48 protein-coding genes (1 of these 48 running past the window's edge) are annotated in these 57671 nt (G+C 60.1%); 15 read left to right on the top strand and 33 right to left on the bottom strand.

Annotation, left to right across the window (positions count from 1 at the left end):
• Nucleotides 1–387: the 3' portion of a flagellar biosynthetic protein FliO gene (locus PH552_RS29915; protein ID WP_112339974.1), read on the top strand. Its footprint begins 567 nt before the window's first position; the window shows 387 of its 954 coding nt (coding positions 568–954); its start codon lies off the left edge, out of view; the stop codon is at nt 385–387.
• Between the two features lie 87 nt (nt 388–474).
• On the opposite strand, the gene dksA is transcribed toward PH552_RS29915, so the two are convergent.
• Nucleotides 475–894 (bottom strand): RNA polymerase-binding protein DksA, encoded by a 420-nt coding sequence (gene dksA / locus PH552_RS29910; RefSeq protein WP_004109001.1) that lies wholly within the window; start codon nt 892–894, stop codon nt 475–477.
• Between the two features lie 281 nt (nt 895–1175).
• On the opposite strand from dksA, the gene PH552_RS29905 reads away from it, so the two are divergent.
• The 4 genes from PH552_RS29905 to PH552_RS29890 all read left to right on the top strand — a co-directional run bounded on the left by PH552_RS29905 (nt 1176) and on the right by PH552_RS29890 (nt 5024).
• On the top strand, nt 1176–1667 hold the full coding sequence (locus tag PH552_RS29905) for a SixA phosphatase family protein (protein ID WP_112339975.1): 492 nt from the start codon (nt 1176–1178) through the stop codon (nt 1665–1667).
• Nucleotides 1668–1804: 137 nt separating this feature from the next.
• The gene (locus tag PH552_RS29900) at nt 1805–3280 is read left to right on the top strand and encodes a YcjX family GTP-binding protein (protein ID WP_112339976.1); all 1476 of its coding nucleotides are present in this window, start codon (nt 1805–1807) and stop codon (nt 3278–3280) included.
• Nucleotides 3277–4368, top strand: coding sequence for a YcjF family protein (locus tag PH552_RS29895; RefSeq protein ID WP_112339977.1), 1092 nt, complete (start codon nt 3277–3279; stop codon nt 4366–4368). The genes PH552_RS29900 and PH552_RS29895 overlap by 4 nt, the downstream gene beginning before the upstream one ends.
• Before the next feature lie 104 nt (nt 4369–4472).
• Nucleotides 4473–5024: a hypothetical protein gene (locus tag PH552_RS29890; RefSeq protein ID WP_112339978.1), complete on the top strand. Its 552-nt coding sequence runs from the start codon at nt 4473–4475 to the stop codon at nt 5022–5024.
• Between the two features lie 72 nt (nt 5025–5096).
• On the opposite strand, the gene folK is transcribed toward PH552_RS29890, so the two are convergent.
• The 3 genes from folK to folP are packed head-to-tail and all read right to left on the bottom strand — an operon-like array spanning nt 5097 to nt 6909.
• Nucleotides 5097–5624, bottom strand: a complete 528-nt coding sequence (folK, locus tag PH552_RS29885; RefSeq protein ID WP_432421973.1) for a 2-amino-4-hydroxy-6-hydroxymethyldihydropteridine diphosphokinase — start codon at nt 5622–5624, stop codon at nt 5097–5099.
• The gene (gene folB, locus PH552_RS29880; protein WP_112339979.1) at nt 5608–5979 is read right to left on the bottom strand and encodes a dihydroneopterin aldolase; all 372 of its coding nucleotides are present in this window, start codon (nt 5977–5979) and stop codon (nt 5608–5610) included. The genes folK and folB overlap by 17 nt, the downstream gene beginning before the upstream one ends.
• A gap of 54 nt (nt 5980–6033) precedes the next feature.
• Nucleotides 6034–6909, bottom strand: a complete 876-nt coding sequence (folP, locus tag PH552_RS29875; RefSeq protein WP_113251353.1) for a dihydropteroate synthase — start codon at nt 6907–6909, stop codon at nt 6034–6036.
• Between the two features lie 92 nt (nt 6910–7001).
• Between folP and PH552_RS29870 the strand changes: the two genes are divergently transcribed.
• Nucleotides 7002–7625, top strand: a complete 624-nt coding sequence (locus PH552_RS29870; protein WP_112340024.1) for a DUF922 domain-containing Zn-dependent protease — start codon at nt 7002–7004, stop codon at nt 7623–7625.
• A 451-nt stretch (nt 7626–8076) separates the two neighbouring features.
• On the opposite strand, the gene PH552_RS29865 is transcribed toward PH552_RS29870, so the two are convergent.
• On the bottom strand, nt 8077–8397 hold the full coding sequence (locus PH552_RS29865) for a 2Fe-2S iron-sulfur cluster-binding protein (protein ID WP_112339981.1): 321 nt from the start codon (nt 8395–8397) through the stop codon (nt 8077–8079).
• 148 nt (nt 8398–8545) lie between these two features.
• Nucleotides 8546–8914 (bottom strand): Hpt domain-containing protein, encoded by a 369-nt coding sequence (locus tag PH552_RS29860; protein WP_112339982.1) that lies wholly within the window; start codon nt 8912–8914, stop codon nt 8546–8548.
• Between the two features lie 492 nt (nt 8915–9406).
• Here PH552_RS29860 and PH552_RS29855 point away from each other — a divergent pair, with 492 nt between their 5' ends.
• Nucleotides 9407–16153 carry an apolipoprotein A-IV repeat region-like domain-containing protein gene (locus PH552_RS29855; RefSeq protein WP_112339983.1) on the top strand — a complete coding sequence of 2249 codons (6747 nt, stop codon included), beginning with the start codon at nt 9407–9409 and terminating at the stop codon, nt 16151–16153.
• Nucleotides 16154–16292: 139 nt separating this feature from the next.
• On the opposite strand, the gene PH552_RS29850 is transcribed toward PH552_RS29855, so the two are convergent.
• The 10 genes from PH552_RS29850 to PH552_RS29805 form a co-directional block, all read right to left on the bottom strand.
• A complete protein-coding gene (locus tag PH552_RS29850) occupies nt 16293–16619 on the bottom strand; it encodes an RcnB family protein (RefSeq protein WP_112339984.1) in 327 nt (108 codons plus the stop codon).
• 137 nt (nt 16620–16756) lie between these two features.
• On the bottom strand, nt 16757–18367 hold the full coding sequence (locus PH552_RS29845; RefSeq protein WP_112339985.1) for a glycoside hydrolase family 43 protein: 1611 nt from the start codon (nt 18365–18367) through the stop codon (nt 16757–16759).
• Nucleotides 18368–18448: 81 nt separating this feature from the next.
• Entirely contained in the window at nt 18449–19480 is a 1032-nt protein-coding gene (gene mgrA / locus PH552_RS29840; protein WP_112339986.1) for an L-glyceraldehyde 3-phosphate reductase, read from the bottom strand.
• A gap of 70 nt (nt 19481–19550) precedes the next feature.
• Nucleotides 19551–20684, bottom strand: a complete 1134-nt coding sequence (locus tag PH552_RS29835; RefSeq protein WP_112339987.1) for a Gfo/Idh/MocA family protein — start codon at nt 20682–20684, stop codon at nt 19551–19553.
• 11 nt (nt 20685–20695) lie between these two features.
• Nucleotides 20696–21457, bottom strand: coding sequence for a sugar phosphate isomerase/epimerase family protein (locus PH552_RS29830; protein WP_112339988.1), 762 nt, complete (start codon nt 21455–21457; stop codon nt 20696–20698).
• Nucleotides 21458–21536: 79 nt separating this feature from the next.
• The gene (locus PH552_RS29825) at nt 21537–23999 is read right to left on the bottom strand and encodes a beta-mannosidase (RefSeq protein ID WP_112339989.1); all 2463 of its coding nucleotides are present in this window, start codon (nt 23997–23999) and stop codon (nt 21537–21539) included.
• 57 nt (nt 24000–24056) lie between these two features.
• Nucleotides 24057–25148 carry an ABC transporter ATP-binding protein gene (locus PH552_RS29820; RefSeq protein WP_112339990.1) on the bottom strand — a complete coding sequence of 364 codons (1092 nt, stop codon included), beginning with the start codon at nt 25146–25148 and terminating at the stop codon, nt 24057–24059.
• A 3-nt stretch (nt 25149–25151) separates the two neighbouring features.
• A complete protein-coding gene (locus tag PH552_RS29815) occupies nt 25152–26081 on the bottom strand; it encodes a carbohydrate ABC transporter permease (protein ID WP_245430230.1) in 930 nt (309 codons plus the stop codon).
• 4 nt (nt 26082–26085) lie between these two features.
• Nucleotides 26086–26991, bottom strand: a complete 906-nt coding sequence (locus PH552_RS29810) for a carbohydrate ABC transporter permease (RefSeq protein ID WP_112339992.1) — start codon at nt 26989–26991, stop codon at nt 26086–26088.
• A 211-nt stretch (nt 26992–27202) separates the two neighbouring features.
• Nucleotides 27203–28438, bottom strand: coding sequence for an ABC transporter substrate-binding protein (locus PH552_RS29805; RefSeq protein ID WP_112339993.1), 1236 nt, complete (start codon nt 28436–28438; stop codon nt 27203–27205).
• Nucleotides 28439–28898: 460 nt separating this feature from the next.
• On the opposite strand from PH552_RS29805, the gene PH552_RS29800 reads away from it, so the two are divergent.
• A complete protein-coding gene (locus PH552_RS29800) occupies nt 28899–29930 on the top strand; it encodes a LacI family transcriptional regulator (protein WP_112339994.1) in 1032 nt (343 codons plus the stop codon).
• Nucleotides 29931–29991: 61 nt separating this feature from the next.
• Here PH552_RS29800 and gndA read toward each other — a convergent pair whose 3' ends face one another.
• Nucleotides 29992–31419 carry an NADP-dependent phosphogluconate dehydrogenase gene (gene gndA / locus PH552_RS29795; protein WP_285166498.1) on the bottom strand — a complete coding sequence of 476 codons (1428 nt, stop codon included), beginning with the start codon at nt 31417–31419 and terminating at the stop codon, nt 29992–29994.
• Between the two features lie 273 nt (nt 31420–31692).
• Here gndA and PH552_RS29790 point away from each other — a divergent pair, with 273 nt between their 5' ends.
• The gene (locus PH552_RS29790; protein ID WP_112339996.1) at nt 31693–32091 is read left to right on the top strand and encodes an SRPBCC family protein; all 399 of its coding nucleotides are present in this window, start codon (nt 31693–31695) and stop codon (nt 32089–32091) included.
• Nucleotides 32092–32215: 124 nt separating this feature from the next.
• Here the strand turns inward: PH552_RS29790 and PH552_RS29785 are convergent, their stop codons facing one another.
• The 7 genes from PH552_RS29785 to PH552_RS29755 form a co-directional block, all read right to left on the bottom strand.
• The gene (locus tag PH552_RS29785) at nt 32216–32830 is read right to left on the bottom strand and encodes an ABC-type transport auxiliary lipoprotein family protein (protein WP_112339997.1); all 615 of its coding nucleotides are present in this window, start codon (nt 32828–32830) and stop codon (nt 32216–32218) included.
• A gap of 38 nt (nt 32831–32868) precedes the next feature.
• Nucleotides 32869–34239 (bottom strand): MlaD family protein, encoded by a 1371-nt coding sequence (locus PH552_RS29780; protein ID WP_112339998.1) that lies wholly within the window; start codon nt 34237–34239, stop codon nt 32869–32871.
• 9 nt (nt 34240–34248) lie between these two features.
• Nucleotides 34249–35112 carry an ABC transporter ATP-binding protein gene (locus PH552_RS29775; RefSeq protein WP_112339999.1) on the bottom strand — a complete coding sequence of 288 codons (864 nt, stop codon included), beginning with the start codon at nt 35110–35112 and terminating at the stop codon, nt 34249–34251.
• Between the two features lie 12 nt (nt 35113–35124).
• Nucleotides 35125–36279: an ABC transporter permease gene (locus PH552_RS29770; RefSeq protein WP_210260629.1), complete on the bottom strand. Its 1155-nt coding sequence runs from the start codon at nt 36277–36279 to the stop codon at nt 35125–35127.
• Between the two features lie 156 nt (nt 36280–36435).
• A complete protein-coding gene (locus PH552_RS29765) occupies nt 36436–37653 on the bottom strand; it encodes an MFS transporter (protein ID WP_113251352.1) in 1218 nt (405 codons plus the stop codon).
• Between the two features lie 166 nt (nt 37654–37819).
• Nucleotides 37820–38626, bottom strand: coding sequence for a UDP-2,3-diacylglucosamine diphosphatase (locus PH552_RS29760; protein WP_112340002.1), 807 nt, complete (start codon nt 38624–38626; stop codon nt 37820–37822).
• Between the two features lie 113 nt (nt 38627–38739).
• Nucleotides 38740–39495, bottom strand: a complete 756-nt coding sequence (locus tag PH552_RS29755) for a glycerophosphodiester phosphodiesterase family protein (RefSeq protein WP_162737061.1) — start codon at nt 39493–39495, stop codon at nt 38740–38742.
• A gap of 229 nt (nt 39496–39724) precedes the next feature.
• On the opposite strand from PH552_RS29755, the gene PH552_RS29750 reads away from it, so the two are divergent.
• Both PH552_RS29750 and PH552_RS29745 read left to right on the top strand, forming a co-directional pair.
• Nucleotides 39725–42001 carry an NADP-dependent malic enzyme gene (locus tag PH552_RS29750; protein WP_112340025.1) on the top strand — a complete coding sequence of 759 codons (2277 nt, stop codon included), beginning with the start codon at nt 39725–39727 and terminating at the stop codon, nt 41999–42001.
• Nucleotides 42002–42161: 160 nt separating this feature from the next.
• Nucleotides 42162–42914 carry a hypothetical protein gene (locus tag PH552_RS29745; protein ID WP_112340004.1) on the top strand — a complete coding sequence of 251 codons (753 nt, stop codon included), beginning with the start codon at nt 42162–42164 and terminating at the stop codon, nt 42912–42914.
• 38 nt (nt 42915–42952) lie between these two features.
• Here the strand turns inward: PH552_RS29745 and PH552_RS29740 are convergent, their stop codons facing one another.
• From PH552_RS29740 to PH552_RS29730, 3 genes are all read right to left on the bottom strand, one after another.
• On the bottom strand, nt 42953–44704 hold the full coding sequence (locus PH552_RS29740; protein WP_112340005.1) for an ankyrin repeat domain-containing protein: 1752 nt from the start codon (nt 44702–44704) through the stop codon (nt 42953–42955).
• Nucleotides 44705–44868: 164 nt separating this feature from the next.
• Nucleotides 44869–45696, bottom strand: coding sequence for a TolB family protein (locus PH552_RS29735; RefSeq protein ID WP_112340006.1), 828 nt, complete (start codon nt 45694–45696; stop codon nt 44869–44871).
• 27 nt (nt 45697–45723) lie between these two features.
• The gene (locus PH552_RS29730) at nt 45724–47403 is read right to left on the bottom strand and encodes an NAD+ synthase (RefSeq protein ID WP_112340026.1); all 1680 of its coding nucleotides are present in this window, start codon (nt 47401–47403) and stop codon (nt 45724–45726) included.
• Between the two features lie 189 nt (nt 47404–47592).
• Here PH552_RS29730 and PH552_RS29725 point away from each other — a divergent pair, with 189 nt between their 5' ends.
• Together PH552_RS29725 and PH552_RS29720 are read left to right on the top strand one after the other, a co-directional pair.
• A complete protein-coding gene (locus PH552_RS29725) occupies nt 47593–49524 on the top strand; it encodes an LTA synthase family protein (protein ID WP_113251351.1) in 1932 nt (643 codons plus the stop codon).
• A 92-nt stretch (nt 49525–49616) separates the two neighbouring features.
• Complete coding sequence (locus tag PH552_RS29720; protein WP_112340027.1) at nt 49617–50153, top strand: DUF1003 domain-containing protein; 537 nt, start codon at nt 49617–49619, stop codon at nt 50151–50153.
• 2 nt (nt 50154–50155) lie between these two features.
• On the opposite strand, the gene PH552_RS29715 is transcribed toward PH552_RS29720, so the two are convergent.
• From PH552_RS29715 to rpiA, 5 genes are all read right to left on the bottom strand, one after another.
• Complete coding sequence (locus tag PH552_RS29715; protein WP_112340008.1) at nt 50156–50581, bottom strand: GFA family protein; 426 nt, start codon at nt 50579–50581, stop codon at nt 50156–50158.
• Between the two features lie 156 nt (nt 50582–50737).
• Nucleotides 50738–52111, bottom strand: coding sequence for a class II 3-deoxy-7-phosphoheptulonate synthase (locus PH552_RS29710; RefSeq protein ID WP_112340009.1), 1374 nt, complete (start codon nt 52109–52111; stop codon nt 50738–50740).
• 154 nt (nt 52112–52265) lie between these two features.
• Nucleotides 52266–53651, bottom strand: coding sequence for a glutathione-disulfide reductase (gene gor / locus PH552_RS29705; protein ID WP_112340010.1), 1386 nt, complete (start codon nt 53649–53651; stop codon nt 52266–52268).
• Between the two features lie 181 nt (nt 53652–53832).
• Complete coding sequence (locus tag PH552_RS29700) at nt 53833–54390, bottom strand: DUF2059 domain-containing protein (RefSeq protein WP_112340011.1); 558 nt, start codon at nt 54388–54390, stop codon at nt 53833–53835.
• A gap of 13 nt (nt 54391–54403) precedes the next feature.
• Nucleotides 54404–55105: a ribose-5-phosphate isomerase RpiA gene (rpiA, locus tag PH552_RS29695; protein WP_112340012.1), complete on the bottom strand. Its 702-nt coding sequence runs from the start codon at nt 55103–55105 to the stop codon at nt 54404–54406.
• A 196-nt stretch (nt 55106–55301) separates the two neighbouring features.
• On the opposite strand from rpiA, the gene PH552_RS29690 reads away from it, so the two are divergent.
• The gene (locus PH552_RS29690) at nt 55302–55976 is read left to right on the top strand and encodes an HAD family hydrolase (RefSeq protein ID WP_112340013.1); all 675 of its coding nucleotides are present in this window, start codon (nt 55302–55304) and stop codon (nt 55974–55976) included.
• Nucleotides 55977–56153: 177 nt separating this feature from the next.
• Complete coding sequence (locus tag PH552_RS29685) at nt 56154–57329, top strand: TIGR02281 family clan AA aspartic protease (protein ID WP_181592265.1); 1176 nt, start codon at nt 56154–56156, stop codon at nt 57327–57329.
• Between the two features lie 118 nt (nt 57330–57447).
• On the opposite strand, the gene PH552_RS29680 is transcribed toward PH552_RS29685, so the two are convergent.
• On the bottom strand, nt 57448–57671 hold a 224-nt coding region (locus PH552_RS29680; RefSeq protein ID WP_285165947.1), incomplete at its 5' end, for a transposase.

Raw genomic sequence — 57671 nt, 5'->3', positions numbered from 1 at the left:
GCTCCCCAAACCGCTCCGACCATCAGCGAAGCCGAAGCCGCCGACATACTGGACGCCGCCCGCCATGTCGTCCTGCCGCAGCAACAGCCGGCTCCCGCTCGCCCAGTGCCCGTCGAGCCTGCCATTGCATCTCCGCGCGCCCCCGAGCCTGGCAACGATTTCCAGCGCATATTAGAAGCCGAAATGTCGAAGAATCTGACTGCCGAACGGATTATTCCCAACACGCCGACGCCGCGGCAGGTGCAACAGCAGCCCGTTCCATCACCGGCACCAAGCCCGGCACAGAGGGTCGAACCCGAGCTTGCGCCGCTGACCGGGGCCGACAGCGCCCTCCAGCAGGAAGTGGCGCGCATCTTTGGTGAAATGAGCGTCAGTCGCGACAAATAATGCGCGGCGCGAAATGCCGGAAATGAAAAAGCACGAAGAATGAATTCCTCGTGCTTTTATTTGTATCCAGTCGAGCCGACAACTCGATTATTCGTCGCGATAAACCTTTTCCCGGCGCTCGTGGCGTTCCTGCGCCTCGATCGACAGGGTCGCGATCGGACGAGCATCCAGGCGCTTCAGGCCGATCGGCTCGCCGGTCTCTTCACAATAGCCGTAAGTACCGTCTTCAATACGCTGCAATGCGGCATCGATTTTCGAGATGAGTTTACGCTGGCGGTCGCGAGCCCGAAGCTCGATGGCCCGGTCTGTTTCCGAAGAGGCCCGATCGGCCAGATCGGGATGATTTGCGCTTTCTTCCGCCAGATGATCGAGGGTCTCGCGCGCTTCTCTAAGGATATCGTTTTTCCATGCTATCAGTTTCGCTCGAAAATAAGCTCGCTGATTCAGATTCATGAACTCCTCGTCTTCCGAGGGAACATAATTGCTAAGATCGATCTTCTCACTCAACGCGATTCTCCTGAAGAACATCTCATATGGCTGGGCTGTATATCCCAACCAATAGTGCCGGTTCAAGCCAAATAGATGCTGTCAACTGATTTTTAAATTTGTCATAAAATTCGGCTAAGCGTCTATTTTTTCATCATTTCTTCTCATTGAGCCGGAATCACGTCTCTCGTAACCTTCGCGTGAAGGTAGGACATTTCGCCTTCTGGCGGATCGCGCCGCAGTTGACTGAGCATGCAAACAGACGTTACCTCATTAGGGAAATCGAGCTCCGGAATTTCGCCATGGTCAGCATTTCGCCGCCGCCCTCCAGGATCTATCTCCTGCGTCATGCCGAGGCCCAGCAGGCCGCTCCCGGCCAGAAGGATTTCGACCGTCCTCTGAGCGACAACGGCTATGCTGCGGCCGAGATCGTTGCGGACGAGGCCGCCGACAAGGGCTACAAGCCGGACCTCGTCATTTCATCGACGGCCACGCGCTGTCGCCAGACTGCCGACGCCATGCGCCGTGCCGTCACGCCCTCGACAGAGTTCCGCTTTGTCGATGCGCTCTACAACGGCACGCCGGACATCTACCTGTCGCTCATATCAGCGCAGACTGATCAGGACTCGGTCATGCTGGTTGCGCACAACCCGGTCATCGAGCTGACGCTCGCAGCCTTGATCGGGCGCGAGGCCATGGCCGGCGCGCTCCCGCGCGGCTTTCCGACGGCCGGTCTTGCCGTCGTCGATTCGACACCGTCAGGCTGGGTGCTGACCGACTTCATCACTGAATAGGGATATTCGCCGAGCCGCTTGTCTCGCTCGCCCGAAAACGTACCCTGCCCCTGATTGCAGACGTTTGCGTCTTCATCTTTTCGGGGCAAGTTTCGATCCCTATATTCACGGTCACGCTGTCATCCAGGGATCCCGCCTTGCCCCCAAGCCTGACCTCTTTTACTGACGACGCCCTCATTGCCTTTGACAATCTTGCCGATCGCGCAGCAGGCCTCGTCAATCCCACAATTCGTCTGGGCGTCACGGGCCTCTCCCGTTCGGGCAAGACCGTCTTTATCTCCTCGCTGGTGCATAATCTTCTGAACGGTGGGCGTCTGCCGCTGCTCGAACCGGTGCAGTCCGGCCGCGTGTCCGCCGTTCGCCTCGAGCCGCAGCCGGACGATGCCGTGCCGCGTTTTCAATATGAGGATCATATTCGCGCGCTCGTCAAAGACCGCATCTGGCCGGATTCGACGCGTGCCATCTCCGAACTGCGTATCACGCTGGATTATCAAAGCGCCAGCGGCTGGAACCGCCTGTTCTCGCCAGGCCGCCTCTCCATCGATATCGTCGATTACCCGGGCGAATGGCTGCTGGACCTGCCGCTGCTTGCCAAGGATTTCCGCATCTTCAGCGAGGAAACGCTGGCTCTGGCCAAATCCGGCATTCGCGCCGAACTGTCACGTCACTGGCTGGGGATAACGGAACAGGCCGATATCGTGGCACCTGCGGATGAAATGAAGGCACGCGACCTTGCGACCGCCTTCGCCGATTATCTGAAGGCCTGTAAATCCGACGAACGCTCGCTTTCCACACTGCCGCCCGGCCGTTTCCTCCTGCCCGGCGATCTCGACGGCTCGCCTGCCCTCACCTTTGCGCCGCTGAAACTGCCGGCCGAAGGCAGCGCTCCGAAAGGTTCACTCTGGACGATGATGGAGCGCCGCTATGAGGCCTATAAGTCCGTCGTCGTCAAACCCTTCTTTCGCGAGCATTTCGCTCGTCTCGACCGGCAGATCGTCCTCGTCGATGCCCTGCAGGCCATCAATCGTGGCCCCGAAGCCGTGCAGGATCTGGAACGGGCGCTGACGGACGTTTTGGCATGCTTCCGTCCTGGCACGAACTCGCTCCTTTCCTCGCTGCTCGGCCGGCGCATCGACCGCGTGCTGGTCGCCGCCACCAAAGCCGACCACCTCCATCATGAAAGCCATGACCGGCTGGAGGCCTTGACGCGCCGCCTCGTCGAAAGGGCCATAGAGCGCATCGGCATGGCCGGAGCCGGTATCGAGGTCATGGCGATCGCCTCCGTACGCGCGACGCGGGAGGCAACCGTGACCCGCGACGGCCAGACGCTCCCTGTCATCGTCGGCACGCCGATGGATAAGGAAACCATCGCCGGCGAGCTGTTCGACGGCAATCGGAAGACCGCGATCTTTCCCGGCGACCTGCCGGAAAATCCGCGCTGGCTGTTCGAAGCCCTTGAATCGGATGGGTCCAAGGTCCATCTGCCCGAGGTGAACGTCGTGCGGTTCCGCCCGCCGGAACTGGATGAAACCGGCGGCGGCATCAAGCTGTCAGTGCCGCATATCCGCCTTGACCGCGCCATGCAGTTCCTGTTCGGAGACCGTCTCGCATGACGAAGCCGACCGAAAACGAGCCGAACGGTAATCGCCGACCCGCCGCCTTCACACTGGAACCGGACGTCTCCGGAAAAGATGCCGATCTCAGACCCATCCCGTCGACAGTGCGCAAGCCGCAAAGCTTCAATACCGATGTCGTCCTGACTCCGGACGAAGAAGATCCATTCATCAATCCGACCCTTGGCGCCGAGGCGGACGGAACCGCCATTGCCAGGCCTCGCCGCACAGGTTTCTCCTTCGGCAGGGTGGCGCTCGGCGCGCTCGGAATTCTCGTCTCGCTCGCCTTCGGTCTCTGGACCGATCAGCTCATCCGCGACTTGTTCAGCCGAGCTGACTGGCTCGGCTATACCGCGCTGGCGACTGTCGGGATCGGCATTCTCGCCGTGCTTGCCATCGTCATCCGCGAAACAGCCGGCATGATGCGGCTCGCCGCCGTGCAGACCATCAAGGCAGAAGCGGAGGCCGCTATCGGGGAGACCCGACCGATCCGCGCCAAAGCGCTGGTGAAGCGTCTTTGCACGCTGCTGGAAGCCAACCCGGATACGGCCAGGGGCCGTGCGACGTTAAAGGCGGCAGAGGATGACATCATCGATGCGCCACAGCTGATCGACCTTGCGGAGCGCGAACTGCTCGGACCGCTCGACCGACGTGCCCGTGCGCTGATTCTTGGTGCCTCGAAGCGGGTGTCGGTCGTGACGGCCGTCAGCCCCCGTGCCCTCGTCGACATTCTCTACGTCCTCTATGAGGCGGCAAAACTGGTCCGCGCCATGGCGGAACTCTATGGCGGCAGGCCGGGCACGCTCGGCATGATCAGGCTGATGCGCGACGTGATCGCCCATCTCGCCGTCACCGGCTCCATCGCCGTCGGCGACAGCATCATCCAGCAGCTGATCGGCCACGGGCTCGCATCGAAGCTTTCAGCGCGTCTTGGCGAAGGTGTCGTCAACGGCATGATGACGGCAAGGATCGGTATAGCGGCGATGGATCTTTGCCGCCCGCTTGCCTTCAAGGCGCTCAAGAGGCCCGGCATCGCCGATTTTGCCGGCGACCTCACGCCGACTATCACCGGCCGCAACACGACGTGACGACCTGAAAATCAGGTGCTTTAGCATCACGGAAACCAAGCATTAACCATTCTGCGGCAAAAGTGGGAACCAGTTTTACGGTTCCGCCTCGCTAGGAAATATCCATGTTTTCGCGTCGATTTCTTCTTGTAAGCAGCTTTGCCGCCGCAGCCCTGTCTACGGGCGCTGGGGTGCAATCAGCCGACGCGGCGCCCCGCGACAAGGCCTTCTTCCAGTCGATCTCAGGCACCTGGAGCGGCCCCGGCGAAATCGTGGCCGGCAAGTACAAGGGCACAAAGTTCACCTGCAATCTCACGGGCAAGCCCTCCGACGGCGGCAATGCCGGCGTCAAGCTCGACGGCACCTGCCGCGTCGGGGTCTTCCAGCAGCCGATGTCGGCCGAGATCACGCAAAACGGCGGCTCCTACAGCGGAAAATTCCTTGACGGCGCGGCCGGCAAGGGTCTCGACGTCACCTCGGGCACGGTCAATGACAATACCGTCGTGCTCGGACTGATCCGTCAGAAGCTGAACGGCGCCATGATCGCTCGCGTTTCGGACAACAAGTCGATGAACGTCACCATCTCGGTGAAGGTCGGCGAACAGATGGTGCCTGTCATCGGCGTCACCTTGAAGCGGGCCGATGTCGACCAGATGGCAGTCGGATCGATCCAGTAAGCTTTGAATATCAATGCCCAAAAGCAAAAGGCCGGCAAACTCGCCGGCCTTTTGCTTTTTTCATATTGCGATTCAGACGGTTCGCCACCAGTCACGGTTTTCATCAGCGACCTCGATGCCCTCGACGTCGACCTCCCGCAACCAGTCGCTGATCTTGCGGCCGTTGACGACGAGATCCGCTGCAAAATCGGCAAGCGGCATCAGCACGAAGCCACGTTCGACCATCCGCGGATGGGGTATGGTCAAGAGCGGCTCAGCCCGCTGCAGATCGCCATAAGTCAGCACATCGATATCGATCGTCCTTGGCCCCCAGCGTTCGATCCGCACCCGCTTCATCTGCCGCTCTATATCGAGGCATACGTCGAGCAGTGCTTCCGGCGCCAGGGTGGTATCGATGGCCGCGCAGGAATTATAGAAAAAGGACTGGTCCGTCTTGCCCCAGGGCGGTGTGCGATAAAGCCGCGACACCGAAACCACATGGCAATCGGCGCGCTGATCCAGTGTGCGAAGGGCGAGCGCCATGGCGCGGACAGGATTGTCCAGATTACCGCCAAGACCGAGCGTCGTCCGCACCGCCAGGTTTTCAGGCAAAATGCTCAATGCTCACCTGCACATAATCGAGGACGCCCGGAACAGGGGCATTGGGTTTGCGCACCGTGATCTTGGCGCGGCGGATACTGGGAAAGCGCCGACACAGCTCCTTCGCCACATCGAGCGCCAGCGCTTCGATCAGGTAGCGGCGGCGTCCGGTCACGATCTCCTCGATGACGGCGAATGCGACTCCATAATTGACGGTATCGTCGATCGAATCGCGCTCCAGCGCATCGCCCGCTTCGACGTCCAGCTCGGCATCGACGAAGAAGCGCTGACCAAGGAATTCCTCCTCGTCATGCACGCCGTGGCGGGCAAAGAAAGCGCAATTCTGCAGAGTAATGGTGTATGTCACGGCGCTCATGGCGTCCCTCCGTTTCGAACAGGCACGACGGCGTCCGAAAAACGCTCCCTACCTTCAAGGATCATGTTTAAGTTTCGCGCGCGTCCTGAGAATAGCATCCGCGACCGCCAGCGCGTCCCTGTTGATTGCGACATTGTGTACGCGGAATAGCGCAGCTCCCTGCAGGCGCAGGATCGCGCTGGTCGCAGCCGTTCCGACATCCCGATCGGACGCATCACGGCCCGTGACGGTGCCGACAAACCGCTTGCGCGAGGTGCCGACCAACAGCGGCAGCTCGAAGCGGAGCAGCGCATTGAACCGCACCATCAATTCCAGATTCTCCTCCGCACTCTCCTTGGCAAAACCAAAACCGGGATCGAGCACGATATTCTGCTTGTTGACGCCCGCCGCCGCGGCGATATCGAGCGATCGGCTGAGGAACAGCATCTGGTCGTCGATCACGTCGGGCAGCTTCGTTCTGTCACGACCGGTATGCATGATGCAAAGCCCGGCACCCGTTTGCGCTGCCACCGCGGCAATATCCGGCTCGCGCTGCAGGCCGAAGACGTCGTTGACGATGTGCGCACCGGCACCGACCGCCAGCCGCGCCGTATCGGCACGATAAGTATCGACCGAGATCAGGGCGTCAGTCCTGCCCCGCAAGGCTTCGATGACGGGCAGCACCCGCCCCTGCTCCTCGCTGGCGCTGACGGCGGCAGCACCGGGCTTCGTCGATTCGCCGCCGATGTCGATGATGTCGGCCCCCTCCTGGACACAAGCCAAGGCATGCCCAACCGCCGCGTCGACGGCCTCGTAATGTCCGCCGTCGGAAAAGGAATCCGGCGTCACATTGACGATCGCCATGATGACACTCTCTTTGCCGAGCTCGAGGCTGCGGCCATGGGCGACATGCCAGGTTTGGCTGCGAAGCTCCGTCACGAACCGTCCCATCCCATTGAAAATGAAAAAACCTTGCGCTTGATATTGCGCTCACAGTGGCTATGCCGCAAGGTTCGCCGAAGTTCAACATGGTAGCGACACGAATGCCGCTTGCGTTCCATAAGATAAGTATTTCGTGTGCTCTGTTGCTCGCGTTCTGCATACCCAGCGTGGCCGATGCGGAAGTCGTCGCCCGCAAATCCATTTCCTATTTCGACATCAAGGGCAGCACGGCCGACGAGCTCGATGCGGCCCTGAACCAACGCGGACCGCTTGCGATGGGTTCCAGCAGCCATCATCCCGGCGCGACGAGAATTCGCTTCGGCGGCAACGCGACCTACAGCGAGGCAAATGGGCGCTGCTATATCTCCAGCGTCAAGGTCACGGTCGATACCGAAATCATCCTGCCGCGCTGGCGCGACCGGCGGCATGCCAGCAAGCAGCTTTCGACGATATGGGACACGTTGGCCGCCGATATCCGGCGCCATGAGGACCGGCACGTCGAGATCGCCCGAGAGCACGCACGAAGAATGGAACGGCAAATCCTGTCCCTGCCGTCGGCGAGCAATTGCGATGCGCTTCAGGAAAAAGCAAATGACGTGACGACGCGGGAAACCGAGCGGCACGACGCCGACCAGGCCCGCTTCGACCGGATCGAGGCGATCAATTTCCAGAACCGGATACAGCGGTTGCTGTACTATCGCAGTCGTCACGGCGGCCAGCGATAGATCACGTCTCCCGCTATTTCAGGGAAATCGCCCACGCACGAGCGCCGACTGTGGGAAAACAGCCACTATTTCTGTGAATCGTCCGGCCGCGCTGCTCTTTGAACTTTACGAGAATCTGAAATAGGTTTTTGCTATCAATTACAGAGATAAACGCACCGGATGATTCGAAAAATACTGGGCGGGATCTCGAAAAAGATCGATTGAGAGTGCCTGCGGCGGCGGGTTTGTTTGCTCTTCGGCGCAGTCGGGTTTGTTTTTCAAAGCATTTGGTAAGTGTTCTCCTGGCGCGTCCTTAAGCCGCAGGTGTTTCCTCCCTTGCCTGTCGGTGATGCGCCCGCCTCGCCTCGCTCGCTAATCAGCTGAGCGAGGCATCTTTTTGGTATAGGACCCCGAAATAAATTGTCCGGTGAGTATCAAGAACTTCGGCGCAGGAAGCGCGCCGGGGAAAGCGTCAGGCCTGACGTTCCGGCACATGCACGACGAGTCCGTCGAGAGCGCTCGTCATCTTGATCTGACAGGAGAGACGCGAATTCGGCCGGACGTCGAAAGCGAAGTCCAGCATGTCCTCTTCCATCGCCTCGGGGCTGCCGACCTTTGCGGTCCAGTCCTCGTCGACATAGACATGACAGGTGGCGCAGGCGCACGCACCGCCGCATTCTGCTTCGATGCCGGGAACGGAGTTTCGTACGGCATTTTCCATCACGGTGGATCCCTCGTCGACATTGAGGTCAAAGCGCGTGCCGTCGAAGGCGACGATGGTCAATTTGGTCATGTGGGTGAATTCCGATATTCGTGAATGAAGGATGATCGGAATTTTACTTCCAACAAATCGCTGGGGCAGTCAACATTTGCGCCGCCGAAACGGTCTACCCGTCTGGCGGCGCTGGCATCAAGTTCAGTTGACCTTCAGGCGGCTCGGTTCAGCGCGAGAGCTTCAGAATGAAATTCTCGGCCTCGACGACACAGGTCGTTACCGCCGCCATGCGCGCGGCATCGCCGGCATCGCTTTCGAGCGCGCCAGCTGCATCGGCCACGCGGAAGGCGCCGACGGCGCCGGCCGCCCCCTTCAGCTTATGCGATGCCGCCTCGATGCGCTTGGGGTCACCGCTGCCGATCTCCTGCAGGCAGGAACGGGCCTGCCTCGCAAACATCTGCAACACCTCGACCTCCAGCGCCTTGTCGCCCATCGTTTGCTTGCCGAGATGGACGAGATCGATCGCCCGCTCCCGCGACGGGGCAGCGCCCCTCGAATTATCGGGAGATTCAAACGCGATATTCAAAGCTGCCATGTGCCAATGCTCCCGTCATTTATCTGTGACTGTTTTAGGGACATGCCGCATAGTTGCGGCCCGGGCATGGCCATCCAGTTAAATTTTGGCACATTGAGGGCCGAAAACTCCAGACATGGTTAACGTCCGTTAAACATGCTCAAAATCTTGAGTTTTCATGGCGTTGAACAGGCAAACAGGGTTAATGCGCCCTTAACGATCCACTGCCTTTAAGGTGGAATTAATTGTCATGACTGGGGGAATGTGTCACTACGATACTAGTAAATTGGGCTTATGGCACATGTCTTTGCCCAGGAAGTGGATGATGGTAATGTTTTCATAACATCCGTTTGAAAAACCAGTTATCCACTCTGAAATGTAACGGGAAATCCAACCTCGATATTGATCGACAGCGGAGGACCCAACGGGAGGCAGGGGTCGTCTTTTCCGGAGCGGCGGAATTACCGGAAAAGACACGGCAAGCCCGAGTGAGTTGTAACGAGGCGTAACCGCATGGCGAACAAAAAGTACATCGAGTCGGTCGAGGACAAGGCCTTCCAGGCATTGGACGAAGCTCTGCAGATCGATTTCAGTGACGAGAGCTTGGAGTCTCGCAGTGCCCCTACACCCGATGTCCCGGAGCAAAAAGTGTCTGAGCCGCCGAAACAGCCGATAAAGCAGAGCAGGGATGATGCAGCCCGCAATACCGGCGGCATGCGCAGCACTGCAGCCCCCGCCGCAACACCTCGCTCCGCCGAGGCGCCGAGAAATCCCAACCTTGCGGCTGCCAATGATGGCAATCGGGCAAGTTCCGCCAGCATCCTGAAGGCGCTGGACAGCGGCTCTCAGAGCCGGGCGGTGCGCAATGCCACGATCTTCTCGCTGTTCTGGATCATCGGCGGCGCCGGTCTCGCCTTCCTCCTCTACGGCACCCAGATCCGAAATATCCATTCCTTCGCCGATCTGGCCGCCCTGCCCGGCGTTATCGCCTGCATCGTCGGCATCATCGTTCCGGTCCTTCTTTTCTATGCTTTCGGCATGATGATCTCGCGCGCGCATGACATGCGCAACGCGGCCCGCTCCATGGCGGAAGTCGCTTTGCGCCTGGTCGAGCCGGAAACGGTCGCCTCCGAGCGCATCATGACGGTCGGCCAGGCGGTACGGCGTGAAGTCTCGGCGATGAATGAGGGTATCGAGCGCACCATTGCGCGCGCCACCGAGCTGGAAACCCTCGTCCATTCCGAAGTCAACGCCCTGGAGCGCAGCTACGCCGACAACGAACTGCGCGTACGCGGCCTCGTCCACGAGCTCGGCACCGAACGCGACGCGATCATCAATCACGCCGAGCGAATCCGCTCGTCGATCGTCGGTGTACACGATCAGATCAAGGAAGATCTGTCGCTGGCGACCGAAGAGATCGCGGTACGCCTTTCCACCTCGGGCGAAGCCTTCGCGTCGATGATCGACACGCGCGCGGCCGTCTTGATGGAAAAGTCGGATTCTGCAGTCGAGGCGCTCGGCACGCTGCTTGCCGCCAAGACCGACAGCCTGTTGCAGAACCTCAATGCCTCCGGTCTGGCGCTGAGCCACGAATTCGATACCCGCCTGGAATCCCTGTCGTCGACCCTTTCCGAACGCGGCAAGGAACTGCTCGGCCACTTCGAAACACGCGCCTCAACCCTTGACGCGAACACCGAAAAGCTGAACTCCGCGCTCAATGAACGTGCCCGCCAGCTCAATGAAACGCTGGTCGCGCGCACGAAGGAAATCAGCGAAAGCCTCACCGGCGGCGAGCGGTCCATCACCGGGACGCTGGACAATGTGCTGTCCCGCCTCAACACTGCGCTCGATGAAAAGGGCGCGAGCTTCCGTCAGAGCCTGCAGTCGACGGCCGATGACGCCATCATGGATATAGACCTGCGCTCCGGCTTTTTCGACGAGCGCTTCCAGTCGACCATCGCGCAGCTTTCGACCGCCTTCGACGAACGCGTATCGGAATTCACCTCCGCCTTCGACAAGCGCGCCGGCTCGCTGGACAGCAAGCTGTCTGAAAGCCTGGCCCGCATCAATCAGAGCCTCGGCAGCAATTCGGATGCATTGGAAGGCATTCTGACCTCCAGCATCGAACGTCTGGGCTCGCATCTCACCGATCAGTCTCTCGCGCTCGCGACCACTCTTGCGACCGGCCAGGAAGTGCTGGAAAGCGCAATCGGTTCCAGGGCCGGAGAGATCACCTCCGCGCTTCAGAATGCCACCAGCGGAATTTCCTCCGCCCTGGCATCGGGCACGAGCGAACTGAACACCACCCTCGCCTCGCATGCCGACGCCTTCACCTCGGCGGTACAAGGGGTCACGCGGGATGTCTCGACCGCGCTGCAAAGCGGCACGGAAGAACTCACCACGGCCTTTGCCGGCCGCGCCAGCGAGATCAACAACACGCTCTCTTCCCGCACGAGCGAAATCACCCAGGCGCTTGGCTCCGCGCATGAACGCATCGATGCCGTTATGGCCGCACGCAGCAGCGCGCTTTTCGGCGCGCTGACCGACAACCAGTCGCGGTTTGAACAAACGCTTGCCGAGCGTTCGCAGGCAATCACCGATGCCGTCAGCGGCTCTCACGAGCACCTGACCGCCGCCCTCGACGAACGCACATCGATGCTGGCGATTTCGCTGGCGGAAAACCAGCTCCGCCTCGAAAATACGCTGGCAAGCCGCGCCGACGCCATCACCGGCGCCGTTACCGATATGCATGGCAAGCTTGCCGACACGCTCGACGACAAGACGATGGCGCTTGCCATCGCCCTTTCCGAAGGTAAGTCCCGCTTGGAAGACGCTGTGTCCGGCCACGCGGATCATGTCGCCGGCACCATGGACGCAAAGACCAAGGAGTTCGCACGCGCGCTTGCCGAAGGTCAGGCGCGTCTCGAAAGCACCGTTTCCGGCCACGCCGAAAGCGTCACGAACGCTCTGGACGACAGAACCATGGCGCTCGCCATCGCGCTTTCCGAAAGCCAGGCAAGGCTGGAGGAAACCGTTTCCGGCCATGCCGAACGTGTCGCCGACACGCTGGACGGCAAGACCGGCGCGCTTGCCGCCGCCCTGACCAGCGGGCAAAGCCGCCTCGAAGAAACGCTCGCCAATCGCGCCGAGGAGATCATCAAGGCGTTTGCCGGCAATCATGCTTCCCTGGTCGACGCTCTCGATGACAGGGCAATGGCGCTCGCCATTGCGCTTTCGGAAAGCCAGGCTCGTCTTGAGGGCGCAATCTCGGGTCACGCCGACCAGGTCACCACCACGCTCGACGACAAGACGATGGCTCTGGCTATCGCCCTTTCGGAGGGTCAGGCACGACTGGAAGACACTGTCGCCGGCCACGCCGAACGGGTTGCCGATACGATGGACAGCAGGACGAAGGCACTGTCCGACGCGCTGACGTCAGGCCACTCCCGCCTCGAGGCCACGCTTGCCAACCGCGCCGAAGCGATCACCAGCGCCTTCACCGGCAATCATGCTGCTCTGGCGGATGCTTTGGACGAAAAGGCGATGGCTCTCGCCATTTCCCTCTCCGATACGCAGTCTCGGCTTGAGGATGCCGTATCAAGCCGGCTGGACGCACTGTCCGAAACGGTTGCCGGAACGCACGACAAGATCGTCAACAGCCTTGACGACAAGACAATGTCCCTGGCGATCGCCCTTTCGGAAAACCACGCGAAACTCGAGGAAACCCTGGAGAACAGCGCCAAGGCCATTGCCCACACCGTCGCCAGCGGCCACGAGGCATTGACCAATACGCTCGATGACAAGAGCATGGCCTTTGCAATCTCGCTCGCCGAAAACCAGAACCGTTTCGAAAGCACTCTGGAAGAGCGCGCCAATGCCCTGCTCGATAGCGTCTCCGGCGCTGAAGCACGGGTTGCCGGCGCCTTCGGCGACAAGGCGGACGCAATCCGTGCCGCCTACAGCGAAAATCAGGATCGTCTCGATCGCTCGCTCGCAGTTCATACAGAAGCCCTGTCCGGCTTGCTCGGGAGCAGCAGCGATCGTATCGAAACCGTTCTCGGCTCCACGACGCGCCAGCTCGAAAATACGCTTGGTGTCGGTCTGTCTCAGATGGACGAGAACCTTGCTTCCGCCTACGAGCGCATGCGCTCGACACTGGAAGATCGCAGCAACGCGATCAGCCTGACTCTGCGGGACGCCCATGAGCAGATCGACAACACGCTTATGGAGCAGACGACAGCCATCGGCACCTCCATCGCCACAAGCGCCAGCATGCTCGAAATGTCGCTGGAGGACCGCGAGGCATCGCTGCGTCGGACCATCGATGCAAGCGCAAGGACATTGGAAGAACGCCTTAACAGCGGCGCGGGCGACGTTGCCGGCCGCATCCAGCAGGCCGCCGGCGACATCCAGCGTTCGGCCGAGACCTTCTCGTCCAACCTCAACCAGACGATCGAGGGCATGACCGGCCGCTTCGCCGAGACCGGCTCCCGCGTCGAGGCGAGCCTGTCGGCTCTTGAGAACCGGATCCACGAAGGCGTCACGGGCGTCACGGCCCAGGTCGACGCGGCCGGCAACCGTCTCTCCGAAACGCTGGCGAGCGGCGCCGCCCAGATCGACAATAGCGGCAGCCAGGCCGCGGCCCGCATCGAAGAGCGCCTGTCGACCATGGATCGCGCCCTCAATGTCGGCCTTGAAGCCGTCAACCGCACGATCGAGGGCAAGGCCGCCAATCTCGCGACAACGCTGCGCACGGCCGTTGCCGATGCAGCCCAGGGCATGGATACGGAGGCAACGCGTACGGCCGAGCTGCTTGCCAATACCGGCCAGCAGTTCGCGGACAACCTCGGCAATCACAGCGACGCGTTCGCACGCGCCATGACCGAGCGCTCCAACGATCTCGTCAATCGCGTCTCGGAAACACAGAACCGCTTGGCGAGCCAGGCCGCGGCTGTCGCCCAGACTTTCTCGGAAGCGGGCAACGCAATCGTCAACAAGGTTGCCGAAGCCGAAGGCCTCGTCAGCAACCAGGTCAACACGATCTCGCAAGCCCTGTCTTCGGCAGAACAGTCGCTGGAAGCGCGTGGCGCGGCCATCCGCAATACGCTGACCGGCGGCAGCGAGCAGATTGCCGCCACGATGGCACAGGTCGAGCGCGCGCTCGACGAGCGCAGCACGGCCATCCGCACCTCCCTGGAAGAGCGTGCCCGCGAGATCGACGCAACCCTTACCGGCGTCGACAACGCGCTGGAAGCCCGCGGCGCATCCATCCGCACATCGCTCGACGAGCGCACCCGCGAGCTCAATTCGATGCTGGCTGGACGCTCCACGGAGCTCTCCCGCCTCATCGACGAAAAAGCCCGTCCGATCGTCGATCGCTACGCGGCAACAGGCCAGGAAGCGGCAGCCCTGATCTCGGCAGCCGCCCAGGAAAGCACGGAACGCCTGCGCGCCGAAAATGCCGCCTTGATCAACGCGATCGCATCGCGCACGGAACATGCGGTCAATACGGTCAGTGCGCTCGAGAACAACCTGCTTGCAAGCGTCAACGGCATCATCGCCCGCCTCGCCGAGAACAATTCCGCGATCGCTGGACTGCTGACCAATGCCGCGACCGAGTTCGCGACCGTTGACGATCGTCTCACCGCGACGTCGACGCGCTTCGCCGAATCCGCGGCGAAAGCCGGCGAGATGGTTTCAGCCTCCAGCCGCCTTCTCGAAGGCAAGGTCGACAAGCTGTCCGAAATCACCGGCCAGACGCTGTCGCAGGTCGGCAGTATCGTCGGCCGCTTCGACGATCACTCCAAGGTTCTGACGCAGGCTTCCCAGCTTCTCGGTGCGGCACAGTCGAACCTCGTCTCGACGCTGGAAGAGCGTGAGACAGCATTGCAGAACCTTGCCGTCGGCCTCGTTCAGCGATCGGAAGAGATCGAGAACACCATGCGCGCCCTCGGCACCATGGTGGAAACCGCCTTCGACCGTGCCGAGCAGCGCTCCAATCAGGTCACCGGCAATCTGCGCCAGAGTGTCCAATCCTCCTTCGCAGACATCGGTCGTGTCCTCTCCGAGACGGAGAAGCGCGCCGAAGATGCCGCGGAGAACATGCGCGCCGCATTGCACAAGGCCGGCGAGGACGCGAGCCAGGCTGTCGAAAGCACCTTCGCCAATACCGAACGCCGCTCCAGCGAACTGACAAACCGTCTGCGCGGCGGCCTCACGGCGTCGCTCTCCGAGGTCGAGCAGATGCTCGCCGATGCCGGCAAGACTTCCGATACGGCCGCACAGCAGCTGCGCGAGACGCTGCGTGTCGCCGTCGATGACGCTATCGGCCGCTTCGCCGGTGCGACGGACGAGATCCGTCGCTCGGCCGGCGATATTCGCCGCGAACTCGACCTTACCCGCAGCGAATTGAAGCGCGGTGCCTTCGACCTTCCGGAAGAAGCGAAGGAAAGCGCTGCTGCCATGCGCCGCGCCGTCGCCGAACAGATCAAGGCGCTGCAGGATATCTCTCAGATCGTTGGCCGCTCGACGCAGCAGCTGGAGATTTCCGAGCCGTCGGCCCGCGCTCTGGCGGATGCACAGCCGGCCCAGCGCCCGCAGCCGGCGGCTCCCGCCCCGGCTCCGGCTGCCGCCGCTCCCCGACCGCAGCAGCCTGCCCCCCAGCAGCCGGTGCCGCAGCAGCCTTCGATTGAGTCCCTGGGTCTGCGCGGCTCCATCCCCGCAGAGCGTCCGGCGGCTCAGCCGCAACGTCCCGTCGAAACGCCGGCCCCTGCCCGCCAGGAAGCAGCCGGCGGCGGCTGGATCAGCGACCTGCTGCGTGGCGCCTCGCGTGACGAAAACGCCGGTCTGCAGCCGGCGCGCCAGGCAACATCGAAAGCACCGGCGGAACCGGCACCCGCCGCACGCAATCCGCGCCATGTCGTGGAATCGCTGAACTCGCTCTCGGTCGATATCGCCCGCGCCATCGATCACGACGCGTCGGTCGACCTGTGGCGCCGCTACCAGCGTGGCGAACGCGATGTGTTCACCCGCCGCCTCTACACGCTCAAGGGCCAGCAGACCTTTGACGAAATCAAGCGCAAGTATGACCGCGAGCCCGAATTCCGCACGGCAGTCGATCGCTACATCGCCGATTTCGAAAAACTGCTCGCCGATGTCCAGCGTACGGACCGCGATCGCACCGTCACGCAATCCTATCTCACGTCGGATACCGGCAAGGTCTACACGATGCTGGCCCACGCAGCCGGCCGCCTGAACTGAGGCAAAGATAAGAAACGAATACTCAATCCCCGGCTCGAGAGCCGGGGTTTTGATTCAATGCCTTCTTCCCATTTGACGGCATGAAAAAGGGCGGTCCCGAAGGCCGCCCCTGCTTCGCCTGCCAATGATTGCGCCCGATTTACCGGGCCTCATGCACCTTCGAAATCAGCCCGCTGGTAATGCCGACAAGCAGGAAGCTGTTCTTGAGGCGAACCCAGTGATAGCCGCGCGGAGGCGTGGACAGCCGGTAGGCGCGGTAGTCGATTTCCGTTGCGCGGCGGCGGTCGGAGGCCGACAGGCGGCGCCCCTTGACCCAACCGCCCTTGCGGATAACGACCTTCTTCTTCACCGCCTCTTTCTGAACGACGGCCTGCTTGCCGGCAGGAGCCGGCTTGACCTGCGCTGTCGCAGCCAGCGGCATCGCCAGAACGGAAGCCGCAAGAAGGGCGGTGAAGATTTTTCTCATTGGTTGTTTCCTCATTTCAGAATCTGCACGCGAACTTACCGTGACAGACATGAAACGAGTCTGACAGTCGAATTACAATTCCGTAATAGAGGCGACGGCAGGCAGGTTTTCCATTGCATTGCCGGAAGTCATCGCCCTCACAGTTCATCGTAGTTGAACCAGTCGAAATCCGCTGTCTTTACCCGGCCGGATGTGTCGAAGGCAAACATGCCGACGAAAGCACCGGTGAAGGAACCGTGCTCGCCGCGCCCGCCCTCATCCGAGATGACGCCGGCATCGAGGACCGGCCCGATAGCCTGCCATGCGCCCATCCCTTCCGCCTGCCAGAAGAACTGTAGGTCGTTGTCGCGCACCTCCATGGCAAGCTGGATCCTTCCATCGGGCACGGCAACCCCGCCCTCGATCGGAAAACTCAGGCGGCCGTTCGGATAATCGCCCGGGCAAGTCATGATGGTGACGCAGCGGCCGAGCTTCTCGTGCAGGGTCACGGCAATGGCATGCAGCTTGAAGCGATTGTAGTAATGCGTCAGGCCAGCGACCTGCTGATAGGTGTCGGGCTCGAAATCTACGACGGTTTCGGCCCGGAAGCTGTGATGCTCCTGCCGGCGGGCGACAAGCGCTTGCTCGAACCAGGAACCGATGCTCTCGCGGGCGATAAGCCGCAAATGGCCAGGACGTTCCGCTACGCTGAAGATGCGTTCAGGCTGCGGTGTGCGCAGCCATTGGAAATCCATCGGCAGTCTGGCCTCATCGAAATTGTAACCGTTGCGGCGCGGCTTTTGGACCGGCACGGCACCGTTCAAGCCTGCGACCTCGACATCTGGAACGCTGGTGCCATTTTCGAGATAGAGCCAGCCATCCTCCTTCCACACGCATTTCTGCAAAGCCGTCTCGCGGCCGAGCGTGCAGCGACGATGCGGCGGCAGAGGCCGCCCGCAAAGATGCGTATGGTAGAATTGCCCGTCATGCGTCTCGACATACTGGCCATGGCCCGCACGTTGCAGCGCCGCCTCCGGATGATCCTTCGAGATAATCAGGTGCTTGTTCGGATGCAGTTCGTACGGCCCGGCAATATCGCTGGATCGGGCCATGGTCACGGCATGATCATAGCCGGTGCCGCCCTCCGCCGTGGTCAGATAGTACCAGCCGTTGCGCTTGAAGAGATGCGGCCCCTCGACCAGCCCCAGTTCCGTACCGGCAAAGATATTCCTGATCGGCCCCTTCAACGATTTCGTCGCCGGGTCCCATTCCTGCAGCAGGATGCCGTCGAAGGCCGGTGTCTTCGGCGAGCCACCATAGCTCTCGGTACGATGGTTCCATTGCATGTTGACGAACCACTTGCGGCCGTCATCGTCATGGAACAGAGACGGGTCGAAACCGGAGGAGTTGACATAGGCCGGTTCGGACCATTCGCCTTCGATGGTCGGCGAGGTCACGATGTAGTTATGGGCGTCCTTGAAGTTTCCGTCATAGCGCTTGACGTCGGTATAGACGAGCCAGAACAGCCCATCCGCGTAAGAGAGGCAGGGCGCCCAGATGCCGCAGCTATCGGGTTCGCCGCGCATGTCGAGTTGCGAAGCGCGCTCCAGCGGCCGCCTCACGAGCGTCCAGTTCACCAGATCGCGGGAGTGATGGATTTGGACGCCCGGATACCATTCGAATGTCGAGGTGGCGATATAGTAGTCCTCGCCGACGCGGCAAATGGACGGGTCGGGATTGAAGCCCGGCAGGATCGGATTGCGGATCATGAAATTCTCTCCTCCGGAGACCGTAACAAGCGGCAATTAAGGTAAAACGCCCGGAAACCGGTTCCGGGCGCCTTGGGATGATCAATCGCGTTCGGCGGATTTGGCCCAGAGATTGATGTCGGCCTCCTTGGCATAGACATCGATCTGCTTCAGCTCTTCGGCCGTGAAGTCGAGATTATCGAGCGCCTTGACACAATCGACGATCTGCGACGAACGGCTGGCGCCGATCAGAGCCGATGTGATGCGGCCGCCCCGCAGAACCCAGGCGATCGCCATCTGCGCCAGCGTCTGGTTGCGCTTCTCTGCGATCTCGTTGAGCTTTCTGATGTTGTCGATAATCGACGGGCGGATGAAGTCGCGCTTCAGGAAGTGGTTCTGCGCCGCGCGGCTGTCGTCCGGAATACCGCCGAGATACTTGGTCGAGAGCATGCCCTGAGCCAGCGGCGAGAAGACGATCGAACCGATACCGAGATCTTCGAGCGTGTCGACCAGACCGTCATCCTCGACCCAGCGATTGAGCATGGAATAGCTCGGCTGATGGATCAGGCATGGCGTGCCGAGGTCCTTGAGGATGGCGGCAGCCTCGCGCGTGCGCTGCGAATTATACGAGGAAATGCCGACATAGAGCGCCCTGCCCGAGCGAACGATATGGTCGAGCGCGCCGCAGGTCTCCTCCAGCGGCGTATCCGGATCGAAACGGTGCGAATAGAAGATATCGACATAGTCGAGGCCCATGCGCTTCAGGCTCTGGTCGCAGGAGGCAATCAGATACTTGCGGCTGCCCCACTCGCCATAGGGACCCGGCCACATGTCATAGCCCGCCTTGGAGGAGATGATCAACTCATCGCGCAAGCCCGCGAAATCGGTGCGAAGAATCTCGCCGAACGCCGTCTCGGCGCTGCCGGGAGGCGGTCCGTAATTGTTGGCGAGGTCGAAATGGGTAATGCCGAGATCGAAGGCCGTGCGGCACATATCGACCTTGCGGTCATGCGGCGTATCGCCGCCGAAATTGTGCCAGAGCCCCAGCGAGACCGCCGGCAGCTTGAGACCGGAACGGCCGGTCCTGTTGTACTTCATTTTTGAATAGCGATCGGATGCCGGTTGCCAGGCCATGATGGAATTCCTTCGAGATGAAAAAGCGCGCGGGGTTGGTCACCCGCGCGCAAACTAGCTCTTCCAGCGCCTACTTCAAGAGCGCCTGAGCCTCTTCGATGCCAAGCGCTGCCGGCTGCGTGCAGGTCGTGCTGAGATCGATGAAACGGCCCTCTTCGCCCGACTTCAGGATCGATGTCATGACATCGACGCCATGCAGCGTGCGATCGAGCGAGCAACGGGCATCACGTCCGTCGATCAGCGAGGCAGCAAGATCGGCGAGGCCGGCCGTGCGATAGTTGGCGCGCGGACCGCTCGGGCTTTCCTGATTGGCGATACCGAAAGGATGCGCCCAATTTTCCAGCGGCTTGATGTCCTTGTCTCGGCCGCTCGCCTCGACGGTGCCGCCGAAGAAGTTCGGATCGGGCACGTAGAGCGAGCCCTCGGTGCCGTAGAGCTCCATATTGGCATGGCGGTGCGACCACACATCCCAGCTCGCCGTCAGCGTGATCCGGGCGCCACTGACGAATTCCAGCAGCGCCTGGATCGTCGTTGGGGTCTTAACCGGAATGATCTCGCCATGACGCGGCTGGCTGGTAATGGTGCGGGTCGGCGATGCCATGGAGGTCATCGCACCAACGCGCTTCACCGGGCCGATCAAGTTGATCAGATTGGCGATATAGTAAGGGCCGAGATCGAGGATCGGGCCGCCGCCGGGCAGGAAGAAGAAGTCCGGGTTCGGATGCCACATTTCCATGCCTGGGCTCATGACATAGCATGCGCCCGAAGTGACACGGCCGATGCCGCCGTCGTCGATGAATTTGCGGGCGAGCTGATGCGCACCGCCGAGGAAGGTATCGGGAGCGCAGCCGACTGCCAGCCCCTTCTCTTTGGCGATGCGGCGCAGCTCCTCGCCCTGCTCCAGCGTCAGCACGAGCGGCTTTTCGGAATAGACATGCTTGCCGGCTTCGAGGATGCGCTTGGAAACGGGGAAATGCGCATCCGGGATGGTCAGGTTGACGATGACGTCGAGCTCGTCATTGGCGAGCAGTTCGTCGATGGTCTGGGCCTTGACCTTGTATTCCTCGGCGCGCAAACGCGCCGCATCCATGTTGATATCCGCGCAGGCCAGCACCTTCAGGCCCTTGAAGAGCGGCGAGAGCGAGAAATAGGTCGTTGAGATGTTGCCGCATCCGATGATGCCGACGCCAAGTTCCTTAGCCATGTGGAAATGCCTCAAAAGCTCTTGAAGGATGCGATGGAGCGCGTGATCAGGCGATCGACATCGCTCGGATTGTCATGTTCGACGACGAAGTGCTTGGCCCTGGTGCCGGCGAGCGCCTTGAGCAGCCTTGCCCATGGAACAGTGCCGTGTCCGACATCGGCCCAGCCGTCTTCATTCTTGTTCTCGCCCGCCGGCGCAATGTCCTTGACGTGAACGGCGGTGATGCGCGGACCGAGCTTTTCGATCCAGGCGAAGGGATCGCCGCCGCCACGGATGACCCAAGCAATATCGGCTTCCCAGGAAATATCCGGAGCGCCTTCGAAGATCTGTTCGATCGGCAGCGAACCGTCGGCCTGCTTGACGAATTCGAAGTCGTGGTTGTGCCAGCCGAATTCGAAGCCCGCATCCTTGTAGGGCTTGCTCATTTCATGCAGGCGCTTGCCGAAGGCGCGCCAGCCGGCGGCATCCTTCGGGCGCTGATCAGCAGCGATATGCGGCGCATAGATCGAATCCATGCCGAGCGTCTTGGCAATGGTCAGCGACTTCTGCACTTCGCCGCCAAGGAAATCCGGGCTGAAATGGCCGCTTGCCATCCGCAGGCCGTTCTTGTCGAGTTCGGCGCGCAGGTTCTTGAGGCCCGCCTCATCGAGATCGGCATAGATGCCGCCGAAGCCTTCAACTTCGGCGTAGCCGGCCTTGCCGAGCTTGACGAAGATCTCCGAATAGGGCTGGAAATTGCGGGCGCTGTAAATCTGAAATCCAAGTTTCGTCATCAATAGTCCTCCAATGGCCTTCGGGCCGTCTATCTTGGGGCTTGGGGCCCCGAAAGCGCCGCCACTGCGACGCGATGGCTCAATCCACCGACTGGCTGGATTGCAAATCGTAGATGCGGAATTCGGGCACGCCGCTTGCGAGCGGCTTGGCTGGCGTGAACACGACGCGGCGGCTTTCGCCGGCGGCAAGATCGAAGGCGTTGTCGGAATAACGCCCTTCCGCCTCGCTCTCGATCATCACGAACAGCGCAAGTCCCTTGGCGGTGACAGTGAGTTCCACTGTCCCGTTTTCCTCTTTCTCCTCCCGCAGCACCGTCAGCCCGGCAGGCTGAAGCTCGAGCGCCTTATAGGTGCCGTGGACATAGTGCCCCTCGCCGCCCATGCCGTTCGATGCGGTGAAGCGCCACGCCAGCAGGCAATCCGCCGGCACTTGATCCGCGTCGATCGATAATGCCGTGACGGCAGCATCCGGCGTGCAGACGGCATGCGCCGTCGTCAGCGGCACACGCTCGCCGTCGAGCTTCAGCAGCGATACCGAAATATCGGCCATGATGTCGGCATTGGTATCGTTGACCAGAGAAAAGCGGATCGTCTTGTTGTCTTCGGAGGGAATTGCCGCGACGGATACGTGCTGGAAGAAGCGCCGCACCAGATAGTGCATCACCTTCCATCGGCCGCCGTAATCCAAGCTGGACCACGAAGCGACAGGCCAGGTGTCGTTGAGCTGCCAGTAGATCGTACCCATGCAATGCGGCTTCAGCGACCGCCAATATTCCACCGCCGTCTTGATGGCGAGGCCCTGCTGGACCTGGCTCAGATAGACGAAATTCGGGAAATCCTTCGGGAAGCGAAAATAGCGGAACATCGTGCCGGCAATCCGCTCGTTGCCGCCGGCGTTCTTCTGGTGCAGCTCCATGACCGGAGAGGCGATATTCATATCCTTCGCCTCGGCATAGGTCTTGATGACGGGCAGTGAGGTGTAGGACTGGAAGCCGAATTCCGAGCAGAATCGCGGCCGCACGGAGCGATAATTGTCGAAGGATTTGTTCTCGTGCCAGACCGACCAATAATGCATGTCGCCGGAGCCATCGGCATGCCAGGCGTCGCCGAAATTGAGATAACCCGAAGCCGGGCTCGACGGCCACCAGATCGCATCCGGCAGGGCCTTCTTCATTGCCGTCTCGATCGTCCTGTTCAGGCGATCGTAGGAGACGAGATAGCGATCCCGATCTTTGCGGGACTCCTCGAACCAGGTGAGCGCGCCCACCAACTCATTATCACCACACCAGAGAACGATGGAGGGATGCGTCGCAAGCCGGCGAACCTGATAGCCAACCTCCTCCTCGACATTCTCAAGGAAATCACCCGTCGACGGGTAGAGATTGCAGGCGAACATGAAATCCTGCCACACCATCAACCCCAGTCGGTCGCAAGTATCATAGAACCAGTCATGCTCGTAGAAGCCGCCGCCCCAGACGCGGATCGCATTCATATTGGCATCGACGGCGGATTGCAGCAGATCCTCGGTCGCGGCCGGGTTGGAGCGGGAAAACAGTGCGTCAGCCGGAATCCAGTTTGCCCCACGGGCAAAGATCTCGCGGCCATTGACCTTCAAGGCAAAACGGCTGCCCGCTTCATCCTCCGTAGTGATCAACTCCACCGTGCGCAGGCCGATCTGGCGGGTGACGGTTTCGAAATTGGTTTCCACCGAAAGCGTATAGAGCGCCTGTTCGCCATTGCCGGCCGGCCACCAGAGCCTCGGCTTGTCGACATGGAAGAAGTGGGTGATTGAGGTTTCGCCGGCATTGACGCCGACGTCGAGGCGCACGCGCTCGTCGCCGAGCGAGAAATAGAGTTGCGCAATCCCCGTTCCCTTGGCAAATAGCGCCACCGTCACCTTGAGATCGACGGAGCCGTCGTCATTATGGATCTGTTGCGTGACGACATTCTCGATACGGGCGATCTCGAGCTTTTTCAGTGCAATGGTGCCGTAAAGGCCGAGCGGCGCAATCGCGATGTTCCAGTCCCAGCCGAAATGGCACTGCGGCTTGCGCAGCATGTTGCCGTTCGGGATCGGCGAATTACCGGTGCTGTAGGGAATGTAGAAGGGCTGCTTCGCCTGCAGGGCGGCTCCGGCAGCGATACTCGAATGCAGGACGATGCGAATGGTGTTCTCACCCGCCCTCAGCGCCTTCGAGACATCGGGACGATAACGCTGGAAGCAATTATCGGCCTCCAGCACCAGCGTATCGTTGACATAGACGCTGGCGACGGTGTCGAGATAATCGATATCGAGATACCAGTCGCCGCCCGCGTCATCCAGCGTGAAGCTGCGTGTCAGCTCCCAATCCTGCTGGGCGACCCACTGCACGACCTCTTCGTTGCGGCCGAAATAGGGATCGGGAATAAGCCCTTCCGCATGTAGGGCCGTGTGGACGTCACCGGGCAGCGACATGGCAAGCGAATGATCGCTGTCGGGAGAGGTCAATCTCCAGGATCCGGCCAGATCGACGGTGAAGTTATCATTGAGCGAAGACGACATCGGACCTCCTCGGACCGCTGTAAGACGGAGGCGGCAAGGCCACCTCCTTGCATGTGATCAGATTCTGAGCTCCGTCTGCGCATCAAAGAGCGATGCGAGAGACATGTCAAAGCCGAGCTTTACGGCCGAACCGGGGCCAAAGCGCCTGGCGCCGTTCACGCGAACCGACATCGTATGGCCGGCATGCTTCAGCCACAGAAGGTTGTCGGCACCCATCGGCTCCTCGATATCGACGGTGGCATCGTGGATCTCGGCGCCGGCCGCGGCCTCTTCATTGACCTTGATGTGCTCGGGACGGACGCCCAGCACGACCTTGCGGCCAGTCTGCAACGCCTCGCCAGCCTTATAGCCATCGAGAGAAAACAGCACGTCATTGGTCGCGAACACAACCTTGCCTTCGCGATTGACCAGCTCGCCCTTGAGGAAGTTCATCGATGGCGATCCGATGAAACCGGCCACGAAGAGATTGCGCGGTTCATTATAGATCGTCGTGGGATCATCGAGCTGCATGATGACGCCGTTCTTCATGATCGCGATGCGGTCGGCGAGCGTCAGCGCCTCGATCTGGTCATGGGTGACATAGATCATCGTGTTCTTCAGCGACTGATGCAGCCGCTTGATTTCGACGCGCAGCTCCGAACGCAGCTTGGCATCGAGGTTCGACAGCGGCTCGTCGAAAAGGAAGACGTCGACATCGCGCACCAGGGCCCGGCCGATCGCGACGCGCTGACGCTGGCCGCCCGAAAGCTCGGCCGGCTTGCGCTTCAATAGCGGCTGGATCTGAAGGATCTCGGCGGCACGCGCGATGCGCTTGTTGATCTCATCCTGCGGCACCTTGGCAACGCGCAGGCCGAAGGACAGGTTCTTTTCGACCGTCATCTGCGGATAGAGGGCATAGGACTGGAACACCATGCCGATGCCACGATCCTTCGGCTCTTCCCAGGTGACGTTCTTGTTCTTGATGAATATCTGCCCCTCGGTGATGTCGAGCAGGCCGGCGATGCAATTGAGCAAGGTCGACTTGCCACAGCCCGACGACCCCAGGAGCACCAGGAATTCGCCGTCATTGATCTCGAGATTGAGGTTCTTCAGAACGGTGACCGAGCCGAAATCGAGCGACAGGTCTTTGATGGAAACGCTGCTGTTCATGGATCACCCCTTCACTGCGCCGGCGGCGATGCCCCGAACGAAAAGCCGTCCGGAGACGAAATAGACGATAAGCGGAACCAGACCCGTCAGGATCGTTGCCGCCATGTTGACGTTGTATTCCTTCACGCCCTGGACGGAATTGACGATATTGTTGAGCTGGACGGTCATCGGATAATATTCCGGCCTGGTGAAGACGACGCCGAACAGGAAGTCGTTCCAGATGCCCGTAATCTGCAGGATCATGGCGACGACAAAGATCGGCAGCGACATGGGCAGCATGATGCGCAGGAAAATCTGCCAGAAGCCGGCGCCATCGATGCGCGCAGCCTTGAAGAGCTCCGCAGGAAGCGACGCGAAATAGTTGCGGAACAGCAAGGTCAAGATCGGCATGCCGAAGATGCTGTGCACCAGGATAAGACCGCTGAGCGTCCCGTAGATCCCGATTTCGCGCAGCACGATGACGATCGGATAGATCATCACCTGATAGGGGATGAACGCGCCGATGATGAGGATCGAGAAGAAGAAATCCGCGCCCTTGAACCGCCAGTTGGCGAGCGCATAACCGTTGACCGAAGCAATCGCGATCGAAAGGATGGTGGACGGCACTGTGATGCGTACGGAATTCCAGAAGCCGCGGGAAAGACCGTCGCAATTGAGACCGGTGCAAGCCGTTGCCCAGGCTTTCACCCATGGTTCGAATGTGATCTCGAGCGGCGGCGAGAATATGTTGCCAAGCCGGATTTCCGGCATTCCCTTCAGGGAGGTGACGATCATCACATACAGCGGCAACAGGTAATAGGTCGCGGCAACGAAGAGCGTGCCGTAGAGCATGATGTTACGGCCGGAAATCACCCGGCGCGGCTTGCGGCCGCTCGGTCCGGAGAGCGTCTTGTCCGTCAAGGCAGCACCGCCGTTCGCATTCTTGAGAGTAATGGTATCAGACACGTTTGCGCCCTCCGCCGAATTCCAGGTAAGCCCAGGGGATGACGACGATCGCCACAGTGACCAGCATCATGGTGGAAGCTGCAAATCCCTGACCGAGGTTCTGCGCCTGGAACATGTAATCGTAGACGTATTTTGCCGGGACTTCCGAAGCGATGCCGGGCCCGCCGCTCGTTTGCGCGACGACGAGGTCATAGACCTTGACGATACCGCTGGCGATGATGACCAGAGTTGTGATGAAAACGGGGCGCATCATCGGAATGATAACGAACAGATAGGTCTTCCACATGGGTATCCCATCCACACGCGCTGCTTTCCAGATGTCCTCGTCGATGCCGCGAAGGCCGGCGAGCATCAGGCACATCACCAGGCCCGTTCCCTGCCAGAGTGCAGCGATCAGCACGCCATAGATGACGATGCTTGGCGTATAGAGCGGATCGAAAGTAAAGGTCGTCCAACCGAGCGAACGCACCACGGACTGAATGCCGAATTCGGGGTTGAGCAGCCACTGCCATACGAGGCCGGTGACGATGAAAGAGAGGGCGAAAGGATAGAGGAAAATCGTACGGAACGTGTTTTCGAACCGGATCTTCTGGTCCATCAGCGCGGCCAGCACGAAGCCGATGACGAGACTGAATATCATGGAAAGAATGCCGTAAACGGCAAGGTTTTCGATGGACACGACCCAGCGCGGCGCTGCCCACAAACGATGGTATTGGTCCAGCCCGACGAAGCTGAGACGTGGCAGCAGCTTTGAATTAGTGAAGGAATATACCACGGTCCAGATTGTGCCGCCCAGGAAGATGACGACGGCCGTCAGGATCATTGGAATGGATGCAATCTTCGAATTGAGATTGCGCAGTAGTTGATTTGGCCGGCCGGCTTTCGCATGACCCGTCATTGTAGCTCCTTCTAAAGCGCTATTGCTTCGACGATCAGGAACTCTGGGATCATGGCCCGGCTCCTGTCGCTCTCTCCTCATTCACGGCCAACGTCACATCTCTATGGGCCGGTCGCCTGAGGCGCCGTAGCCGGCCGGGTCACAGAACGTGTCCCGGCCATGATACCGACCCGCAGCGCGAGGCCGGTATCCTACAGCGAGAAGATAGAGATCAATCAGCAGCGGTGATGATCTCGACGAAGCGCTTCTGGGCGGCTTCCGGCGTCATCGAAGGATTGGCGAAGAACTCGGAGAACAGATCCTCTTTCTGCTTCTGGCTGTCGGCAGAGAGAAGCTGGTCCGTACCCTGGATCACATTACCCTTCTTCAGGATCTCCAGGCCCTTCTTCATGCAGTCGTTGGCTGCTGTGAGGTCCACGTCGCCGCGCACCGGCAGCGAACCCTTCTTCAGGTTGAAGGCAACCTGGGTCTTCGGATCGAGAAGCGTCTTGGCGAGAGCTTCCTGAGCCTTCGACTTGGCCTCATCCTTCAGCAGCGGGAAGTAGAATGCGTCGCCGCCTGTGGAGATGACTTCATTGACACCGAGACCCGGAAGGCAGGTATAGTCCGTGCCTGCCTTCTGGCCTGCCAAGGCGAACTCACCCTGCGCCCAGTCCCCCATGATCTGGCCGCCGGCCTTGCCGGTGATGACCAAATTCGTGGCCTGGTTCCAATCCTGAACGTTGGAGCCCTTCGACATCTTGCGGGCGTCGTCTGCAGCCTTGAAGACCTTGGCGATCTCCGGCCCAGCAGCTACTTTCGCATCCTTGTCCTTGAACACTTTCTCGAAGGTATCCTTGCCGGCGATGGCGACCATCAGGACGTCGAAGGCGCCTGCCGCCTGCCATGGCTGACCGCCGACAGCGAGCGGAACGATGCCTGCCTTTTCCAGCGCAGGAGCGGCGGCAACGAACTCGTCCCAGTTCTTTGGAACCGCGACGCCGGCCTTCTTGAAGGCTGCATTCGAAAGCCAGAGCCACTGCCAGGAATGAATATTGACCGGTGCGCAATAGATCTTGCCGTCGATCGTGCAGGAATCGAGCAAGCTGGATGGACGAACGATATCCTTCCAGTGTTCCTGCGTCGCGACATCGGTCAGGTCGCGCATGAGGCCCGCCTGCACCAGTTCCTCGGCCTGACGTCCGTGGTTGAATTGAGTGGCGCCCATCGGATCACCGCCGGTGATACGGCTGATCATGATCGGACGCGCAGTACCGCCGGAGCCGGCGATCGCGCCATCGACCCAATGATTGCCAGTTGCGTCGAAAGCCTTTGCCAACTCGGCCACGGCGGCTGCTTCACCGCCCGAAGTCCACCAATGGGTTACCTCCAGGTCGGTCGCCTTGGCCGCACCAAGTGGCAATACGACGGAAGCAGCCAGCGCAGCAGCTATCAAACGAATATTCATGAGTTCTCCTCCCTCACTGAAACGTTGCCGGAAAAACGTAGTCGAATCATTTTCGCTGCGCAACCGCCAACTCGAGATTTTTTCGATAATGGACGATTATACAACCTGTGGCTAAATTTTCGTCTACAAAATTAGGCCGAACGCATTGACTTTTCAACAGGCAGACTCAAGGGCCTTTCCACGTAACTATCTGATTATAAAACAATATAATTGTAGGAATCTGTAACCGCCCCCTCGTCCTATGCTACGAATGAAACCCGATCCGTTCGCAGGTTCGAATACAACCGCTGGAAATATTATCGAAGGACGCATCCAAAATAGTGCTCGACATTCGTACTGTATCGTTACAGTTTCTATTCAGAGCGAGGAGGCGCCGCGTTTCGCCCGTGCTTGCGATGCAGGCCTGGGCAATATAAGCGGATTGGCCGCGGGAGGCGGCCGGGAGGCGGGCTTGAACGGAATGGACAATAAGAGAACTTCAGGCGGCGGCACGCAGTCTGGGCCGGAGCGGCCAACACTGAAAACGATCGCCTTCATGACGGGGCTTGGAATTACCACTGTTTCACGCGCGCTGAAGGATGCTCCCGATATCGGTGCCGAGACCAAGGAACGCGTGCGTATGGTCGCCCGCCAACTGGGTTATCAGCCGAACCGGGCCGGCGTGCGCCTCAGAACGGGCAAGACCAATGTCATCGCGCTGGTGCTGAGCATCGACGAAGAAATCATGGGCTTTACCAGCCACATGGTCTTCGGCATTTCCGAGGTCCTTGCCGGCACGCAATATCACCTGGTCATCACGCCGCACTCGCATAGCAAGGATCCGCTGGTGCCGGTGCGCTACATCCTCGACACCGGCTCCGCCGATGGTGTCATCATATCGCGTACAGAGCCGGACGATCCGCGCGTCGAGCTGATGCATGATCGCAACATGCCTTTCGCCACGCACGGGCGGACGGATATGGGCATCATCCATCCCTTCCACGACTTCGACAACGAGGCCTTCGCGCACGAGGCCGTCCGTGCACTGGCTGCAAGAGGGCGGCGTCGCCTGGCCCTGCTGCAGCCATCGAGCAAGCTCACCTACTATTCGCATACCCGCATCGGCTTCCAGACCGGCCTGCATCAATATGGTGCCGAGGAGATTCCGCTCAGGATATCCACCGACAATGCGCTTGCCGATATCAAGGACGCGACCGAAGCACTGATGCGCTCTCCGCATGCGCCCGATGGGATCATCTGTTCCAGCAGCGGCGGTGCTATCGCCGTCAATGCCGGCATCGAGGCGGCAGGCTTCCGTCTCGGCCGCGACATCGACATGGTCTCCAAGCAATCGGCCGATGTCCTGAGCTGGATCAGGCCCGAGATCATCACAGTGTCGGAAGATTTCCGCCATGCCGGCCGGGAACTCGCCAAAGCCGTCATCGCCCGTATCGACGGCGTGGAGCCGGAACTGCTGCAGAGCATCAGCCCACCCGTCTGGCCGAAGAGCTGACAACGAAAGGCCCGCCGGATGTCTCGAGCGGGCCTCTTTGTTTCAGATCCTGGGATTTCTTTTAGCCGTTGGCGCCGCTGCCCCACGGGCCGTGATGAATATCCTTCCCATCGACTCGGTCGAAACCATGCGCGCCGAAAAAGTCGCGCTGCGCCTGGATCAGGTTGGCGGTGCCGCGAGCCTGGCGATAGGCGTCGAAATAGGTCAGCGCCGATGCAAGGGCTGGAACCGGAAGGCCGGCAGCGGTCGCAGCCGAAACGATGCGGCGCAGCGACGGGATCGATTCCTTGACCATCTCGGCAAAGGCCGGCGTGACGATCAGGTTCGCCGCATCCGGGGTCTTGGTGAAGGCGCTGGTGATTTCGTCGAGGAACTGCGAACGGATGATGCAGCCGGCGCGCCAGATCTTGGCGATCACAGGCATTGGCAGCGACCAGTTGAATTCCTTCGAGGCCTCCGCCATGACGGCAAAGCCCTGTGCATAGGCGCCGATCTTGGCTGCAAACAGCGCAAGCTCGAGGTCCTTCAGCAGGTCCGGACCAAAGCTGATCGGGAATTTGTAATCCGGCGTGCCGAAGATCTTCTCGGCAGCTTCACGCTGGCTCTTGATCGCGGACAGGCTGCGGGCCGCAACGGCCGCCTCGATCGCGGTCGCGGGAATGCCCATGTTCTGCGCTTCGATGGCAGACCACTTGCCTGTGCCCTTCTGGCCGGCTTTGTCGAGAATGACATCTGGCATGGCACTGCCGGTCGCCGGGTCCTTGGCGGCCAGAACCTTCTCGGTGATCTCGATCAGGTAGGAATTCAGGCGGCCCTTGTTCCAGTCGCCGAAGATCGAGCTGATTTCAGCGGCGTTCTTACCGAGGCCGTCACGCAGAGTGCCGTAGATTTCGGCGATCATCTGCATGTCGGCATATTCGATGCCATTGTGGATGGTCTTGACGAAATGTCCGGCGCCGTCATTGCCAAGCCATGCAACGCATGGATCGTCATTGTATTTGGCGGCAATCGACGTCAGCACCTTTTCGACGCGCTTGTAGGAATCTTCCGTGCCGCCGACCATGATGGAGGGGCCATGACGCGCACCTTCCTCGCCGCCGGATACACCCATGCCGATGAAGGTCAGGCCAGTATCCTTCAGGCGATCGAAACGGGCGATCGTATCGCGGAAATTGGCATTGCCGGCGTCGATCATGATATCGCCCCTGTCGAGATAGGGCTGCAGCGCCGCCATCTGCTGGTCGACCGGCTCGCCCGCCTTGATCATGATGATGATCGGCCGCGGCGGACGGATTGCCTCGACGAATTCCTCGATCGTCTTGCAGGGAATGATCTTGTCCTTGAGCGCGCCCGCATTCGCGTAGAATTCATCCGTTACCTGCGGCGTGCGGTTGAACACGGCGATTTTATTGCCTTTTTCGGCAATGTTGAGCGCCAGATTCGATCCCATTACCGCGAGACCGATCAGCCCGATTTCTGCCTTTTCCACGACAATCCTCCAATGAGTCTTTGACTGCGCCCGGCCCTATCCTGAAGACGCATCAACATCCGATATGACGCAATGCCCTCGACGTGACCTGCGACGGCCCTACGTTCGGCGTTGTTGTTGCACTCCGGACGGAAAACGGCAAGCCTTCGCAAGCCATGAATCGTCCCCTTTGCAGGACTGTGCAAGAATGTTGCTGGATTCGTGATTTATCCATTTCCCGAAGCTGCAATGACCGATCGTCAGCCCATGAGGGATATAGAGGAGGAAGACACCATGTCGACCATGAGTGCGAAGATCGTGCATATCTCCATCGATCGCAACTGGAAGGAAGTCTACGGCTATGCCAGCCGTCCGGAAAACATGCCTTTCTGGGCCTCGGGCCTGGCATCTGGATTGACGCAGGATGGAGACGATTGGATCGCGGAAGGGACGCTCGGTACTGTCCGCGTGCACTTCTCGCCCCGCAACGATTTCGGCGTCATCGACCATCGGGTGACGCTCGAATCCGGCCTGCAGGTGCACAATTCCCTGCGCGTCGTACCGAATGGCGATGGCTGCGAGGTCATGTTCACCCTGCTCCGGCTGCCCGGCATGACCGAAGACCAGTTTGCAGCCGATGCCGCGCACATAATGAGGGATCTGAAGACGTTGAAAGAGCTTATGGAGCGCTGAAGCAATTCCAGGAAAAGTGCGCAGCGGTTTTCCGTCCGGAATTGCGTAAAGCCCTGGACTTGCAAAAACGGAAGGATAGAGCAGCTCGGATATCCCGCGAAGAACTGAACTGCTCCGGGCGCCCTTACAGCGAACGCAACGTCCAATCGACGAGCTCGCCGGCCACGCCTGCAAACGCTGCATCGAGCGCGCGGACGAAATCCGGATTGCTGCCACCGCTGACCGGCACGACCTTGCGGAAGACATTCTGTGCCTTCACCGTACCGGTGCGGTCGTTCAGGATCTTTTCCGAGATTTCGACCGTCGCCGTCTTATGGCCGCCGGAGGCGTTGATCTCGAAGGAGCGGATGTCGGTGACGATCTGATAGTCGATCGCAAGGCCCTGCCCCGGCACGCCGACGCCGCCGAGCTTTCCGGTATTCTCGAAGGCCTCCACCAGCTTCGACTGCACCATCTTGCTCAGCTTGTCGCTCCATTGCGACTTTCCGAGATACTGGATTTCCGAAGGCGAGACGCGGATGACGATCTGGTTGCTGTCCAGTGCCTGCAGCGCCGTCGGCGGCGGGATGAGGATCTGGCGGTTCTTGACCGAGGGCCCGTTTGCCTTCACCGACGCGGAAAGATCGTAGGTGTCATTATTCGAGGCTGTTCCACAGCCTCCGAGCAGGGCTGCGAGCACCGGCAATACGATCACAGCTTTCCACACCTGATGACGCTCACTCGACACGCAACCGACCATATTCCGCTTATCCCCTGGAAATCAGATATCGCTATTCATCAATGCCGCGCGCGGCCATCATATGTCTTGACCGTATCGCCGCCGAAGATCAGTCGCTGCGGATTGCGGTCGAAATTTGTGATTGTAGTATTCAGATTGTCAACCGTGCCCCGCATGTCGTTGATCAGGGTCTGTGCGTCGCGCAGGCCACCGCTTGAGAACTTCTGCAGGTTGTCGGCGATCGGCCCGATGCGGGAGTTGAGATTGTCAGCCGTCTTCTTGAAGGATTCGAGCGTCTCCCTGGCCTGGACAAACAGCGACTGGGTGCTGTCGTTACCGAGCAGGGAATCGACCTTCGTCAGAATGCCGTCGACCTTGCCGGATGCCGTATTGAGCTTGGTGGAGATATCGCGGGCATTGGCAATCGTCTGATCGATATCCCGCTGGTGGGAAGCAACGGAGCTGGCGACATCGCGGATAGAGGCGATGGCTGCGCGCGCCTGCTTCGTCACCTCGGCAACGTCATCGACCGATCCCTTGACCTTTGCCGGATCGATCGATGCAATGATCTGGTCGACGCGCTCAAGCGTCTTCTGCGCCTTCTGGCCGAAAGCATTGTAGGTGTCGGCCGTCTCCTTGAAACTGGCAACGGTCGCCTTCAGATCGGTTGTGGCATCCGCCACGTTCGCCGTGATCTTGTCGGCATTGGCAATGACGTCGTTAACCTTCTGGGCATCGACTGCACGCACCAGCTTCTCGATCGCATCCAGTGTCGAGTCGACGCGGACCGAGACAGTCCTGAAGGTATCGGACAATTGTCCGACGCTTGCCAGGAACTTATCGATATTGTCGGAATTGTCGGCAATGGCCTTGGAGAATTTCTGCGCGTTGCGCACCGTGTCGGTCAAAGGTCCGCGCGAATCCGAAACGAAGCCCTGGATGTCGCCGATCGTGTCGTTGGCACGGTTGAGGATCTTGTCGGCCGTCGTCAGCAGGTTCGTCACGCTCGACTGATCGGCGAGCAGCACCGCGCGCTTGCCGGTATCGACCGAACGCTTCAGGATGTTCTCGTCGCCGTTGCGCCCGCCGGAGAGCTCGATATAGGCAGCACCCGTCAGACCCTGAATTTCCAGGATAGCCTTGGTCGAGGTATAGACCGGCGCATCGGCGCGTACCTGGGTGAAGGCCAGAGAATAATTGGGATCGTCGGCGTCAATCGACAGCCCCTGCACCGAGCCGACCTGAATGCCGTTGAAGCGGACCGGCGAACCGACGCTCAAGCCGTTTGCCGAGCCGGGAATGCGCACCACGAGCTCGACCATCGGGCCGCCGCGGCCGTACTCGGCCATCCAGTAGACGAAACCGAAGGCAGCCGCGATAACCAGCAGCGTGAAGAATCCGACGATCGTATAATTCGCTTTGGTTTCCATTGTCTCCAGTCACTTCTCGCGGCCGTTGGCGACTGCGCCCTTGTCGTCGTTGTGCCCCCTGATGTCTTCCCGCGGCACGATCGAACGTGCGCGCTTGCCCCTGAAGTATGATTGCACCCAGGGGTCATCACAGGCGAGCATGTCCTCAACCGTACCTTCCACCAATACCCGCTTCTGTCCCAGGACAGCAATACGGTCGCAGACGGAAAACAGGCTGTCGAGGTCGTGAGTCACCATATAAACGGTCAGGCCGAGCGTGTCGCGCAGCCTGGCAATCAGCTCGTCGAATTCGCTGGCACCGATCGGATCGAGGCCGGATGTCGGCTCATCGAGGAAAACGAGGTCGGGATCGAGCGCCAGCGCTCTCGCCAGTGCTGCGCGCTTGATCATGCCGCCGGAAAGCTCGGAAGGATATTTGTCGGCAGCATCGGCGGCAAGACCCACCATCCGGATCTTCATCAGCGCCAGTTCGTCCATCATCTCCTGCGGCAGGTCCAGATATTCCCGCATCGGCACCTGAATGTTTTCCTTTACCGTCAGGGACGAAAACAGCGCACCCTGCTGGAAAAGGACGCCGAGCCGCATGTCCAGCTGGTTTCGCTCCGGCTCGGAGAGCGTGTCATAGTCCTCACCGAGGATCTCGATCTTGCCCGAGCGCCGCGGCAACAGCCGCAGCACCGTGCGCAGCAGCACCGACTTGCCCGCGCCTGAAGCCCCGACGAAACCAAGGATCTCACCGCGATAGATATTCAGGTTCAATTTATCCAGTACGACTTTCGATCCGAAAGCGACGGTGACATCCCGCGCCGACAGCACGATATCGCGGCCATGCTCATCTTTCTGCAGCGGAATGTCCGAGTGAAGCGCGCTCATCCCTGCCATTCCTCAGAAGTCGATTGCTGCGTAGAACATGGCAAAGAGCCCGTCCATCAGGATGACGACGAAGATCGACTTCACCACGGACGAGGTCACATGCTGGCCAAGCGATTCGGCGCTGCCTCCGACCTTCAATCCCTCCACCGCCGCGACGATGCCGATGACAAGCGCCATGAACGGCGCCTTGATCATGCCCGAAATGACCGTCGACAGGCTGATGGCCTCGTGCAGGCGCGAGATGAAGGTCGCAAAGGTGATGCCGGAATAGGCCCAGGCGACCATCGCGGCGCCAAAAAGCGAAGCGAAGTTGGCAATGACCGTCAGCAAGGGCAAGGCCACGGTCAGCGCCACCAGCCGCGGGAAAATCAGCACGCCGATAGGGTTCAAACCCATGACCTTCAGCGCGTCGACTTCCTCCCGCATCTTCATCGAGCCGATTTCCGCGGTGATCGCGCTGCCGGAACGGCCGGCGATCATGATCGCGGTCAAAAGCACGCCGATTTCGCGCAATTGCAGGATGCCGACCAGATCGACGACGAAGACTTCGGCGCCGAAATAGCGCAGCTGGAAAGCGCCCTGCTGCGCGATGATGGCGCCGATCAAAGATGACATCAGCAGAATGATCGGAACAGCGCGCACCGCCATGTGATCGATCTGATTGACGATCGAGGCCGGCGAAACGCCGCTGCCGCGCCCGAATTTGAGCTGCGCGCCGCGCACGGCCGAACCCAATATATACATGGCGGCGATAAGATTGCCCCAGATCTCATAGACGCTCTTGCCGATGGGCGCGAGAATCCGCTCCGCCAAGGATGTCTTCGGTTTCGGCTCTCCGGTTTCCGCGTCGGGATCTTCATCGAATGCCGTCAACAATTCGTCGATATGCGGATTGGAGCCTTCGATGGTGACGTGGGCTTTATGTGCTTCCTGGCTTTCCTTGAGCCGGCGGATCAGCAGCGCACCCGCCGTATCGACATCCGAAAGACCGGAAACGTCGATCACGACCTCGCCGCCGGAACTGCGCTTCGACAGCTGCTCGATCTGCCGCAGTACGCCATGCACATTGGCGCTGCGCCAATTGCCTTCCAGCCGATAGCGATGACCCGCACCCTCGGGCGCATCATCGATTCTCGGTGCATCGGACTTTTGTTCGGCCGCTTTCAAATTCACGCGTCTTTCAAATCTGGCACAACATGCGCCGACTCAGAGAGCCTGCATGGTCGATGTTTAATACACCGACTAGGCAGGGAATTTCCATCTCGCGCCGGCGCCAACATATGTCACGGCTTTTTGATATCCAAATGAATTTGTTGCACCGCGTTAGGACACGCCGTGAGCGCCTCCGCCTATCGCCGTCTTTCGGGTCTGCAGCCCATAGGCGAAAATGACCATGCCCAGGCCGAAAGCGGCAATGCCGGCCATGACATAATAGCTTTCAATGTCCAGCCACGCATAGAGATAGCCGGACGCCAGCGTCATCAGGCCGAGGAACATACCGTTATAGAAATAATAAGCGCCCTGAGCCGATGATTCCTGCGTTTCATGGACCGAGGCGACGATGCGTCGCTGGATGCCGGTATGAACGCAGGCATAGGTGCAGGAATGGAAGCACTGCAGCACGAAATAGCCCAGGAAACCGAAATTCATCGGAAACAGAATCCAGCGCAGGATGCACATGGTCGAGCCAAAAAAGATCAGCGTCCACGCGCTGAACCGCCGGCTCAGCTTTTTCGAAAGGAAGAAGACCATCACCTCCGCCGCAACGCCGATACTCCAGAGAACGGCGATCTCCGCACCGGAAAAGCCCAGCTTGCGCCAATAGATCGACGCGAAGGTGTAAAGCATCGCATGGCTCGACTGCTGTATCGATACCCCGATCATGGTGACAAGCAAATGTGGGGAACGCAGGTTTCCGATTGGCGGTTGCAGATTGATCGGCTGGTTGCGGCGGCGCGTCGGCCCGATGCGCGGAGCAAACAGGCCCATCAGAGTCGTCAGGATGAAACCTGCCACCATGACAGGCAATACGGTCGCTCCGCCCCACATGCCGATCAGTTGACCGCCGAGAAGAGTCGACACGATGAATGTGATCGAGCCCCACACGCGCATGGAGCCGTAATCGAAGCCCCAGCGGCGCACCCCCGACATGGCGATCGATTCCACCACCGGCACGTATGGCGCATAGGTTGCGCCCTGGATGCCATAGACCAGGAGCACCGGCCAGAAGTCGCTGGTCCAGTAGAGCGCGATCGCCGTCAGAAGCGACAGGGCGCCGGACCACAGCAACACATCGGCACGTTCCGTCATATGATCGGCAAGCACGGCGATGACAGGCGTCACCAGCACGCGCACGACCATGGGGATCGCGATCACGAGACCGATCTCGTGGTCGCTGAAATTCAGCCCCGCCAGCCAGACGGGAAAGAACGGCAGGGCGATTCCGTTCACGAATAATGGCGCGCAATAGGACAAGGCGGTGCGCAGGCGGAAATATGGGGGCGCACCCTCGCCCTGGAAGGATTTGATCGCGGGAATCATGACAGACCTGAAGGGGAACTGATTTGTCCCTATCATGCTATCGAGAGTACGACTACGGCGAGAAATGGCCAAAATCGTAACGTTTCGGATAAATCCGAAGCTTTGGCGGTTCCGCGACGATCAATAATTATGACAGGCCATTATCAAGCCCGTGAAAAGATGTGGATCAGGCCGCCTGGGCACCGAGCGACTGTGGCATTTCCTCGACTGGCGAACCGACCGGCTGCGTATCGAGAATGCTTCGCCAGGTGATGAGTTCGAACGTGCCGTCCTCATGCTCCGCGATCGCCGTGCAGCTTTCCACCCAGTCGCCGGTATTGATATAGCGCACGCCGTCGAGATCCTCGATGACGGCATGGTGGATATGACCGCAGATGACGCCATCGGCATCGTTGCGCTTGGCTTCCTCGGCGACGACACGCTGGAACTCGCCGATGAAGTTGACGGCATGCTTGACCTGCAGCTTCGCCCAGGCCGAGAACGACCAGTAAGGCATGTTCAGGCGACGGCGGACCGCGGCAAGACCGACATTGATCAGGATGGCCATGTCATAGGCCCAGTCGCCGAGATAGGCGAGCAGGCGGGCATTGCGCACGACGACGTCGAATTCGTCGCCATGCAGGATGAGATACTTCTTGCCATCGGCCGTTTCATGCATGGCGCGCTGCGCCACCTCGATGCCGCCGAAATGCATGCCCGGGAAATCACGCAGGAATTCGTCGTGATTGCCGGGAATGTAGACGATCCGCGTGCCCTTGCGCGCCTTGCGCAGGAGCTTTTGCACGACATCGTTACAATCCTGCGGCCAGTACCAGTTGCGCTTGAGGCGCCAGCCGTCGACGATGTCGCCGACCAGGAAGATGGTATCGGCCTCGTGGTGACGGAGGAAGTCGAGCAGGTAGTCCGCCTTGGCGGCCTTCGAGCCCAGGTGCACGTCAGAAATGAACAGCGTTCGGAATCGCCGGGTGTCCATGTTTTCATTCACGAACTTTAACGTCCGTGCCCTATCTACCTTGGCTATTCCAAAACCAGACTCGTGTTTCAGGAAGATGACAAACCCTGTGTCTGCCGCCTAATCGAGACGGATCAGCCGCGTCTGGCCGTGATTGCAAGGTCTGGACGGTCGCTTGTAAAGCTGGCGACACCAAGGCGAAACATGGCGCGCGCCGCCTCCTCGGTATGTGCGGCCCATCCATGTACCTTCATGCCGCCCTTGCGGAAAAACTCCACGATCTCTGCATCCAGCGCATCGGCGCGGATTGCGATCTCCCGCACTCCAGAGCTGCGCAGAGCCGCCATGATCCCATTCCAGCCCAGCTGTGCGGCAGCCTGGGGCGAACAGAGGAAGATGAAGCCGAGCAGTTCGCCGACATTCCAGCCGCGTTCATCAAGCGCCACGGCAAAGGCCTCCAGGCGCGGCAAAGCGAAACTCGTCACCATGGTGCGCGTCAGCATGCCCGTCACTCGCAGCTCATCGACAATTCGGGCTTCCATGCCCTCATAGGGCGAACCATCCGCCTTGGTCTTGATCTCCAGCCGGAGGTCGACGGCGGACGGTCCGAAGATCTCCATGGTTTCCATCAGCGTCGGGATGGTTTCGCCGCCACTTCCGATCACGATATGGCGCATCAGCTTCGCATAGCTGAAATCGGCAATCGCACCCTTACCGTCCGTCATCCGGTCGATCAGCGCGTCGTGGTGAACGACGAGCTTGCCGTCCCGGGTCTGATGGACGTCGAATTCGACGAGATCGATGTCGAGCTTGGCGGTCTCCGAAAAGGCGAGCCTGGTGTTTTCGGGCCACAGATGGGCACCACCGCGATGGGAAGCAATCAAAGTCATGAGAAAATCTCCGCGTGAGAACGTCATAGGCCGCGGTAGTGAACTCCTGATGACGCGGCTGCCGTGGCGCGACCTGCGGCAATCCGTGCTTTGCCACGACAAAAACGCGCGGGAGCATCAATTGCATACTGTGAAGGCGAAGCGATTGATGTATGGAGGGGGCTCTAGCGCAGGCAGGAAATGGAGACGCGAGTTGGATACGAACGACACTTCGAAAGCAGCCAAGAACATGCCGAGCGGCAATTTCGACGATCAGGCGCTTTATTTCCATCGCTATCCCCGCCCCGGCAAGCTTGAAATTCAAGCCACAAAGCCGCTGGGTAATCAGCGCGATCTGGCGCTTGCCTATTCTCCTGGGGTCGCCGCCCCCTGCATCGCCATCCGCGACAATCCCGAGATGGCTGCCGACTATACGTCCCGCGCCAATCTCGTGGCCGTGGTCTCGAACGGCTCCGCAGTGCTCGGTCTCGGCAATATCGGCCCGCTCGCGTCCAAGCCGGTCATGGAAGGCAAGGCCGTCCTCTTCAAGAAATTCGCCGGCATCGACGTCTTCGACATCGAAATCGCAGCGCCGACGGTCGATGAGATGGTCAATACCGTTTCGGCGCTCGAGCCGACCTTCGGCGGCATCAATCTCGAAGACATCAAGGCGCCTGAATGCTTCGACGTCGAGCGCCGTTTGCGCGAGAAGATGGAAATCCCGGTTTTCCACGACGATCAGCACGGCACGGCCATCATCGTCGCCGCCGCCATCCTCAACGGACTGGAACTGGCCGGCAAGAAGATCGAAGAGGTCAAGATCGTCGCCTCAGGCGCAGGTGCCGCTGCCCTCGCCTGCCTCAACCTGCTCGTCATTCTCGGCGCCAAACGCGAAAACATCTGGGTCCACGACATCGAGGGCCTGGTCTACAAGGACCGCAACGTCCTGATGGACGAGTGGAAGTCCGTTTACGCCCAGGACAGCGACAAGCGTGTGCTGGCCGAATCCATCCCAGGCGCCGACGTCTTCCTCGGCCTGTCGGCAGCCGGCGTGCTGAAGCCTGAACTCCTGGCGCAGATGGCCGAAAAGCCGCTGATCATGGCGCTAGCCAACCCGACGCCGGAAATCATGCCGGATCTCGCCCGCGCCGCCCGACCCGACGCGATGATCTGCACCGGCCGCTCGGATTTCCCGAACCAGGTCAACAACGTCCTCTGCTTCCCCTATATCTTCCGCGGCGCGCTCGATTGCGGGGCCAAGACGATCAACGAAGAGATGAAGATGGCGGCCGTGCGCGCCATCGCCGCACTTGCCCGCGAAGAGCCTTCCGATGTTGCCGCGCGCGCTTATTCCGGCGAAACGCCGGTCTTCGGACCCAACTACCTGATCCCCTCGCCCTTCGATCCACGCCTGATCCTGCGCATCGCGCCGGCCGTGGCGAAGGCCGCCGCCGACAGTGGCGTGGCACTGCGTCCGATCACCGATTTCGACGCCTATATGGACGAACTCAACCGCTTCGTCTTCCGCTCAGGCTTCGTCATGAAGCCGATCTTCGCCGCTGCGAAGGTTGCCGAGCGCAAGCGCGTCGTATTCTCCGAAGGTGAAGACGAGCGGGTGCTGCGCGCAGCCCAGGTCCTACTCGAGGAAGGCACTGCCGTCCCGATCCTCATTGGCCGCCCGTCGGTCATCGAAACCCGACTGAAGCGCTACGGCCTGAAGATCCGTCCACATACCGATTTTGCCGTCATCAATCCGGAAGACGATCCGCGCTTCCGCGAATATGTCGATCTCTATTTCTCGCTCGTCGGCCGCGCCGGCGTCATCCCCGAGGCTGCACGCACGATCGTTCGCACCAACGCAACGGTGATCGGCGCGCTTGCCCTGAAGCGCGGCGAAGCCGACGCGCTGATCTGCGGCCTGGAAGGCCGTTATGAGCGCCATCTGCGCATCGTCCGGCAGATCATCGGCAAGCGGCCGGACGTTCGGGATTTTTCGGCACTGAGCCTGCTCATCTCGCAGCGCGGCGCCACCTTCTACACCGATACCTATGTGACGTTTAATCCGACCGCCGAGGAAATCGCGGAATCGGCCATCCTGGCAGCGGAAGAAATCAAGCGTTTCGGCATAGAGCCGCGTGCCGCTCTCGTTTCGCATTCCAACTTCGGCTCGCGGGAATCGGAAAGCGCCACCAAGATGCGCGATGCGCTGGCGCTCGTTCGCGCGGCCGCGCCGGAACTGGAAGTCGACGGCGAAATGCATGGCGACAGCGCCATCTCCGAAAGCCTGCGCCGCCACGTCATGCCGGACAGCACGCTTTCCGGCGAGGCCAACCTGCTCGTTTTCCCGAACCTCGATGCCGCCAATATCACGCTCGGCGTGGTCAAGACCATGACCGACGGCCTGCATGTCGGCCCGATCCTGCTCGGCACCGCGCTTCCGGCCCATATTCTCTCGCCGTCGGTCACCTCCCGCGGCGTGGTCAACATGGCGGCTCTGGCCGTGGTCGAGGCATCCCAGCTCGTCTAACGCCAGATGCTCCAGGTAAGAATTCTCGCAGCCGTCATCGGGCGGCTGCGAGCTATAATTTCATGAAAATCCTCTCGAAATCCATGCGTTTTCATGGATACGTTGTTAAGCTACACCATGTAATCTTCAGCGACTTCAAACCGCTTTCGAGAGCAGAACCGTGAATCGCGGCACCCATCTAGTTTCCTTTGCCCTGCTATCCCTGCTGACGGCCACGCCGAGCCTCGCACAAGTGAATTTCTGCGATGAATTGCGCGGCCGCTATACAGACATCGATGACGTGATCGGCGCGAGCCAGGAAACACGCCAGCTCTCGCGCGCCATCGTGCAGCAGAACCTATTGATCCGCCGGACGATGAGCGATTTGCGTAGGCAAGGCTGCGTCGAGGATGATGACGCGCCATTCGGCGAGGAAAACAATCAGGGCGCCTGCGACGACATGCGAATGTCCTTGAATCAGATGCGGGATGATCTTGCGACGCTGATGGATCGACGCGAGGAAAGCGTCGGCCGCGTCGATGCCGTCGCCATGCAGCGCCGGCAGTTGTTGGATGCGATGCAGCGGAATGGCTGCAGCCTGCCGGCTTCGGCAACGCCGGATATCGTCATCGATACCCACACGAAGCTGAATGCCTACGCACCAAATCAGCAGTCCCTGGCGCAGCCCGACAGCTCCATCACCGTCATCGAAACGCCAAGGCTTCAGAAGGACTCCAGCCTGGAGCACAAGCAGGCCCCCGCAGCAAAAGCGCCGGTGGTGACACAAGCCGCGCCGCAGCAGTTTCCGCCGGACCGGCCCTACGATCCCTCCGAAAAAAAGGTCCGTCAGGTCGGGCCGCAATTTCTCGCGACCGACCAAGGCAGCATCGACCTGAAGCATCCGAAGGCAGCCGGCCCTCAGCCGGCGCAATAAGCAGGCGGGCGTTTTGCATGGCCACCCGCTTCATCTATTTATTGTCTGCCAATTCCGCGCTGACGTAACAGCGAGATAATGACGTCGTCTCCTTCTTCCTCCGCGAGATCACGATAGGACCGTCCGGATGCGTCCCTGACCGACCGATCCGCACCATGCTCCAACAGGAGGCGCACGGCATCGGCGCGCCCGTTAACGATGGCAAAGCCGAGAGGCGTCATCCAATCGCGGTCGAAAGGTTGGCCGCGAGGGTGGAGATCACCAAAGCGGAGATCTCTCACTTCGGGATGTTTGGCGAGATGTTCGGCAAGCTGATCGAGTTGCCCGAAGGCAGCGGCCGCGAAGATATCGAGCGGATAGGTCTTCAGAAACTCGACCATGTCCAGCTTGCCATTGTAGTTCGCCCAGCCGATCGCCGGTGCGTAAAAGTGGGGATCGCGAATGGTGGTATCGGCGCCATGCTCGATCAGCAGTTTCGCCATCTCAATATGGCCATGTAGCGCCGCTTCATGCAGCGGCGTGCGGCTGGTCATCGCGTTGACGTCGAGACCTAAAGCCAGCATCCGGCGGACAGCTTCAAGGTTGTTTTCGCCAGCAGCATCGTGCAGCATGGCGGGGTGAGCCCTGTGCATTGCAGCTGCTATATCGAGATTGCGCCCGCCAGGCATTTGCTGGAAAATTTTCTTGATCTGCTCGGCGTCGATATCCTCGGCCTTTACTTGAATGTAGGCCCAATCCTCAGGCTTCAGGCGAACTGCCACAGCCCCCTTGCGCACTAGATACATCGCCAACTCACGGTCACCGCCAAGGCGAGCCCACTCGAAGGGTGTTCTACCATTCACGACCTTGGCGACATCGGCACCATTTTCCACCAGCAGGCGCACCCGGTTACTCATGCGATGTTCCAGCGCCCATGCGAGCTGATAATCGAAAACGGTCTGCGAGTTCGCAACAAATCTGCCGTCCTCGCGCACCAGCCAATTGTTGGTATCCGTCGCCGACAAGCCGTATTCCAGCAGCAGCTTCAGGCACGTGTCATCGGGCTCGAACATGCGGTTGTAGAGCGCCTGGCTGTCATTGGCTTCGGCGCCTGCATCAAGCAAAAGCCGTGCGAAAGCCTCACAATCCGGATGCGGAGGCTGGCGATCCTTTCCCGCCTCGCCCTCGCCGAAGACGCCTGTCAACACAGTGAATCGGTACTGTCCGCCATCGAGGAAGAAAGCATTGACGTCAGCCCCGCGCCTGACCAGTTCGCGGGCTGCCGGCAAGCTGGAACGACCCGGCACGCGGGCATAGGCGGCGCACATCAGCGGCGTTAGATCATGCGGCCCGCCCTTGCGATCGAGAAGCTGCGGCTGCCGATCGAGCCAGCGAGCTATGCCGTCGGCATCGCCAAGCGCGGCAGCGACATGGATACTGTCTCCGGCAATCCCAGGATTCGCTTCCAGGAGCTCCAGCGCCTCATCGAAGCGTGCAGGATCGGCCGGTATATCGGCAAAATAGGAAACTGTTGCCAGCGACAGGAAGCGGTTGGCGAGCTGATCGGGCGAAACACGCTTTCGATCGCCATTCTCCAGATGCACCTTGAGTTTGGTCCAGCTCGAAAAGCCGAATTCGCGGGCAAGGACCATCTGAATGTCCTGGAGCCCGACGCTGGCTATGTCGGCAAAATAGGGTGCAACGCGGCCGCGTGCCGCAACATCGCCGGCCTGTACGGCCTTGAGGAAAGACTTGGCCTGCTTTTTCAGGGAATCGAGAGTGGCTGTGCTCGCCAAAGAGCGCGTGGTCACGATAGACCTCCTTCCATTTACGTCCGGTATCCGCGCCCACAGACTGAAAAGAGGTGTGGCAGTCTCATTTTACATGCATCAGGTGGGCTCTGCCCTTCCCGCGGATCGGATGCGCCCTGCGAACGCATCCAGATCTATAGCGCCGGTTGCAATCTGTCCAGAGCTCAGGCCGGCTCGTATCGCACATAGGCGAAGGAATCACCATCCGGTGACCAGTTCGGCACGTTGATCGATCCCTGCCCGCCGAAGAGCTCGAACAGCGTCGTGATATTGCCGCCATCCATGTCCATCAGCCGCATGCGGACATTCAGATCGCGCGGATGATCGAATACATCGGGATCGTAGGAGATCAGCACGACCTTGTCGTTCTTAGGCGATGGATGCGCGAACCAGTTGCCGTAATTGTCGTGGGTCACCTGCTGCAGGCCGGTGCCGTCTGGATGGATGCGCCAGATCTGCATCAGGCCGGTACGGCTCGAATTGAAATAGATCCATTGCCCGTCGGCGGAGAAATCCGGCCCGTCATTGCGGCCCTCGCCATGCGTCAGGCGCGTCTCTTCGCCGCCATCGATCGAGATCGTATAGATATCGAAGACGTCGTTGCGGATGCCGCAATAGGAAAAACGCTGTCCATCCGGCGACCATCCGTGCCAGTAGGACGGCAGATTGGTCGTGACCTGCCTCGGCGCGCCGCCCTCGGCCGGCAGAACATAGATGCAGGACTTGCCATGTTCGGTCTTGTCGGAAATGGCAATCAACGAGCCGTCAGGCGAAATCCCGTGGTCGTTGTTGCACCGCGTCGCAAAGCCGGTATCGACGCGGACAACGTCACCGCTGCCATCCAGCGGCAATCGATAAAGCAATCCGTCGCCGTTCAGCAGCAGATAGCGTCCGTCGGGCGCATAGTTGGGCGCCTCGACAAGCTCGTCCGTCTGCCAGACGACGCGATTTTCACCCCTGCGGATGTTGTAGATCTCGACCGAGCTGCGCATTCATCCTCTTCCTGTGCCAGCGTGCGATCAGCGATCGCGGAACCGGTTGGTGATCGGATAGCGGCGATCGCGACCGAAATTCTTCTTGGTGATCTTCACGCCCGGCGCCGACTGGCGGCGCTTGTATTCCGCGAGATAGAGCAGGTGTTCGACGCGATGCACGGTCGCGACATCATGGCCGCGCGCCACGATCTCCTCGACCGACATTTCCTTTTCCACGAGGCATTCGAGGATATCGTCAAGCACCGGATAGGGCGGAAGCGAATCCTGGTCGGTCTGGTTCGGCCTCAGCTCGGCGGAAGGCGCCTTGTCGATGATGTTGTAAGGGATAACCTCACCTGACGGACCGAGCGCACCCGGCGGCACATGCAGGTTGCGCCAGCGCGACAGCGCATAGACCTGCATCTTGTAAAGATCCTTGATCGGGTTGAAGCCGCCGTTCATGTCGCCATAGAGCGTGGCGTAGCCAACGGACATTTCCGACTTGTTGCCTGTCGTCACCACCATCGAACCGAACTTGTTGGAGATCGCCATCAGAATGGTGCCGCGGGCGCGGCTCTGCAGGTTTTCCTCCGTAATGCCGCTTTCTGTGCCTTCGAAGAGATCGGACAGAGCCGAGGTGAAGCCGGTGACGGGATCCTCGATCGGCACGATATCGTAACGGCAGCCAAGCGCCCTGGCGCAATCGGCCGCATCCTTCAAGGAATCCTGCGAGGTATAGCGATAGGGCAGCATGACGGTGCGCACGCGCTCCTCGCCCAATGCATCGACGGCAATCGCGGCACAGATCGCCGAGTCGATGCCACCGGAGAGGCCGAGCACGACCGACTTGAAGCCGTTCTTGTTCACATAGTCGCGGAAACCCAGCAGGCAGGCGCGATAATCGGCCTCCTCGCCTTCCGGGATATGCGCCATCGGACCTTCGGCGCAATGCCAGCCATCGCCATTCTTCTTCCAGGTGGTGACCGCCAGGGCAGTTTCGAACTGACTCATCTGGAAAGCCAGAGTCTTGTCTGCGTTGAAACCGAAGCTTGCGCCATCGAAAACCAGCTCATCCTGGCCGCCGAGCTGAGCGGCATAGATCATCGGCAGGCCCGTCTCGATAACCTGCTTCAGCACCACCTGATGACGCACATCGACCTTGCCGCGATAATAGGGCGAACCGTTCGGCGACAGAAGGATTTCCGCACCGCTCTCAGCCAGTGTCTCGCAGACGCCGAGCTCGCCCCATATATCCTCGCAGATCGGGATACCCAGCCGCACGCCGCGGAAATTGACCGGCCCTGGCATGGCACCTTGGTCGAAGACACGCTTTTCATCGAACTCGCCATAATTGGGCAGGTCTACCTTGTCACGGACCGCGATTACCTTCCCGCCGTCGAGCACGGCAATCGAATTGTAGCGGCCGGTTTCGTCCTGCCGGGGAAAGCCGATGATCACGCCCGGTCCGCCGTCGGCGGTATCTGCAGCGAGAGCTTCCACTGCTTTCCAGCAGGCGCGGATGAAGGCCGGCTTCAGCACGAGATCTTCCGGCGGATAGCCGGAAATGAACAACTCTGTCAGCAGGACGATCTGCGCGCCTTCGCGCGCCGCTTCGGCGCGTGCCTCGCGCGCCTTGGCGAGATTGCCGAAGACGTCACCGACCGTCGGATTGAGCTGCGCGACGGCGATGCGGATGGTGTGGGTGATCGGGCTTTGCTCTGTCATGCCATACATTTAGCGATGGCATCCTCCTTCCGCAACCGACTTCCGCCGCCCGCAGGCATCAAAGATCGCGAAACGCGCATAGGCCGTGTTCCTACACGGAAAAATACTAAGCCTGCCTTGCAGTTCATCCGTCGTTCATGACAGAAGCATGACAATTATATGAAGAGCTTTTAGCATTTGGAGACGGCATTGGTCGCACTGGTCATTGAGTCCGCCCTCGCGGGCAGGCTTGCCCTTTTCCAGAAGATCGGCGCAGCGAGACAAAAGTCCGCAGCTCTGCGCCTGCTTCTGAGCCTCCTGCTGACCCTGCTTTTCTCCTTATCCCTCGTCGTGGCAGTCGAATGGATCGCACGCGGCGAGCTTACGCCGGTCTGGCTTTATCTCATGTCGCCGTCCCGCCCCGGCCTCGCCACGATCGGCCTCGTCATGCTGGCGATGCTGATCCTCGATGCTCTTGCCGGGCGCGCGCATTTGTCGGCCCTGGTTGTCACACCTCTGCTGCTCGTTCCCGCCTTCATCTCCAGCCAGAAGCAGCACTTTCTATCCGATCCGCTCTATCCGTCCGATTTCCTGTTTGCCCGGCAGATTGTGGAGCTTATGCCCGTCATGGTGCGTGATCGTCCCTGGGCCGCCGTGGGGCTTGGCATCGGCATCGTCGTCGGCCTGGCTGCCACAGCCCTGCTCGGGCGCTATGTCTGGAAGCACGCGGCCGCACTTTCCCGTCGAGAGCGCATGGGGCGGCTTTCGGTCTGCCTGCCATTTGCGGCGCTGTTTGTCTCGCAGATGGATCCGACGCAATATTCCTTCATCCGGGAAAAACTGGGTATCATTCCGATCGTCTGGGATCAGACCGAAAACTATAATCACAATGGCTTCGTCATCGCCTTCGCGCTCAACCTGCCGATGGCCGACGTCAAGTCACCGGTCGGTTACGGACCCAATGCGATCGATGCGATACCGGCGCGGAACTACGGCTATCTTTCCGGCCCGCGCGAAAAGCCCGACGTCATCATGCTGATGAGCGAGTCCCTTTGGGATCCGACCCGACTTTCCAACGTCACCTTCACGCCCGATCCGATACCGACCATCCGCGCCAGACAATCGGGCAATGTCTTCTCGCCGGAATTTGGCGGCATGACCGCCAATGTCGAGTTCGAAGCGCTGACGGGCTTTTCCAACGCCTTCCTCCCCTATGGCAGCATTCCCTATCAGCAATATGTGCGCCGGCCGCTGCCGTCGCTTGCCAACTTCTTCCGCGGCGAAGGCTATACGGCACGCGCGCTTCATCCCTTCAGCGGCTGGTTCTGGAACCGCAATGAGGTCTATCGCGCCTTCGGCTTCGAGGAGTTCCACACCGAGGAAACCCTGCCGACCATGGACAAGCGCGGCATGTTCGCCGCCGACGATTCCCTTATGAAGGAGATCATGCGCGAGGGAGACGCGGCCGAACGCCCATTCTTCTTTTTCGCAGTCACCTTGCAGGGACATGGGCCTTACGAAGCCAACCGCTATGCTGAGAATACCGTTCATATCGACGGCAATCTGAGCGAAGACGACCGCGAAACGCTCGCCACCTATGCACAGGGCGTGCGTGAAGCCGATGGCAGCCTGAGAATGCTGATGGACTGGGCCGAAAGACGCGACCGCGAAACGATCATCGTTCTCTGGGGCGATCATCTGCCGCCGCTCGGCATTGTCTATCCGAACACAGGCTACATGCCGCAGCAGGTGGCAGCCCGGAAAGCTCCGCTCGATGTCATGAGGAAGGAACACGAGACGCCGCTGGTCATCTGGTCGAGCAAGAAGGGCCTCCGTGCGGACATCGGCACCATCAGTCCGTCGCAGCTCCCCTACCAGCTGTTGAAAACGGCGGGTTACGAGCATCCTTTCTACACGGGCTTCCTCGGCCGCGTTCAGAAGAAATACAGCATCGTCGACCGCTACCAACTGGCTACACGCGACAATCAGGCTTTCCCCGATTGGGCGCGCAAGGAGCAGGATATCGATCCGATCATACGCGAGTACCGCTATCTGCAATTCGACATGATGTTCGGCCGGCAGCAGGGTTTGGAACGCTTCTTCCCGTCACATGCGCAACTGATCGGCCAAGAGAACAGCTAGACCTATTGTTGATTAAAGCTCTTCCGTCGTTGCATTTTTGCATGTTGGTCGAATAGTTGCGTTCAACGCCATTCAGGATGCCGGAGCTTGCCATGCACAGCCTGCCTAATTTCATTCATCTGCATTTCGACAAAACGGCCGACGAGCTCGGTGACATCGAAAAACGCGTTCTCAAGAAGGCGCATGAACGAAAAATCATATCCACCGATATCAACGCGGCCCTCTCGGCGGAAGCGTCCACGGGGCAGCGCCTGGCGGACGGCATTGCCCGTGTCGGCGGCTCCTGGTCCTTTATCATCGCCTTTCTGGTGTTCCTGGCGTTCTGGTGCATCGTCAACACCATTGTTCTCGCCACGCGGGCCTTCGACCCCTACCCCTTCATCTTCCTGAACCTCGTCCTCTCCATGCTCGCCGCCATCCAGGCGCCGATCATCATGATGTCGCAGAACCGCCAGGCCGAACGCGACCGCTTCGAAGCCGCCAAGGACTATGAAGTCAATCTCAAGGCGGAACTGGAAGTGCTATCCTTGCATCAGAAGATCGATATGCATGTGCTGACGGAGCTTGCGGTCGTGCGCGAAGACATCGCCAAGCTGAGCAAGCTGGTTGCCGAGAAAAGCGGAATCTGAGGTCAGTCGGACGGGCCGGCCGTCAGCAATCCGGGCCGTCCCTGCCGATACTGCGGCAGTCCATCGCCGATCTCATAATAGTCGCCCTTGTCGGCGCAGTAGATGTGATAGGCCAGCTTCAGATCGCTCGGCTGATCGAACAGCCCTGCCATGATCGATATTTCGTCGACGTCATCCGCCGCCCAAAACAGGGCCGAGCCGCAGGTCTTGCAGAAGCCGCGGCGGGCGAATGTGCTGGCGCGATACCAGGTGATCGCGTCTTCCCCTTCGATCGTAAGGTTGGCGATCGGCACGTTGGTCGCGGCATAATAAAGCCCGGTCTGCTTGCGGCACTGCGAACAATGGCAGGCCACCACCTCACGCAATTCGCCGCGTGTTTTGAAACGCACGCCGCCGCAAAGACAGGCTCCGCTGTGTTCGTCTGTCATGGTCGCTCCTCTTTTTCGAGAAGCCTTCCCGAGAACGATCTTCGGGTCAATCTCAAAGAAATGAAGCGTCATTCAACCGAATTGATCCGCCGGCCACAAAAGCAGACGGGCCGGCGATAGGCCGGCCCGTCTGATGAATATCGGCCCTGCGTTCGCTCAGCCGTGCGCGCGCATGCGCTTTTCGTCACGGCCGCCCTTCATCCGCTCGGCGAGCAGGAAGGCAAGCTCGAGCGCCTGGTCGGCATTGAGGCGCGGGTCGCAATGCGTATGGTAGCGATCCTGCAGGTCTTCGGCGCCGACAGCGCGGGCGCCACCCGTGCATTCGGTCACGTCCTTGCCGGTCATCTCGATATGGATGCCGCCCGGATGCGTGCCCTCGGCGCGATGGATCTGGAAGAAGCTTTCCACTTCCGACAGGATGCGTTCGAACGGACGCGTCTTGTAATTGTTGAGCGTGATCGTGTTGCCGTGCATCGGATCGCAGGACCAGACGACCTTGCGGCCTTCCTTCTCGACAGCGCGAATGAGGCGCGGCAGGTTGTCGGCAACCTTGTCGTGGCCAAAGCGGCAGATCAGCGTCAGGCGACCGGCTTCGTTCTGCGGGTTCAGAATGTCGATCAGATTAAGCAGATCGTCCGCCTGCAGCGAAGGACCGCATTTCAGACCGATCGGGTTCTTGATGCCGCGGAAATACTCGACATGGGCATGGTCGGCCTGGCGCGTACGATCGCCGATCCAGAGCATGTGGCCCGAGGTGGCGTACCAGTCGCCGGTCGTGGAATCGACACGCGTGAACGCTTCTTCATAGCCGAGCAGCAGCGCTTCGTGGCTGGTGAAGAAATCGGTTTCGCGCAGGCTCGCATTGCTCTCGGCGGTGATGCCGATCGCGCGCATGAAATCCATGGTCTCGCCGATGCGATCGGCGAGCTTGCGGTAACGCTCGCCCTGCGGGCTGTCCTTGACGAAGCCGAGCATCCATTTCTGCACGTTTTCCAGGTTGGCATAACCGCCCATGGCGAAAGCGCGCAGCAGGTTCAGCGTCGCGGCAGACTGGCGGTAAGCCATCAACTGACGTTCCGGATTGGGAATGCGCGCTTCTTCGGTGAAGTCGATGCCGTTGATGATGTCGCCGCGATAGCTCGGCAGCGAAACGCCGTTCTGCGTTTCGATGTTCGAAGACCGCGGCTTGGCGAACTGGCCGGCGATGCGGCCGACCTTGACGACCGGCAGCTGCGCGCCGAACGTCAGCACGACAGCCATCTGCAGGAAGGCGCGGAAGAAGTCGCGGATCGTATCGGCGCCGTGTTCCGCGAAGCTTTCGGCACAATCGCCGCCCTGCAGCAGAAAACCGTTGCCCTCCGCGACATTGGCAAGATGTGCCTTCAAACGACGAGCTTCACCGGCAAAAACGAGCGGAGGATAGCTTGCAAGCTGCGCTTCCGTATCTGCAAGCGCTGCCTTGTCCGGAAAATCCGGCACCTGCTGGATCGGTTTCTGCCGCCAACTGTTCGGTGTCCAATTCTGTGCCATCTCACTCACCTGCTTGTGCGCCCGGTCTCCGCCGGGCGTGCCGTCGTCGTAAATAACGCGCGCTTATAAACCTTTGCCGCCCCCTTGCATAGGCAGGCAAACTACTGTGCTGATCTTTTGTGGTGCAGCCGATATTTGCGTGAAAACGGGCGCGTTACACGCGCTCGCCGTTGCGAATGCGATAGCTCGGCGAATACATCGTCACCAATTCTTCCGCCGCCGTCGGATGCACGGCCATGGTGCGGTCGAAATCATCCTTGGTGCAGCCGGCCTTTATGGGAATGCCAAGAAGCTGCGCCATCTCGCCGGCATCGTGGCCGAGAATGTGCGCGCCAATCACCTTGCGGTCGGCGGCATTGACGATCAGTTTCATGATCATCTTCTCGCTGCGGCCCGAAAGCGTCGCCTTCATCGGCCGGAACTGCGCGCGGTAGACTTCCAGTTCCGGATAACGCTTTGCGGCGTCTTCCTCTGTCAGGCCGACCGTGCCGATCTCCGGCTGCGAAAAGACCGCCGTCGGGATCAGCTCGTGATCCGGGCGGGTGGGATTGTTCTTGTAGACGGTCTCGATGAAGCACATGGCCTCGTGGATCGCCACGGGTGTCAGCTGTACCCGGTCGGTGACGTCGCCGAGCGCATAGATATTCGCAACGGAAGTACGCGAATATTCGTCGACGATAACGGCGCCCTGCTCGTTAATCGCGACGCCAGCAGCCTTAAGCCCGAGATTTTCGGTATTCGGCGTACGGCCGAGCGCCAGCATGACAGTATCGACCGTCAGGAGCTTATCGTTCTTCGTCCGAACGCTGAGCCTGCCCTCTGCCTTCTCGACGTTCTCGATGATGTCATGGCAGAGAATGCGGATGCCCTTTTCCTCCATCGCCTCGTGAAGACCCTTGCGCAGGTCCTGATCGAAGCGCGAAAGGATCTCGGCACCGCGATAGATCAATGTCGTGTCGACGCCGAGACCATGGAAGATATTGGCGAACTCGACGGCGATATAGCCGCCGCCGGCAATCAGGATCGACTTCGGCAATTCTTTGAGATGGAAAGCCTCGTTGGAGGAGATGCAAAGCTCATGCCCCGGCAGGGCGGTATGCAGGTTCGGCCGGCCGCCCGTGGCGATGACGATGGTTTCCGCAGTGACGGTCTGGCCGGTCTTCAAAAGCTTGATCGTATGAGTGTCCACCAGCTCGGCGCGGGTATCGAAGATTTCGGCCTTGGCGTTGTCGAGCCCCTTGCGATAAAGCCCCTCAAGCCGGGCGATCTCCTTGTCCTTCGCCTCGATCAGCTTTTTCCAGTCGAATGTGCTTTCGCCGACCGTCCAGCCGAAACCGGCTGCATCCTCGAAATGCTCGCTATATTGCGAGGCGTAGACGAACAGCTTTTTCGGCACGCAGCCGCGAATGACGCAGGTGCCGCCGTAGCGGTATTCCTCGGCAATACCGACCTTCTTGCCCAATGAGGCCGCGACCCGCGCGCTGCGCACGCCGCCGGAGCCGCCGCCAATCACGAAAAGGTCGAAATCAAACGAAGGCATCGGTGGCTCCAGTCGAAATGAACATGCGCAAAAGCATCATTGAGGGTTCGCACTCATATAGGGAGCCGCGATACAAAAAGAAAAGCCCGGATCTCGCCCGGGCTTCGAATTTGCAATTGCCAACCGATCATTCCGACAACGCAAGACGTCGCGCCGAAAATGGCCGGGCAAGAATTTCTGCTTACTGCTTCGGCGCGGGCTGCGCTGCGGCGGCACCGGCGTCCGGGGCTGCAACGGGCTGCTTGACGACCTTTTGCAGAGCGTCGTTGCTCTGCTTTGCGAGATCGCGCGAAATGCCCTGGCTCCAGATGTCGGCCGCCTTGTAAAGCTCGCGGGTGGCGAGCGGACCATCCTTGAGAAGCTTCTTGCCGGCCGGCGAATTGTAGAAATCGGCAATCGCCTTGAGCTCGTCGGCAGAGAAGGCCTTGGCATAGGTGACGGCCGCTTCGCGCTCGAGATCGGCACGACGCGGAGCAAGCGCCAGAGCGGTCGCGTCGACGGTCGAGTTGATCGCATCACCGAAATTCGGGTTTGCCTGGATCATCGTGCTCTTCAGCTGCTCGGCGAGATTAGGCAGAATATTGTCGAACTGGTTGGTGATGCCGAGAGCGTTGATCGCAGCGCGCGCAGCCTTGATCTGATCTTCGGAGACTTCCTGAGCGTTCACGGAACCGAAGGCAATGCCCGAAAGAAGGATGGTTGCAGCGGCAAGACGGCCAAGACCCGCAAGTTTGATCATGAGATGAGTGCTCCTATGTATTGTTCGCCTGCAACGTACGCGCACCGGCAGGGCCGGCAATGATCGCTAATGTCGCCATATGGATAAAGAGCCCGTGTTCGACAACGCCGGGAATCGAATAGAGCTCGCTCGACAGCGCCTCTGCATCAGGAATGCGGCCGAAAGATGCATCGACGATGTAATGCCCCCCATCGGTGATAAAGAGGCTGTCGCCCGAGCGGCGCATGTTGAGAGCGCCGGAGAGCCCAAGACGCGAGGCCGCCTTCTCGATGAGGATGCGAGTGGAAACGAGACCGAAAGGATTGATCTCGATCGGCAACGGAAAGGCCCCGAGCGTCTCGACGACCTTGCTTTGATCCGCGATGACGATCATGCGGGCCGAGGAAGCAGCAACGATCTTCTCTCGCAGCAGCGCGCCGCCGCCGCCCTTGATCAGCGTCAGCGCGCCATCCAGCTCATCGGCCCCATCGATGGTCAGATCAAGTTCCGGAAGCTCGTCCAGCGATTTTAGCGGCACACCGAGCTCGTTGCAGAGCTTGGCAGTCCTTTCAGACGTCGGAACGCCCTCAATCGAGAGGCCAGCCGCGACCTTTTCCGCGAGCAGGCGAACGAATTCCTCCGCCGTGGTGCCGGTGCCGATCCCGAGCCGCATGCCACTTTCGACATGAGCGAGTGCAGCTCTCGCAGCCTCGATTTTCATCTGGCGGGCGTCCATGCGCCACCTGCTCCCATTGTTACGTTGGTCTGCTGTTTACACGGCTCTCCAGCCAAACGAAAGCCAAAATAACGGCATGATATAGAAATCCCCGCCCCCTCTTCACCGGGGCTTCCGGGGTGCTTCGGTTGCAATTGCCCGCGCGATCTTTTAACTCCGAAAGACGCACTCTTTTCTCTGCAAAGGCCGATTCCTCGTGAAATCCCCCCTTGTCGTATTCGATCTCGACGGCACGCTGCTGGACACGCATGCGGACCTTATCGTCAGCCTGAACCATACGATTGCCGCGCTCGAGCTTCCGCCGGTCAGCTACGACGACGTGACGCATCTTGTCGGCAATGGTGCGCAGGTGATGATCGAGCGGGCCTGCAAGCTGCACGGCTATGCGCTGACGTCCGAAGAATTGCCGGCTCTGCTGCAGCGCTTCATAACCCATTATTCCGAGACGATGCCCGGCGTCACCCAGCCCTATCCCGGGCTTCTGGCCGCGCTTACGACGCTGCGGAACAAAGGCTACAAGCTGGCCGTCTGCACCAACAAGATGGAATCGCTGGCGCGCACGCTTCTCGACCGGCTCGAACTCACCCAATACTTCGAGGCTATCACCGGCGGGGACACCTTCACCGTGCGCAAACCGCATGCCGAACATCTGATCGGCACCGTAGAGCGCGCCGGCGGCGATATCGGCCGAACGGTCATGATCGGCGACAGCATCAACGATATCCTCGTTGCCCGCAACGCCGGCGTACCTTCGGTCGCCGTCCCCTTCGGCTATTCCGACGTGGGCGTAGAAACGCTCGGCCCGAACCGCATCATCTATCACTATGACGAGCTAACGCCGGAACTGGTCGAGGGATTGCTGGCGGCCTGAAAATACCAAAATCCCTGTTGGTTCGGATGGCGTGGTTGTAATGGGCCTTGCACGATTCCCGCGCTTGCGCCACAACCTATCGACGTTCTGCGATCAGCATCGCGGCCGCGCGAGGAAAACGCTCCCTGCGCGATGTTGTCGAGGCGGGACGATCACTCGATAGCGGAGCGCTCCCCCTTGCTCGTAGCAGATCCCGAAGACCGTAATGCCGGTAGATTGCCAAGCCGCAGAGGGTGGTTTGCTCCTATTGTCCGAACGCTGATCATCTGCGCTGCACTATGCGCAGGTATTTGGTTCTACATCTACGGCGACCGTATTATCGGGTACGTCGAGACGGAAACCGGAGCTGGCGCCAAACCCGATCCTGCTCTGACCGCGGTCTATGAGCATTTCGACATCCCGCCTTTGCCGAACATTGTTGCAGGCAGGCCTGCGATGGCAGCCGATCTCGATATGTTGCGGCGAGAGCATTGTGATTGGAATGCGGTCTACAAATTCGCAGACGAACTGGCAAAGCAGGGCTATCGCCGCGAAGCGGCCAAGGTCTTCATTGCCTTTTCCAGCAAATGCAAACCGTCGAATATCGCCTTGAGCTCAGCCGCCCAAATTCTGGACGATCTCAGCGACTTCGACGAAGCGCTGAAAGTCTCGAACCAGGTGATAGCAATGTCACCGGGAATGCCCGATTTCTATTTCCAGCGTGCGCGAATTCGCCAAAATGCCAAGAAATATCGCGACGCCATTGATGACTACTATTCGGTTATCGGCCTTACCGACAATATCGCGATACTGAACAGCGCCGTATTCGAGGGAATCTCCGCCAGCTACCGCGAGCTTGGTGAATATTGCGAGGCGATCGGACCGCTGCAGCTTTGGGTTTCCACCAATCCCGACCGTAACGACACAGCGGTCGTACGTGGGATCATTAAGCTCTATGAAACCATGGGCAAATGCGCCTCGACTTACGCCACCGGCAGCGATCGATTTCCGACGCAGGGCAAGAACGTCATTCTTGCCAAGGTCTTGGTCAACGGTACGGAGGGCATGTTCATCGTCGACACCGGCGCAAGCTTCGTGGCGGTGAGCAAAACCTTTGCCGCACGAGCCAAGCTGCCGGTCGACGGCAACAATGGAATATCTCTTCAAACGGCAAACGGCGTTTCTCAAGCCACGCGCACAACGGCGACTACCGTGAAGGTCGGGCATGTCCAGGCTAGCGATATCACGGCCGTGGTTCTCGACGACAACGCAGCGCTCGGCACGGAAGTCGACGGGCTGCTCGGTCGTTCCTTCCTCTCGCGCTTCGACGTCACCTTCGGCAGCCGGGAGTGGCGGATCGAGGCAAAGAATTGAACTGAATTATCCGCTGACGCCGCGTGACATTCTCATATGACGGGCAAGTCATGACCTCCACCAGAGGTGGAGGTTTGAAACGCTGCGCTTGAACCGCTAGAAGCGGTATTGTTAGCGCTTAGTAGCTACGATTGAAGAGGTCGGCAAAGTCGGAAGCTTTGTCGGCCTTTTCCTGATTACGGATATATTGTCTGACGACCTGCTCGTTATAGCCCGTCGTCGATACGAAATACCCGCGTGCCCAAAAGTGATACCCTTTGTAGCGGCGCTTGCGCGCATATTTGTTCGCTACGTAAAGGGCCGTCTTGCCCTTCAAGAAGCCGACAATATGCGAAACCGAGT

This window comes from Rhizobium aureum (genome assembly GCF_030182495.1).
In the GTDB taxonomy this organism is placed as follows: domain Bacteria; phylum Pseudomonadota; class Alphaproteobacteria; order Rhizobiales; family Rhizobiaceae; genus Rhizobium; species Rhizobium tropici_C.
This window is presented reverse-complemented; position numbering and strand designations above follow the sequence as displayed.

Coding starts and splice junctions, on each gene's coding strand:
- PH552_RS29755 (WP_162737061.1), bottom strand. CDS start 39,495: ATGACTTTGATTGCTTCCCATCGCGGTGGTGCCCATCTGTGGCCCGAA.
- PH552_RS29780 (WP_112339998.1), bottom strand. CDS start 34,239: ATGGAAACCAAAGCGAATTATACGATCGTCGGATTCTTCACGCTGCTG.
- PH552_RS29790 (WP_112339996.1), top strand. CDS start 31,693: ATGTCGACCATGAGTGCGAAGATCGTGCATATCTCCATCGATCGCAAC.
- PH552_RS29870 (WP_112340024.1), top strand. CDS start 7,002: ATGCCGCTTGCGTTCCATAAGATAAGTATTTCGTGTGCTCTGTTGCTC.
- PH552_RS29850 (WP_112339984.1), bottom strand. CDS start 16,619: ATGAGAAAAATCTTCACCGCCCTTCTTGCGGCTTCCGTTCTGGCGATG.
- PH552_RS29735 (WP_112340006.1), bottom strand. CDS start 45,696: ATGCGCAGCTCGGTCGAGATCTACAACATCCGCAGGGGTGAAAATCGC.
- PH552_RS29800 (WP_112339994.1), top strand. CDS start 28,899: ATGGACAATAAGAGAACTTCAGGCGGCGGCACGCAGTCTGGGCCGGAG.
- PH552_RS29895 (WP_112339977.1), top strand. CDS start 3,277: ATGACGAAGCCGACCGAAAACGAGCCGAACGGTAATCGCCGACCCGCC.
- PH552_RS29805 (WP_112339993.1), bottom strand. CDS start 28,438: ATGAATATTCGTTTGATAGCTGCTGCGCTGGCTGCTTCCGTCGTATTG.
- PH552_RS29765 (WP_113251352.1), bottom strand. CDS start 37,653: ATGATTCCCGCGATCAAATCCTTCCAGGGCGAGGGTGCGCCCCCATAT.
- PH552_RS29860 (WP_112339982.1), bottom strand. CDS start 8,914: ATGGCAGCTTTGAATATCGCGTTTGAATCTCCCGATAATTCGAGGGGC.
- PH552_RS29890 (WP_112339978.1), top strand. CDS start 4,473: ATGTTTTCGCGTCGATTTCTTCTTGTAAGCAGCTTTGCCGCCGCAGCC.
- mgrA (WP_112339986.1), bottom strand. CDS start 19,480: ATGGCCTGGCAACCGGCATCCGATCGCTATTCAAAAATGAAGTACAAC.
- PH552_RS29710 (WP_112340009.1), bottom strand. CDS start 52,111: ATGGCACAGAATTGGACACCGAACAGTTGGCGGCAGAAACCGATCCAG.
- PH552_RS29835 (WP_112339987.1), bottom strand. CDS start 20,684: ATGGCTAAGGAACTTGGCGTCGGCATCATCGGATGCGGCAACATCTCA.
- rpiA (WP_112340012.1), bottom strand. CDS start 55,105: ATGGACGCCCGCCAGATGAAAATCGAGGCTGCGAGAGCTGCACTCGCT.
- PH552_RS29700 (WP_112340011.1), bottom strand. CDS start 54,390: ATGATCAAACTTGCGGGTCTTGGCCGTCTTGCCGCTGCAACCATCCTT.
- PH552_RS29720 (WP_112340027.1), top strand. CDS start 49,617: ATGCACAGCCTGCCTAATTTCATTCATCTGCATTTCGACAAAACGGCC.
- PH552_RS29845 (WP_112339985.1), bottom strand. CDS start 18,367: ATGATCCGCAATCCGATCCTGCCGGGCTTCAATCCCGACCCGTCCATT.
- PH552_RS29865 (WP_112339981.1), bottom strand. CDS start 8,397: ATGACCAAATTGACCATCGTCGCCTTCGACGGCACGCGCTTTGACCTC.
- PH552_RS29775 (WP_112339999.1), bottom strand. CDS start 35,112: ATGAGCGCGCTTCACTCGGACATTCCGCTGCAGAAAGATGAGCATGGC.
- PH552_RS29760 (WP_112340002.1), bottom strand. CDS start 38,626: ATGGACACCCGGCGATTCCGAACGCTGTTCATTTCTGACGTGCACCTG.
- PH552_RS29820 (WP_112339990.1), bottom strand. CDS start 25,148: ATGAACAGCAGCGTTTCCATCAAAGACCTGTCGCTCGATTTCGGCTCG.
- PH552_RS29825 (WP_112339989.1), bottom strand. CDS start 23,999: ATGTCGTCTTCGCTCAATGATAACTTCACCGTCGATCTGGCCGGATCC.
- gor (WP_112340010.1), bottom strand. CDS start 53,651: ATGCCTTCGTTTGATTTCGACCTTTTCGTGATTGGCGGCGGCTCCGGC.
- PH552_RS29715 (WP_112340008.1), bottom strand. CDS start 50,581: ATGACAGACGAACACAGCGGAGCCTGTCTTTGCGGCGGCGTGCGTTTC.
- folP (WP_113251353.1), bottom strand. CDS start 6,909: ATGGGACGGTTCGTGACGGAGCTTCGCAGCCAAACCTGGCATGTCGCC.
- folB (WP_112339979.1), bottom strand. CDS start 5,979: ATGAGCGCCGTGACATACACCATTACTCTGCAGAATTGCGCTTTCTTT.
- PH552_RS29830 (WP_112339988.1), bottom strand. CDS start 21,457: ATGACGAAACTTGGATTTCAGATTTACAGCGCCCGCAATTTCCAGCCC.
- PH552_RS29810 (WP_112339992.1), bottom strand. CDS start 26,991: ATGACGGGTCATGCGAAAGCCGGCCGGCCAAATCAACTACTGCGCAAT.
- PH552_RS29785 (WP_112339997.1), bottom strand. CDS start 32,830: ATGGTCGGTTGCGTGTCGAGTGAGCGTCATCAGGTGTGGAAAGCTGTG.
- PH552_RS29905 (WP_112339975.1), top strand. CDS start 1,176: ATGGTCAGCATTTCGCCGCCGCCCTCCAGGATCTATCTCCTGCGTCAT.
- PH552_RS29750 (WP_112340025.1), top strand. CDS start 39,725: ATGCCGAGCGGCAATTTCGACGATCAGGCGCTTTATTTCCATCGCTAT.
- PH552_RS29730 (WP_112340026.1), bottom strand. CDS start 47,403: ATGACAGAGCAAAGCCCGATCACCCACACCATCCGCATCGCCGTCGCG.
- PH552_RS29855 (WP_112339983.1), top strand. CDS start 9,407: ATGGCGAACAAAAAGTACATCGAGTCGGTCGAGGACAAGGCCTTCCAG.